Genomic DNA, 55,635 nt, shown 5'->3' with positions numbered 1-55,635 from the left:
CGGGAGAACCTCACCTACGCGCAGCCCGACGCCGGCGACGCGGAGATAGCCGAGGCCGTCTCGGCCGCCCACCTCACCGAGGTCATCGCCGCACTGCCGGCGGGCCTGGACACCCGGCTCGGCGAGGCCGGCACCGGTCTCTCCGGCGGCCAGCGCCAGCGCCTGGCCATCGCCCGTGCCCTGCTGACCCGGCCCGACGTGCTGCTCCTCGACGAGGCCACCTCGCACCTGGACTCCGATTCCGAGGAGGCCCTGCGCCGGGCCATCGCCGACATCGGCACCCGCTGCCAGGTGCTCACCATCGCGCACCGGCTCACCACCACCATCGACGCCGACCGGATCCTGGTCATCGAGGACGGCAGACTGCGCGCGCACGGCTCGCACGCCGACCTGATGGACCGGGACGCGACCTACCGCCGGCTGGCCGGACGCCAGCTGGCTCCGGCCGCGGGCGCCGCGTCATGAGCGCCGGGGCCGACGCGGCCGTCGTCGGGACCGGCCCCAACGGGCTCGCCGCGGCCGTCACCCTGGCCCGGGCGGGGCTCCGCGTGGTCCTGTACGAGCAGGCGGAGAGCATCGGCGGCGGCCTGCGCACCGAAGCGCTCTTCGACAGCGACGTCCGGCACGACATCTGCTCCGCCGTCCACCCGATGGCCGCCGCCTCCCCCTTCTTCCGGGCCTTCGACCTGCCGGGCCGCGGAGTGCCGCTGCTCCAGCCGGAGATGCCGTACGCGCACCCGCTGGGCGGCGGCCGGGCGGTGGCGGCCTGGCGCTCCCTCGCCCGGACCGCGGCGGGGCTCGGCGCCGACGGGCCGCGCTGGTCCCGCCTGATGGGGCCCCTGGTGCAGCGGTCCGAGGCCGTCGTCGAACTGCTCCTGTCCGACCTGCGCAGTCTCCCGTCCGATCCGGTCGCGGCCCTGCGGCTGGCGACGCGGGTGCTGGCGCACGCGCTGCCGCGCGGTCCGCTGCGCACTCCCGGGGCGCGGGCGCTGCTCACCGGGGTGGCGGCGCACGCGGTCGGGCCCCTGCCCTCGCTCCCCGCGGCAGCGGTGGCGATGCTCCTCGGGCACACCGCGCACAGCACGGGCTGGCCCCTGCCCGAGGGCGGCAGCGGCCGGATCGCGGCGGCGCTGGCCGAGGACATCACCGCGCACGGCGGCGAGTTCCGCACCGGCCACCGCGTACGGGACCTGGCCGAGCTGGGCGACGTACCCCTGGTCCTGCTGGACGTGGGGCCGCGGGGCTTCCTGGCCCTGGCCGGGGACCGGCTGCCGTCCGGCTACCGGCGAGCCTTGGCCCGCTACCGGTACGGGCCCGGCGCGGCGAAGGCCGACTTCCTGGTCGACGGGCCCATCCCGTGGGCCGACCCCCTCTCGGGGCGGGCCGGGACGGTGCACCTGGGCGGAGACGCGGCCGCCATCGCCCGCCAGGAGCGGGCGGTGGCCGGCGGGAACCCGGGCAGCGCCCCGTTCGTCCTCGTGGTGGACCCGGCGGTGACCGACCCTTCGCGGGAGGTCCGCGGCCGGCGCCCGGTCTGGGCGTACGCGCACGTGCCCAACGGCGACACCCGTGACCCGGTGGACCTCGTACGGCGGCGCATCGAGGAGTACGCGCCCGGCTTCGGCGACACGGTGATCGCCGCGCGGGGCCGGTCGGCGGCCGCCTTCGAGGCGTACAACCCGAACTACGTCGGCGGGGACATCGCGGCGGGCGCCCTCACGCTCCGCCAGTCGCTGGCCCGCCCCACCCCGCGCCTCGACCCGTACGCCACCCCGCTGGCCGGGGTGTACCTGTGCTCGGCGGCCACGCCCCCGGGGCCCTCGGTACACGGCATGTGCGGGCACCTGGCGGCGCTGGCCGCACTCCGCCGCCACCACGGCATGCGCAAGGCCCCCGCACTCTCCCTCTCCCCGGAGCCCGCATGATCGTCTGGAAGCGGCACGGCCTGGTCTTCGGCGCGGGCACCCTGTGCGTCCTGCTGAACAACGGCGGGGTGAACCGGTTGTGGACCCTCGGCGTGGTCCTGCTGGCCGTCGGCGGTGCGATGCGCTGGTCCCTGACCCGCCGGCAGCGCCCCCGCGGCGAGCGCCCGCCGGTGGCGCTGCGGGTCCCGGTCGAGGGCCGCTGGGTGGCCCTCAACGGACCGGCGACCAAGGTGCCCAGCCACACCCACAGCCACGCCCAGACCTACGCCATCGACCTCAAGTACGCGGGCGACGCCCCGGAGCCGCCGCCCTTCCGCAACCTCTGGCCGCCCGGCCGGCGCCCGGAGCGGCACCCGTCCTTCGGCCGTCCGGTCCTGGCCCCCGCGGACGGCGTGGTCGTCGCCACGGCGTCCCGCATGCGGGACCACCTCTCCCGCTGGTCGCTGCCCGCCTTCGCGTTCATGTACCCGGAGGGCTTCGTGCGGGGCCTGGGCTGGCCGTGCCACGTCTGGGGCAACTACGTCCTGCTGGACGTGGGCGACGGCGTGGTGGCGGGCTTCGCGCACCTGCGCCGGGGCTCCCTCCGGGTCGCCGTGGGCGACCGCGTACGGGCGGGGGACCACCTGGCCGACTGCGGCAACTCGGGGAACTCCTCCGAACCGCACCTGCACTTCCAGCTGATGGACGGCCCCGACCCGGCCACCGCCCGGGGCATCCCCTTCACCTGGACCTACCGCCACGACGACGGCACCCGCCACACGGGCGTCCCGCCCGACACCACCTTCTTCACCGCCGCCCCGACCCCCTCCGAACCGGCGCCCAGATGACCATGTAGACGCACTCCCACGCGGCCCGCTACAGAAGATCAGCATCACACCGAAGGCACCCGGCGAGCCCATCGCTGCCGGGCCGGACCCCGAACCGGCCCTCCGCGCACCGCACTTGCGGACCGGGAGGACCGTCGATCGGTGGCGCTGAGCAGGCCACCGCCTCCGGCGCCGGGACGCGAGATCACCGAGCGGACCCAGCCCGCACCGGGTCCGCCGCCCGCCCGCCCGCCCGCTGCCTGCCCGCCCGCTGCCCGCCCCGCGCGGCCCGCCGCGACGAGCGCGGACGCCCACCGCTGTACGCCGCCGCCCTGAGCCGCTCCGGCGTGTGCGGTGGGTGACGCTCCCGTCGCGCACGATGGTCGCGACGAAATCTCCATACGGTGAGAGTGGAGTGCATGCCTCCTCTTGCGTCCATGGGTGATTTGTCGGAAAAGGGCGAAGCGATTCATACCTCTATGGTCCCTATGCAACCAGACGGGCTCACCGCGCGCAGATGTGTTACTCGATCTTGTGAGGGGCCTGTGATGATCCACCGGACGAATGGAAAATCCTTCCGGCCCCGCTTCCGCTCCGCCCGTCCGCGCACGTCAACACGGTTCGCGCCGTCACCCGTTGGCGTGCTTACATCGGCGCACCGCAGCGGTTTCGGAAACGGCGTCACACGTCGACCGAGGCCCTCGCGCAGGTGGTCGGACCGCCTTGGCGCGGTCTGCCCATGCCCCAACACCACCACCTCAGACGAACGAAGGGTGCGCTCCCATGCGTAACGACATCGAGACCCGCGAGATCGCCGACGCCGAACTGGACGCCGTTTCCGGCGGTATCGCCCTCGGCGGCGGCCTCCTCGGCGGTGTGACCGGCGACGTGCAGAACGTGCTGGGCGCCGTGACCTCCCTGGAGACCGTCCACGGCGCGCTGGCCCTGCCCGGCCAGGTCGAGGGCATCGTCGGCGTCCGTGCGGGCGTCGCCGGTCTCTGAGCGGCCGGTCAGGCTTGGCCAGTGAACCCCGGAACGCGTCCGTTCCGGGGTTCACCCCGTCTGGCGAAGCGTCACGCAGGTAACCGCAGACGGGCGGTCATAGGCAGCCGCAGGCAGTCATAGGGCGTCCTACGGCGTCGAGGAGGGAGTCCGCGTCCCGTGCAGTTCCGTCACAAGGCGCTCTCGAAGATGCAATCGCCCGAGGAGCTCGATCTCCCCGTGCGTTTCGCCCGCCCCCAGGGCCGGCTCGTCCTGGCGGTCACCGTCGTCGTCATGGTGGCCGCCGCCACCTGGGCCTTCGCCGGATCCGTGTCCTCCAGGCTGAGCGCACCCGGCATCCTCTCGCCCGCCGAAGGCGGGTACCTCCTGCAGAGCCCCTACGCCGGACAGGTCACCGCCGTCCACGCCAAGGAGGGCCAGCTGCTGGCGCCCGGCGCGCCGCTGCTCCAGGTCAGTACCGAGCAAGGGGAGCGGACCGTACGCGCGGTGGCCGGCGGACGCGTCACCGCCCTGGTCGCCAGGGTCGGGGCGGTCGTCACGACCGGCGCCGACGTGGCGACCCTGGAACGCGTCAAGCACCCCGACGACCCGCTGGTGGCGGTGTTGTACGTACCGGCCGCGAGCGGCGCGGCCGTCCCCGTCGGCGCTCCGGTCGACCTCACCGTCCAGTCCGTGCCGCAGCAGCGCTACGGAGTGCTCCGCGGCCGCGTCAAGGACGTCGGCCGTACGCCCCAGACCGCGGCGCAGATCGGCGGATTCCTCGGCGACGGCCGGCTCGCCGCACGGTTCACCCGGCAGGGCGACCCCGTCCAGGTCCTCGTACAGCTCGATCGCACCCCACGGACCAGGTCCGGCTACCGCTGGTCCTCCGCCGAGGGCCCCCCGTACACCCTCGACTCCACGACACCGGTCACCGGCGCCGTCCTCCTCTCCGCGCAGCGCCCCGTCGATTGGCTGTTCCCGTGACCACTCCCACGGCCACTCCCGCCGGCCACCGCTCCTCCCGCCGCAAGCCCGCACGCGCCTGCGCACCCGCCCTCAAGGGCCGTACGCCCCGCCCCGTACGCACCCCCACCATCCTCCAGATGGAGGCCGTGGAGTGCGGCGCCGCCGCCCTCGCCATGGTGCTCGGCCACCACGGCCGCTTCGTCCCCCTGGAGGAACTGCGCATCGCCTGCGGGGTCTCCCGCGACGGCTCCCGCGCCGCCAACCTCCTGCGGGCCGCCCGGGGTTACGGGCTCCAGGCCAAGGGCATGCAGATGGACCTCGCCGCGCTCGCCCGGGTACGGCCGGCGGCGATCCTCTTCTGGGAGTTCAACCACTACGTCGTCTACGACGGCATGGGCCGCCGCCTCGGCCGCCGCGGCGTGTACGTCAACGACCCCGCCACGGGCCGCCGGTTCGTACCGATGGACGAGTTCGACACCAGCTTCACCGGCGTCGTGCTCACCTTCGAACCCGGTACCGGCTTCCATCGCTCCGGCCGCAAGCCCGGCGTCCTGCGCGCCCTGCCCGCCCGGCTGCGCGGCACGTCCGCGTCGATGCTCGCCGCGGTGCTCTGCAGCCTCCTGCTGGTGGCCGTCGGCGCGACGGTGCCCGCGCTGAGCCGCACGTACATCGACATGTTCCTGATCGGGGAGCAGACCTCCCTGCTCGGCGTCCTGTTCGCGTCGATGGCGGTGGCCCTGGTCCTCACGGCCGTCCTCACCTCGCTCCAGCAGGCCAACCTGCTGCGCGGACGCATCATCTCCTCCACCCTCGGCAGCGCCCGCTTCCTGCGCCACCTGCTGAGGCTGCCGGTCACCTTCTTCTCCCAACGCAACCCCGCCGACCTCGTCCAGCGCCTCCAGTCCAACGACGCCGTCGCCGAAACCCTCGCCCGGGACCTGACCGCCGCGGGGGTGGACGCGGTGGTGGTCGTCCTCTACGCCGTGCTGCTGTGGACCTACGATCCCGGTCTCACCCTCGTCGGCGTGGCGATGGCGCTGCTCAACGTGGTCGCCCTGCGCATCGTGATCCGGCTGCGGGCCACCGGCACCCAGAAGTTGCGCGCGGAGAACGCCCGCCTCACCAACACTTCGTACAGCGGCCTCCAGCTCATAGAGACGATGAAGGCCACCGGCGGCGAGAACGGCTACTTCCGACGCTGGGCGGCCCAGCACACCGTCACCCTCGACGTACAGCAGCGGCTCGGCGTACCCAGCGCCTGGCTGGCGATCGTCGCACCCACCCTCGCCGCGCTCAACAGCGCCCTGATCCTGATGATCGGCGGCCTGCGCGCGGTCGAGGGGCACCTTTCGGTCGGCCTGCTCGTCGCCTTCCAGGCCCTGGTGACCAGCTTCACCGCCCCCATCACCCGGCTGGGCGGCGTCGCCGGGCGGATCCAGGACTTCGCGGCCGACGTGGCCCGCCTCAAGGACGTGGAGAACTTCCCCGTCGACCCGCTGTACTCGCGCCGCGAACCCCCCGCCGCGACCCGCCGCCTCAAGGGCCATGTGGAGCTGGAGCACGTCACCTTCGGCTACAACCCGTTGGATGCCCCCCTGCTCAAGGGCTTCTCCCTCACGGTCGGCCCCGGCCGGCAGGTCGCGCTCGTCGGCGGCTCCGGCAGCGGCAAGTCCACCGTCTCGCGCCTGATGTCCGGCCTCCACACCCCCTGGGAGGGGGCCATCCGCATCGACGGGATGCGGCTGGCGGACATCCCGCGCGGGGCGCTCGCGGCCTCCGTCTCCTTCGTGGACCAGGACGTCTTCCTCTTCGAGGGAACCGTCCGCGACAACGTCGCCCTGTGGGACCCCTCCCTGCCCGACGAGGCCGTCATCGCCGCGCTCCGCGACGCCGCCGTGTACGACGTGGTCGCCCGCCGCGCCGGCGGCATCCACAGCCGCGTGGAGCAGGACGGCCGCAACTTCTCCGGGGGCCAGCGCCAGCGCCTGGAGATCGCCCGCGCCCTGGTGCGCCGCCCCAGCGTCCTGGTCCTGGACGAGGTGACCAGCGCCCTGGACGCGGCGACCGAGCGGCTCGTGATGGAAGGCCTGCGCCGTCGCGGCTGCGCCTGCGTGGTCATCGCCCACCGGCTGAGCACGGTGCGCGACAGCGACGAGATCGTCGTACTGGACCGGGGAACGGTCGTCGAACGCGGGCGGCACGAGGAGCTGCTCGCCCGGCAGGGCGCGTACGCCGCCCTGGTCAAGGAGCACTGAGTGACCACCACCTGGCAGCCGCGGGCGCAGTCCGTACCCGACCCCGTCGTGGCCGCCCTCGCCGCGGCCGGCACCCCGGTCGACTGCACCGGCCTGCGCAGCCTCTCCCTGGAGGGCCCGCTCGTGCTGTGGCTCGTCGAGGGCGGGGCGCTGGACCTGTTCGCCGTCGACGCCGCGCTGGAAGGGCACTGGCACTTCCTGGGCCGGCTGGAGGAGGGATCGCTGCTGCTGGGCCCGGCCGACGGCTGCGCGCACACGCTGGTCGGCAGGCCCGTGCAGGGCTGCCGGATCCGGCGCATCGAGCTGCGCGAACTCCTGCGCCCCGAGCACCCGGGCGCGGGGACCGAGGGGACCCCGCATGGCGGATGGGGCTGGTACGCCGACCAGAGCGAGTACGGATACGGGCAAGGGGCCGGATACGGGCACGGGGCCGGATACGGGTCCGGGCACGGCCTCCCCGGCCCCCGGCTGAGCCCCCTCGAAGAGGCGTTCGCCCTCGGCGTCGGCCGCGGGCTGCGCGTGCTCTACCAGGCACCCCTGGAGAGCCGGACCACCACCGGCCCCGGCCGCGACGACGACGTGCTGTGGATGCAGGTCAGCCCGGGCAGCGTGCAGTACGGGGCGGCGTACGAGGGCCACGGCATGGCCGGCGCACTCCTCCTCGACGGAGCGATGTGGCAGGGCATGGTCGACCAGCAGTACCGGCTGCTGTACGCCCTGGACCGGTGGATCGAGCAGCTGGAGCAAGCCCACGAAGACCGTACGGCCGCCGGCATCGAGGCCGGTGAGGCGGCCCGCACCCAGGCGGACCGCACCCTGCTCGCCTCCATCGGGCGCACCGGCCGGGGTGCCCGCCCCCACCGGCCCGCGAGCGATGACGCGACCCTCGCCGTATGCCGCCTGGTCGCCCGCGACGCCGGCCTCACCCTGTCGGAACCGGCCGCCACGGCTCCCGCCTCCGAGGGGACGGACCCCCTCGAACGCATCGCGCTCGCCTCCCGGATCCGCACCCGGCCGGTCAGGCTCGCCGACCGCTGGTGGCGGGATGACAGCGGGCCCCTGGTCGGCCGCCGCGCCAAGGACCGGGCCCCGGTCGCGCTGCTGTGGCGGCGCGGCGGATACACGGCCGTCGACCCCGCCACCGGGACCCGCGAACGCGTGGACCGGGCCCGGGCCGCCGCCTTCGAACCCGGCGCCGTGATGCTGTGCCGCCCGCTGCCCCACGGCGAGCCGAGCCTGCCCGCGCTCATTCGCTTCAGCCTCCGCGGTACCGGCCGGGACCTGCGCAGCCTCGTCCTGGGCGGCCTTGTCGCGGTGCTGCTGGGGGCTCTCGTCCCCCTGGCCACCGGCCGGATACTCGGCACGTACGTGCCCAGGGGCGAAGGCGGCCTCATCGTGCAGAGCGCCCTCGCGCTCATCGCGACGAGCACCGTGTCGGCCGCGTTCATGCTGCTCCAGAACATCAGCGTGCTGCGCATCGAGGGCCGTATCGAAGCCACCCTGCAGCCCGCCGTGTGGGACCGGCTGCTGAGGCTGCCCGTGACCTTCTTCGCGGGCCGCTCCACCGGCGAACTGGCCGGCGCCGCCCTCGGGATCAGCTCCATCCGCCGGGCCGTGTCCGGGATCGGCGCGGTGTCCGTGCAGGCGTCCGCGGTCGCCGCGATGAACCTCGTCCTGCTGCTCGTCTACAGCGTGCCGCTGGCCTTGGCGGCGCTGGCGATGCTGCTCGTTGTCGCGGCCGTCTTCCTGGGCCTGGGCCTGTGGCAACTGCGCTACCAGCGGAGGCTGGTCAAACTCGGCAACAAACTGGGCAACCAGGCGTTCCAGACCCTGCGCGGCCTGCCCAAGCTACGCGTGGCCGCCGCCGAGAGCTTCGCCTACGCCGCCTGGGCGCGGGAGTTCGCCAGGACCCGCGAACTGCAGCAGCGTATCGGCCGCATCAAGAACGCCGTCACCGTCCTCAACGCGGTCTGCCTGCCGCTGTGTTCGCTCGTGATGTTCGTGCTGCTGGCCGGCCCGGCCCGCGGCAGCATGTCCGCGAGCGACTTCCTCACCTTCAGCACCGCCGTGACGATGATGCTGTCGGCGGTGACGCAGCTGACCGGCGCGCTCCTGTCGGCCGCCGCCGTGCAGCCGATGTTCGAGGAGGTCAAGCCCATCCTGGAGGCGGCCCCCGAGGTGCGCGGCTCCGGCATTCGGCCGGGCACGCTCGGCGGCGCCGTCGAGGCGAAGAACCTGTCCTACCGGTACGCCGACGAGGGCCCGCTCGTCCTGGACGACGTCTCGCTCCAGGTGCGCCCGGGGGAGTTCGTCGCGATCGTCGGGGCCAGTGGCTGCGGCAAGTCGACCCTGTTGCGCCTGCTCATCGGCTTCGACGCGCCCGCCTCCGGCAGCGTGCTCTACGACGGCCAGGACCTCGCGGCGCTCGACCAGGCGGCCGTGCGCCGCCAGTGCGGTGTCGTCCTGCAGAACGCCCAGCCCCTGTCCGGCTCGATCCTCGACTGCATCGGCGGCGCCGAGACGTGCACGCCGGAGGAGGCGTGGGAGGCGGCCGCGCGGGCGGGCCTGGCCGAGGACATCAAGGCGATGCCGATGGGCCTGCACACGGTGCTCTCGGACGGCGGCGGCACCGTCTCCGGCGGCCAGCGCCAGCGGCTCATGATCGCCCAGGCTCTCCTGCGCAAACCTCGCGTCCTCTTCCTGGACGAGGCCACCAGCGCGCTGGACAACGCGGCCCAGCGGGTGGTCATCGAGTCCACCCGCGCGGAGCGCTGCACCCGTGTCGTGATCGCCCATCGGCTGTCCACGATCATGGACGCCGACCGGGTGATCGTGATGTCGGAAGGGCGGATCGCCCAGCAGGGCGCACCCGCTGAACTCCTCGCCGACACGGACGGCCCCTTCCACGACCTGGTACGCCGCCAGGTCGGCTGAACCGCCCGGGCCCGTCACCCTGGCCCTGCCCCGGGACCGTCACGTCCGTCCCCGCGCCACAAGTCCGGCATGTCCAGCAGCGAGCCCCGCGCCCGCCCGGCCCTGCGGTCGTCTGCCCGGGATCAGCGGGAACCGCGCGCCGTGGCCCTGAGCCGGGCGGCCGTACCCGCCGCAGCCGCCTCGACGGGGCGGCGGGCGGCGCGCACCGGATGCCGGTGGTCGAGCGCGTGCCGGGACCGGTAGGCGAGGGAGGGCTTGCCGTGGGTGTCGGCGGCGGCGATGAGCAGCCCTCCCAGCACGGAGAGGTCCGTGAGGAAATCGGCGCGCCGGCGGGCCCGCTCCTCCGGGTCCTCCACCGTCCAGAAGGCGTGCCCGGTGAGGGTGGTCGGCACCAGGGTGGCGGCCAGCGTGAGCGCGGCCAGGCGCGGGGCGCGCCCCGTCGCGAACAGCAGGCCCGCTCCGGCCTGGACCGCGCTGTTGACGCGTACCAGCTTCAGCGGGTCCGCGGCCAGCGCCGGAACGCGTTTCCCGAGCGCCCGCACGACGGGCTGGGCGAGTTCCGCCGCGGCCTCGGGGCGGCGCAGGGCCCGCAGTCCGCCGGTGACGAACGGGGCGGCCAGCATGGGGCGGGCGAGCTTTCGAAGAACAGCCATGCCGACGCTCATGCCCCGGCTCGGACCGTCCATCCGGCCGGAGCGCTTCCGCTGCGGCCCCCGTCCCGGTGGAGCGCCCCGCCGTCAGTTCAGGGGCTTGTCCAGAACGGCCTTGCGGTGGCTGAAGGTGTCCAGGGAGTAACGGCCGTGGTAGCTGCCCATGCCGCTTTCCCCCACCCCGCCGAAGGGCAGGTCGGACACCGTGAGGTGGGCCACGGGGAGGTTGAACGTCAGGCCGCCCGAGGAGGTCTCCCGGGTCAGGCGCTCGCGCGTGGTGTCCGACTCGGTGAAGGCGTACAGCGCCAGCGGCTTGTCCCGGTCGCGGATGAAGGCGATGGCCTCGTCCAGTCCGGCCACCTCGACCACGGGCAGGACCGGCCCGAAGATCTCCTCGCGCATGACGGGGGAGTCGGGGGCCACCCCGGCCAGGACGGTCGGGGCGATGTAGCGGTCGGCGCGGTCGTGGACGCCGCCGGTCACGGTGCGCCCGGAGCCGAGCAGGCCCGTCAGCCGGTCGAAGTGCCGCTCGTTGACGATCCGGCCGTAGTCCGGGGAGGTCGCGGGGTCCTCGCCGTACAGCCCGCGCACGGCCTCGGTGAGGGACCTCTCCAGTTCCCTGGCGGTTTCGGGGTCGGTCAGCACGTAGTCGGGGGCGACGCACGTCTGGCCGGCGTTCATGAACTTGGTGGCCGCCAGCCGGGCCGCCACGACGCCCAGGTCCGTGCCGCGGTCGACGAAGGCGGGCGATTTGCCGCCGAGTTCGAGCGTGACCGGCGTGAGGTTCTCGGCGGCGGCCCGCATGACGACCCGGCCGACCCGGCCGTTGCCCGTGTAGAAGATGTGGTCGAACCGCTGCGCGAGCAGGTCGGTGGTCTCGGCCACCGCGCCCTCGACGACGGCCACCGCGTCGCGGTCCAGGTAGCGCGGCAGGAGAGCGGCGACGGCGCGCGAGGTGGCCGGCGCCAGTTCACTGGGCTTGGCCACGACACAGTTGCCCGCCGCCAGCGCGCCCACGACCGGGGCGAGCAGCAACTGGAGGGGGTAGTTCCAGGGGGCGATGACGAGGACCACGCCGAGCGGGTCCTGCACGGTGTGCGCGACGGCGGGGCTCAGCCGCTCGGGCACCGGGGCCGGCTGCGGCCGCAGCCAGTCGGCCAGGTGCTCCAGGGTGTGGTCGATCTCCCGCACGGTGAAGTCGATCTCGGTGCGATAGGCCTCGGCCCGGCTCTTGCCCAGGTCGGCGTGGAGCGCGGCGGCCAGTTCGTCACCCCGCTCGGTCAGCAGCGTCCGCAGGGCTCCGAGCTGGCCGGTGCGCCAGGCCAGGGGCTTCGTACGGCCGGTGTCGAAGGCGGCGCGCAGCCGGGCGACGACGTCCGCGGGCTTTTCGGAGGGCTGGTCCGACGACATGCGTATCTCCTGGGGGTCGCGAGTATTGATGTATATAGCAACTAATCGCCGGGCGGTATTCCCGGCGGGCGCTCGGGGCGCTATGGGTGCTCGGGGTGCGCCGGCGGCTCGGGGTGCTCGTTGTAGCGCAGCAGGTAGCCGGCGAAGCGGTCGAGGTCGTCGGGATGCCAGTCCGCGAGCCGCTCGTCGAACATCGCCCGCCGCTCCCTGGTCGTCCTCGCCAGGGTCGCGGCGCCCGCGGGGGAAAGCTCCAGTACGTGCACCCGGTGGTCGCCCGGGTCGGCGCGCCGCACCACCAGCCCCGCCCGCTCCAGCGCCGCGACCTGGCGGCTGACCGTCGACCTGTCCAGCGCGTAGTGGGCGGCGAGGTCGCAGGCCCGGCAGCCGGGGCGCTCCTCGAGATGGCTGAGCAGGGTGAACGACACCAGGGAGAGCTCGGGGTGCATCCGCGCGGCCGCGGAGCGGGCCCGCCGGGCGAAGGCGGTCATCTCGCGCTGAATGGTCTCGACGGCCGCTGTCCGGCGCTCCTGTCCGGCCCGGGTGCCGTCCGACGTGTCCGTACTCATGGCGCGACTCCTCTCGATGTAGTTGTATAGTACAACTGAAAAAGCAGTTGTATATACCAACTATGTCCGCCGGGGACGCCGGGGCCCGCCCCGCAGCCCCACCGGGCGGACACCGGAGGTCCTGTCGCATGTCCGGTCGCACATCCGCACCCCACCACGCCGCGAGCTCCCCGCTCCGCCACGTACTCACCCACCTCCTGACCCCGCTGCTGATGTGCCTCGGCATGGGCCTCGCGTACATGGGCGCCTTCGTCCACCCCGAGCCCCACCACCTGCCGGTCGCCGTCGTCGGCGAGGGGCCCGCGGCCGCGGCCTTCGCCCAGAAGGTCGAGGACGGCGCCGGCCGCGCCCTCGACGTACGCACGCTCGCCCATCGCGCCGATGCCGTGAACGAGCTCAAGGGCCGCCGGATTGCGGGCGCCTACGTGCCGAGCGACACGGCGCCCGAGCTGATCGTCGCGACCGCCGCCTCCGATACGAGCGCCACCGTGACGGAAAAGATCTTCACTCCGGTCGCCGCCCGACAGGGCCTGCCGCTCAAGGTGACCGACGTCGTCGGCACCGTCCACGACGACCCGACCGGCCAGGGGCTGTTCTTCCTGCTCGTCGCTGTCAGCATCGGCTCCTACGCCTCGGTGGCGGTCCTCGGCGGTGCGGGCGCCGCGCTGCGCATGCGCGGCCGCGCCCTGCTCGTCGTGGGCGTCTCGGGCGTCGTCGCCGCGATCGGCGCCCTGCTGGCCGGCCCGGTGTTCCACCTCGTCCACCACGGCCTGGCCGGAGTCTGGGGCCTGAGCTGGCTCTACTCCGCGGGCATCCTCTTCGTCGGAGTCGGACTGCACACGTTCCTGAAGCGCTGGACGACCCTGGCCATGATGGTGCTCTTCGTGATGCTCAACTTCACCAGCTCGGGCGGGCTGTTCCGGCCCGAGCTGCAGAACGGATTCTTCGGCTCCCTGCACGCCTTCTGGAACGGCGCGGGGTACATCGACGGCCTGCGCGGCATCCTCTACTTCGGCAACGACGCCCTCGCCCGCCAGATGGTCACCCTGGCCGCCTGGCTGCTCCTCGGCCTGGCACTCACCGCAGCGGCCGGCCTCACCGAACGCCGCCGTGCCGCCGAGCAGCTCCCCGCTGCGGCGGAGGAGGAGATGGAGGAAGCGGTCGCCGTCTGAGAAGCGACGCCGGGCACGACCGCTGGGGGCCGCATATGTGAAGATCCCCATTATTTCGGCGGGACATGTGCAGATATCCCCATTGCCCCACACCGTCCGTCCTGCGGAAGGACGATGAGGGGATCGGCACGACCCGGTTCGGCGAGGAGGACAGATGAGGACACGTCACCTGCGCACCCTGCTGGTTCTCGGCGCGGCGGCACTGACCACGCTCGGCACCACGACGCCCGCCCAGGCGCTGCCCGCGTGCGCGAGCAACGCGATCTGCCTGTGGAGGTTCCAGGACGGGACCGGCGACATCTACGTCTGGCGGGGCGGCTACGTGGACCTGCCCGCCAAGTTCGTCGACCACGTCTACTCTTTCCGGGCCAACAGGACCGGCGCGTTCATCGACTGGGCCAAGGGCAAGGAGTGCCACGCGGTCCGCAAGGGCGACTACGGCAGCAACTACGGCTCCCGTTTCGGCTCCAAGATGGACGCGGTAGGCGACAACTGCTAGTGCCGCGACGGCGCCAACGTCGCCTGACGCGGCCCTAGCTCGCCCCCGAAGTCCCGGGCCCGCCCGGTGGGGCGACACCGTACGCCGATGCCGCCCGGCCGGTCACCGGCGCCGAGTGCGAGCGGGACGAGGCCGCAGCATGCGCCCGACCGGGCCCCTCCCGGCGGAGGAGGCGCGACCATGGACGCCGGCCCCCGAGCCGCCACTGGAGCCGCCGGGGTGACGGGCCCGGCCCCGGAGCCGGCCCCGTGAGCGGACACGGGACCCGGTGACGCGGCGGAGCAACGCGAAGGTGCCCGGAGCCGTCGGGGCTCCGGGCACCTCATGTCAGGTGTGGGTGATCTTCACACCGACCTTGAGGGCGCTCGGCGCGTTGCCGGTGATTCCGCTGACGGCGACCGACGAGGTGACCGCGGCGCCGGGGGCGTTCGCAACGGCCACCCGGGTCGTGCTCTCGAAGACCTTCCCCGGGGTGGTGCCGCCGTCGGAGCGGGCGCCCACGTTGACGCCGGCCCAGGCGTCGGTGACGTTCTTGACCTCGGCGCTGCCGGCGCCGTACAGCTCGGTCGCCGCGGCGATCGTGCCGGCGCGGCACCCGCGTAGTCCGTGCTGGAGTTGAACTTGGTGGTGAGCGCCGAGCCCGTCGGAGGTCGGCGAGTTGTAGTTCACGCCGTTGATCACCTTGCCGCCGGAGCCCTCGGAGGCCAGGTAGAACCAGTGGTTGGCCGGGCCCGAGGAGTAGTGGACGTCGAGGTTGCCGACGCCGGAGTACCACGCGTCCGCGGAGCCGCCGTCCTTGCTCGGCTTGTTCCTGGTACTCGGCGTCGTCTTGCGCATTCAGGTAAAACGTTCGGCATCAAGCGTCAAACAGCCTTGTTCTGTGCATGACTTGACAGGTCTGATCGCGGAAGCCGCTTCGTGCGGCGCCACCCCCCAAGGGAGTCCGCAATGTCTTCAGCCCGTCGTACCTGGCCGCGCGCCGCGGCCACCACGGCCGCAGCCGCCGGCCTCGCGCTCACCGCCGTGGCGGCCGCCGCCCCGGTGACCGCGTCCGGGACCGTCACCGGGACCGTCACCGGGACCGCCTCCGCCCGCACCTCCGCGGTGCCGCGCACCGCGGCCCGTCCCGCCGTCGCCGGACACCAGTTGGTTCGCGCCGTGGGAAGCCCGCTCTCCACCGAGGAGTGCCGGACCAAGTGGAAGATCGCGTGTTACACCCCGCTGCAGTACCGCCAGGCGTACGAGCTGAACCCGCTGTACAAGGCGGGCATCACCGGCAAGGGCCGCACGATCGTCATCGTGGACTCCTTCGGCTCGCCGACCGTCCAGCACGATCTGGACGTCTACAGCAAGCAGTTCGGCATACCCAGCAGCAAGGTGCAGGTCGTCAAGTGGGGCAACGTCCCGAAGTGGGACCCGAAGAACGCCGACATGCTGGGCTGGGCCGGCGAGACGACGCTTGACGTGGAAATGGCACACGCGGTGGCGCCGGACGCGAAGATCGTCCTGGTGGAGACCGCGGTCGCGGAGACGGAAGGCGTCACCGGCCTGCCGGAGATGATGGACGCCGAGAAGTACCTGATCGACCACGGCATCGGCGACGTGATCACGCAGAGCTTCGGCGCGACCGAGAACACCTTCCCCGGCTTCGACAAGGGTGACTTCTCCAGCATCCGCAAGCTGCGCTACGCCTTCGAGGACGCCGCCCGCAACCACGTCACGGTGCTCGCCTCGTCCGGCGACGGGGGCGCCACCGACAACACGGCCGACGGCAGCGGCTACTACCACGAGCGCGTCAACTCCTGGCCCTCCTCCGACCCGCTGGTGACCTCCATCGGCGGCACCCAGCTGCACCTGGACGACGCGGGCAGGCGGACCGCCCCCGAGAGCGTCTACAACGACAACGGCGCGGGCGGCGGCGGCCAGTCCCACGTGTTCGCCCGCCCGGCCTTCCAGAACGGCGTCAAGGACGTCGTCGGTGAGCGGCGCGGCACCCCGGACATCTCGATGGCCGCGGCGGTCGACGGCGGCGCGTGGCTGTACTCCAGCTACGACCCGGCTGCCACGGGCTGGGACGTCTCGGGCGGCACCAGCGAGTCCAGCCCGCTGTTCTCCGGCATCGTGGCCTTGGCCGACCAGGCCGCGGGCAAGCGCCTGGGCGACATCCACGAGGCGCTGTACCGCCTGTACGGGCGCTCCGCGTACGACCGCACGACCGGCATCGTCGACGTCAACGACGGTACGAACAACAGCTACGCGGGTGTCACCGGCTACACCGCGGTGAACGGCTACGACATGGCCACCGGCGTGGGCACCCTGGACGCGGCCCGCTTCGTGACCGCCCTCGCCCGCGAGGGCCGTCGCGGCTGACGGCCTGCCACCGCCGGGCCCGGCCCGGCGGTGGCAGCCCGCCCGCTTCCCGACGTGCTCGGCCCGGTCGAGCACCGGCGGCCGTCAGCCCGGCCCGGTTGCGCCGAGGAGGCGCGCGGCGATCACCGGGATCAGGGCCGGCCCCGGCGACCACAGCCACACCTCCGCCTCACCGGCCCTCTTCCGCCACGGCCGGCAGCCGCTCCGCCACCTCGTCCGCGAGCCCCTCGAACTCCACCCGCAGGAACGGCCCGGCGGGTCTGGCGAGCCCTGCGCTTCGCGGGATCCGAGGCGGTGGACGAGGCCGGTGGTCCGCCCGCGGAAACGCGAGGTGTGTGCCGGCGCCCCCTGCACCCGTTGTGCCGGCGCGCGGGGAGCGTCGGTCCGGTGCAGGCGGACCACGCGCTGACGGCCCTGGGCGGGATCGTCGCCCTGACCGCCGTCTGCCGTGCCCTGGTCGGCCGACACGGTGGGCCGCCGGATGTCCGTCTCCGAGCAAGTCGGTGTTCGCCAAGACCGCGACGGTCAACCGCGGAATGCTGCCGGCCCGCCCACTGGGAACGCGAACCGCAGACCACTACCCCGCCTGCTTGACACAGGTCTGGTCCCTCGCCGGCAGCTTGCCGGTGGCCAGGTACCGGTTGACATGGTCGTCCACGCACGCGTTGCCGTAGCGCCCGAAGAGGGCGTGCCGGTTGGCGCCCTCGAGGGTGACCAGCCTGGAGCTCGGCAGCTGCTCGTGCAGCTCGACGCTTCCCTTGTACGTCGTACGCGGGTCACCGGTGGCGGCGACGATCAGTGCGGGGACATCGCGCCGCACCCGGGTGGGCTCCTCGCGCGGCGAGTCCCAGAAGGCGCACGGGTTGATGTTGTTGGTCAGGGCGCCGAACAGCGGGTGCGCGATGCGGTTGCGCTCGATGTCCCGCCAGTAGAGCTCGGGATCGCGCGCGGCGGCCACGTCCCCGCAGAGGACGGCGGACTGCGCGCCGGTGGGCTCGCCCTCACCGCGCAGCACGTACCGGAGCTCCGGGACGAGCATCGGCGGCAGCGTCGTCGGCCGCCCCTCCGCGGCATTGGCCAGTACGGAAAGCAGCTCGCCGAACGACGCCCGCGCCGGGGCGGTGTCGTCCGCAATGCCCGAGAAGAGGAGGAGCGGCACCTGGCTGTCGTCGATCCGGAAGGCATCGGCGCCGACGCCGATGGTCAGCGGACCGCGCGCGGCCGCCGCGACGATGCGGTCGACGGCGGCGAGCACCTCGGCGCGGCTGCGGCCGAGGCCGTAGGTGTCGTGGTGCTCCGCGGCCCAGGCGGCCCAGTCGGAAAGCGCCTTCTCGTTCTCGCGCTCGGTGCCCTTCAGCAGCCGGGGGCGGTAGTCGCTCGGGTTGATCGCCCCGTCCAGCACCATCCGGTCGTGGCGGCCGGGGAACATCTGCGTGTAGACCGTGCCCAGGTAGGTGCCGTACGAGTAGCCCAGGAAGGAGATCTTCCGCTCGCCGAGCGTGCCGCGGATGACGTCCATGTCGCGGGCCGTGTTGCGGGTGGTGATGTGCGGGAGCACAGCGGCGTCCGTGGCCCGGCACTTGTCGGCCAGGCTCTTCTGCAGGGCGACCTGGCGGTCGAAGCCCGCCCGGCCGGTGCCGGCGGACAGCCAGGTCATGCCGACGGGCAGGCCGCAGTCCAGCGCTGTGCTGCGCCCGATGAAGCGCGGGTCGAAGCCGACGATGTCGTAGCGCGCGCCGACCTCCTTCATCGACGCCCGGGCCTGCGGCGGGGACTGGAGCGCGGGACCGCCGGGACCGCCGTTGTTGAGGAGGATCACGCCGATGCGGTGGCGGGTGTCGGTGGCCTTGAGCCGGGAGATCGCCACGGTGATCGTGCGCCCCCGGGGGTCGGCGTAATCCAGGGGCACGGTCACGTCGGCGCACTGCACGCCTGCCTGGTCCAGATCGCGGCCCGTGGTGTCGTCGGCGCCCTTGACGCAGCTGCCCCAGCCGAGGTGCTGGCGGTAGTACCGGTCCAGTCCGGCCCCGGAGCCGTCCCGGGCGGGGGTCTCGGCGGCCGCGGCCAGGACGGGGGAGGACGTGAGGCAGGCGGCGAGGGTGAGGCCCACGGCCAAGGAGCGGCGTGCGGCGGGGCCGACAGTGGTCACGGGGTCGCTTTGAGCATCGTCCGCTTCGTGTGATCGCATGCCCCGAGGCTAGGAACCCGCCCCCGTACGGCACATCACCCAAGGGCACGAGGACCCCGGTGCCGTCCACCTCCCGGCCCGGGACCTGCGTCCCGGACCGATCTCCCCCTCCGGGAGGAGATCCCGATGCTCCAAGAGCGGCGTCTTGCGGATCTGCCAGGACCTGGACGGTCAGCTCACCGCATTCCGCAGCCGCCCTTTCACCACGGCTCCACCTGGGCGTCTTCCCACCCTGCGCCCCGTCACCCCCACCGGCAACGCCGGCAGGGCCCGCCGAGCCGTCGGCCGCGTTCCGACGCGGCAGCAAGCCCCGGCGGGGCGTTGCCTGCCAAGAAGGGTGACGGGCCAGGGTGAGGGTAGACGGACAGGAGAAACGCCAGACTCCGCGGAGGCGGATGTCACCACGTGATAGATCCACCTCCGCGCCGCCGCCCAGCAAGGCGCCGCCCCGCCGTGGAGTACGGCCGCCGGCCGCCGGTAGGGAAGATCATGAAAGCGGCAGTGTACGAAGGACCCCGGACGGTGACGGTCAAGGACGTCCCGGACGCGAAGATCGAGCATCCTTGCGACGTCCTGGTGAAGATCACGACCACCAACATCTGCGGCTCGGACCTGCACATGTACGAGGGGCGGACCTCCTTCGAGACGGGCCGGACCCTCGGCCACGAGAACCTCGGCCAGGTCGTCGAGGTGGGCGGGGCCGTCAGCAAGGTCAGGGTGGGCGACTGGGTCGTGCTGCCGTTCAACATCGCCTGCGGCTTCTGCAAGCAGTGCGAGCAGGGACTCACCAACTACTGCCTGACCATGCAGCCCAAGCCGGACATGGCCGGGGCCGCGTACGGCTTCGCCGAGATGGGCCCGTACCAGGGCGGTCAGGCAGAGCTGCTGCGGGTCCCTTACGGCGACTTCAACGCGCTGCGCCTGGGCGAGGACGCCGCGGAGCGGCAGCTGGACTACGTGATGCTGGCCGACATCTTCCCCACCGGCTATCACGCCACCGAAATGGCGGGGGTCAAGCCCGGCGACCAGACCATCGTCTACGGGGCCGGCCCGGTCGGCCTGATGGCCGCCTACTCGGCGATCCTGAAGGGCGCCGGCCGCGTATGGGTCGCCGACCACCAGCCCGATCGGCTCCGTCTGGCCGAGGAGATCGGCGCCATCGCCATCAACACGGCGGACCAGGACCCGGCTGAGGTCGTCAAGGAAGCCACCCTCGGCCTGGGCGCGGACAACGGCTGCGAATGCGTCGGCTACCAGGCACACGACCCCCAGGGCCAGGAGGACGCCGCCCTGACCATGAACGGACTCATCGACACGGTTCGGTTCACCGGTGGCATCGGCGTCGTCGGGGTCTTCCTGCCCGAGGACCCGGGCGGCGCCGAGGCCCAGGGCGAGCTCGAAGCCCAGGGGAAGGTGCCGCTGGATTTCGGGATGCTGTGGTTCAAGGGCCAGCGGATCGGTACCGGCCAGGCACCCGTGAAGCGCTACAACCGGGCCCTGCGCGACCTGATCGCCGGCGGGAAGGCCGCACCCGGCTTCGTCGTCTCCCACGAACTCGGCCTCGACGGAGCCGCTTCCGCCTACGAGCACTTCGACAACCGTGACGACGGCTGGACCAAGGTCGTCCTCCACCCCGACGCCGGCAATGGGAAGACGGATGGCTCCGCGCACCACACCACGGCGGACCTGCGCCGCGAAGCCCGGGCGAAGAGGGTTGAGGGCCGCTCCCACATGAACAAGCAGCAACTGGAAGAAGCCCTCGGGCACTGAGCAGGGGCAAGTACCCCGTCCCACCCGCTGATCTTCCTCAGTCCCACCGGGGAACATCTCTTGCATGCACAGGACAGGCGATGGGCGAGACAGCCCAAGAACCCCAAGGGGGTTCGACGGCTCCACCGAGCGACCCCGAGCGCGTTGGCGAAGCCAATCCGCCGGGAAGCCGTTGCCGTTCCCTCGAGCGATCCCGCGACGTTGCCGCGGCTGGCCCTGAGTCCGGCCGAGCGGGAAGAGCCTCGTGACCGGTACGAACTGGCCTTCCCGGGCAAAGAGGCCGGGGCAGACCTCGTAGAGGTCTCCCGTATCACTGCCTGTTTGCAATCCGGAGCTGCCCGAGCCCGGATGGCCTGACTCCCTTGGATGCCTTGCCTGTGGGGGGCGGTTCATCTGAGAGCGATTAGACCTGGCTGAACTGCTTGTCGGAGCGATCTGGCACTCTGCTCGCCATGATTGATGACGACTTCATCGGCACTCAGGCGCCGGTCCGCAGGATTCTTGATTCTGCCGAGGCGATCGCCACGTTGGAGGGCGCTGTTCCCGGGCTCGTAGATCACCGCAGGCCGGAGCCTGCGAGGCTTGACTGGAGCGTCATTGAGGACGGCCTTGGCGTCATCTTGCCTGCCGACTTCAAGTGCCTTGCCGAGCTGTATCCCGCTTTCGCGCTCGACGACTTCCTCCTCGTCTCCCTTCCCGACCCGGGCAGGGAGATCTACCGCTTTCGGGCCATGCGGGATGATCGGGACTGGTGGGACTCTGATGATGCCGCCGACCTGCGCCTTCCCTATCCGGCGCCCGGCGGCTTGCTGCCTTGGGGTGAGTCAGCCGAGGGCGACCGGTTCTTGTGGAGCTCCATCGAGCACAGCCCGCAGAAGTGGCGGGTCACCGTCGCGTCTCGGAACGGGGGCTGGTGGCACTACGAAGGCGGAGTCCTGCAGTTCCTGGCCGAGCTCTGTGACGGCACGCTGGAACCGTGGGCGCTGCCCCCGGTCAGGCCTGAGGTCACCGATTCCTGACTGCCTGGTCAGAGCTGGGGTGAGAACCGCTCGGGGGGCTTGCGTGTCTTGGTGATGCGGCGGGTCATGAGGGTGATGGCTGCCCAGGTGAACCGAACGGCCCAGCGAGGAGTACCGCGAGCTCACCACCACCGAGTGGAACGAGTTCCTGGCCCATTTTGAGCTCCGCAAGGTCGCCTTGGGGACCTGTGGCCGCGACTACGCGACCCCGTGCCAGCATGAAAATGCTGTGTCAGATGTCCCCTCCTCCTCGTGGAACCGGCCCAGATGCCACGTCTCCAGGAGATCCACGCCAACCTCGTCGACCGGCTCCAGGAAGCCCGGGAACACGGCTGGCTCGGCGAGGTCGCCGCCATCGAGACCACCATGGCCGCCGCCACACAGGAGCTGGAGGCCATGCGCGAGCGTGCGGCGCAACCGTCCACCGTCCATCTCGGCATGCCCGACATCCGCCGGGACGCCGGCCGGTTCACCGCGCGGCCTGACCTTGGCTGACGGCCGACCCCATCAGGCGTCTCGCACCTGCCCGGCCTAGTCGCCACCTCGGTGAGGCAGCCGGGCCTCGATGATCACGGCGATGCCGACAACGGCTTGGTCCCGTTGATAACGAGCGAAGCCAGACACGAACGACGACGAAGATCAAAAGGGAACCGATAGTCCGGCCTTGCGCAGCTGCAACAGTGCTGTGGACATGCACTGCTGCACAGTCCTACCGTCAGCACGCATGCCATGCTCCAAGGGACCCCCACTGGCGGCGAACGTCCACGCTGGCGCGCTTTCAGCCACTCTCTCGGCGTCCACTCTGATCATGGCGTTCACGCCCTGCTCACCCAGCCATTCCAGGATGAGGAGTGTCACGTCCTCAATGCCACCATCCTGGTCGATCTTTGGCCGGCGGCCCTGCTTCCCCGTCATTGTCGGGACTCTACCGAGGGGGTCGAAGCGGCCGTCATCCAGCCGTCGCGCGCATCGACCCCAAGCAGCGGAACGAGGATGCGGAGGAGCGGTCCTAAGCACTACAACGAGGGGATGACCGTCTTCCTGTGTTCCAAGTGTGGCTCCGCGATCACGCCGGAGCTCGCCGAGCTTGCCAGCGTCCCTCACGTCTCCGACGACGAGCGCGACCGGGACAAGCAGACACGCCGGGCGCCTACCACCGTTCCGCATGGCCGCTACGCGATCGATCCCGAGCCCTGGGGACCTCCCTACGTCATGCAGGACGATCAGGAGGACCCGAAGCCAGCTCAGTCGCGCGGACCTGTGGTCTGCCGTGAAGAAGGCTTCGTCATCTCGGCCGGCAGCCGACACACAGTGCTGGTGCATCCTGATGACGCCGGCGGCCTTCAGCCACTGCCCAACCGGGAGAACAGCAGTGGGTGCTGCGGGCCGAGAGGCGACGAGGGACTCAACCGAGCCTGCCCCTGCGGCGCTCCGGTCGCGACTCTCGCGGCCGACTGTTTCGGTCCCTTCGAACTGCACCTCGATCCCGTCCGGACCTACGCGTTTTCCCAGTAGGACCGCGAAGCACGTGCGGACGACGTCCACGACACGCCCGCTGGAACCCGTCCACCCAACTTCTTCACGACTACTTTCCGTGGTGAACGGCGGCTCGCACGGGCCTGCCGCCGAGCTGGGCTAGTTCGGATAAGCCTGCATCCGGTGCTCGATGCTGCGGCCCGAGCCAGAACAGCGGTCACGACTCGTTGAAATCCGGGACAACCTCACTGCGCGGATCACCGAGGCCGAGCGGGAGGGCTGGCTGGGCGAGGTCGACGGCCTACACGTCAGCCTCGCCGGCGCCCAGGACAAGCTGGTTCAGCTCGACAATGAAGCGACGCGGCGGTCCACCGCCGTCAGCCTCGGCATGCCGACGTTCGGCCAGACCTCCGCCCGCACTGAAAACCCGACCCCGCTGCCCGACCCAAAAGGCTGACCTTAAGCTGTGGCCATGCTGCTGATCTACGACGGGGGGACCACTGCCGACGCGCCCGTACCACGCACCGGCGGAGTCCCGCTCGTCACGGTCGGATTCGTCTGGCCAACGTGCCGCGAGTGCGGTGGGGCCATGCAGTTTCTCGCCAATCTGCCCCTCGACATCGGCGTAGTCTCGGTGTTCTTCTGTCAGAACGATCCCGGGATGTGCGACGACTGGGACGCCACGGCCGGCGCCAACCGCGTCTACCTGTTCTCCGGTGAGCTCACCCCAGCCACTGTCCCGGCCGACGGCGAGACGCTCCTGGGCGCGGTGACCGCTCTGCGCCTCCATCCGGCTGACAAGCCCACGGAGGAGCCGGTTCTCGGACGACTGGGCGGCGAGCCTGACTGGATTCAGGGTGACGAGACTCCCGACTGTCCCTTGTGCACCACCCGCATGACGTTCACGGCCGAACTGGAGGAGGGGCACGACTTCACCACCTCCGCGAACTTCGGCGGCGGGGGCCGCGGTTACCTCTTCAACTGCCAGCCCTGCAGCGAGGCCGCGTTCCTCTGGCAGCGCTGAAGGCCCAAGAGTCATGCGGCGTGCGTAGTTCAGAGAAGGTGGCCCTGACCTTGGCGATGTTCTGGTGGACGATCACCTGTTCGTCCTCGGACAACTGGCGGTCCCGCAGGCCCGGAACGGCCCGGCCGGCCGCGGCGACGAAGGAGTGGCAGGCGGTGACGAGGCCGAGGAACTCGACCGTGCGGTTGATCTGCTTGACCGCCGGTGCGACGGGGCTTGTCCGTTCGAAGTTCTCGCGGGCCTGGCGGCCGCGTTCGACCTGGGCGTGGTTGACCTGGTGGCGGGCGGTGTCGTCACTCAGGGCCTTGAAGGCGACGTCCGGGCGTCGTAGCAGGCCTGTGGTCACGGTCGCGGCGACGCTCTCGTCGCGGGTGAACTCCTCGACCACCCTGACCCGGTCCTCGACGGCGACGTGCGCCGAGATCGAGGGCCGGCGGAGCAGGTCGGTGGTGACCACCGCGGCGACCTCTTCGTCCTGGGCCAGGGCGTGGATCGCGCTGATCTTCTCCTGCTTGGAGACCGGGTTCTCGACCTGCCAGCCGAGCACGCGGCTGGCGTCATCGGCGGTCCAGCGGGCCTTGCCCTTGGGCGGGCTTTTCACGGCCGCGAATCGCTCGTCCTCGTCATCGACGCTGGCCAGGATCCGGTAGACGGTGAAGGGGACACCGGCCTGGCGGTGTTCCTTCGGCCAGCGGGAGGCGACCCAGCGGGCGTTGTTGACGGTGCTGTATTTGAGGCCGATGTCCTCGGCGAGCCGGGTCAACGACTCCCTGACGGTCCATCCGCCCTCGGGGTGGGTCCCTCGCGAGGGCGGGAGGGCTCGATCTCCAGGGCGCGGTCACCGATCGTGAACTGGCCTCGGGAGTGCTGGTCGACGACTTCGCGGAGCTCGCTCACGATCTGTTCGTATCGTGACGGGCTGACGCTTCCGATCTTCTCGTTGTCCTCGGGCATGGTGTCTCACCACCCAGCGCGGGCTATGGCGCGGCCATCTCTCTGCCGTGACGGTACAAAGCCCGCTCATCACCGAGAGTCAGACTGTAAATAGGAAGATCGCAACGAACGACCGCAAATTGCCGAGAACTGACCAAAATTGGGCAACTGATGCGTTCGCGCTGCGGTTACTGTGACCGGTCTGCGAACGGATCGTTCCGCCGGCGCCAAGCTCTCACCTTGCACTTCGGCGAGCAGTACACAGCCGCGAATCGCCGCTCCACCCCCGCGATCCAGCGGGCCCCGCACTCGCGGCACTCGCCTTCGTCACCCCCGCCCTGAACCGCGGCAAGACGCCGACGCGACCGCCGTTCTACCCGCCACTGCCTGGAACGACAGGTCGCCGAGCAGAACACCGCGTCCGGCCTGGCACTCAGCCGCAGCCGGTCACCACAAGCCCGACAGGCCCTCTCCGCGACCTTCTTGGCGCCCTTCGACACCAGCCAAGCCTAGGCCCCCAGGCTAGCCGGTACAGGGGATCCGAAACAGGCAGTGAAAGAGCGTTTTGTCCCGGCCAGGGTGTTTGGTAGCCGTTTGGGTAGCGGGGTGGGCTGGGAGCGCTGAGGCCAGGGTCATATCCGTGATGTGAGAGACGGTTGACGCCATTGCGGGGCACCTTTCCGCCCGTTCGCTCCTGTCTGATCCCGAGGCGCCCCCACTCACCCCTGTTTGCGCCCTGTGGCTGTGTGCCTGCCGACGGAACCATCGAAACATGTCTCGACAGCGGCCGTATCCGAGTGACCTGTCCGATGCCCGATGGGAACTGCTCGAGCTCATTCTGTCGACCTGGCGGGCCGAGCGACGAGGCAAGGGCCTAGACATCGGACGGCCGCCGGAGCACGACCTGCGCCGGATCTTGGACGCGGTGTTGTACGTGGACCGGACGGGGATCCCCTGGCGCTACCTTCCCCATGACTTTGCGCCGTGGGAAACCGTCTACGGATACTTCGCTGCCTGGCAGAAGGACGGCGTATTTGACCAGCTCAACGGCCTGCTTCGCCGATTGGTCCGGGAGGCCGCAGGCCGGGAGGCCGAACCGAGCGCGTGCGTGCTGGACGCACAGAGCGTCAAGACCTCAGCCAACGTCCCGGCCGCTGGCCAGGGCATCGACGCGGGCAAGAAGATCGCGGGACGCAAGCGCCACATCGGCGTCGACACCCTCGGCCTTCTCCTGGCGGTCTGGGTCACCGCAGCCAGCGTCTCCGACAACGCCGGCGGCATCCACCTGCTCTCTCACATTGCCAAGGCCCACCCCAGGATCACCAAGGCATGGGCTGGCACCGGCTATCGAACCAAGGCCATCGACCCCGGCGCCGCCCTCGGCATCGACGTCGAGGTGACCCGCCGCGACCCGGGCCAAAAGGGATTCAAGGTCATCCCGCGGCGCTGGGTGGTCGAGCGGATCTTCGGCTGGCTCATGAACCACCGCCGCCTCGCCCGCGACTACGAAACCCACCCACACCGCTCCGAAGCGATGATCCGCCTCGCGATGATCGACCTGATGAGCCGCAGGCTCACACAAGAATCGACTCCGAACTGGAAGGACTCATAGCCGCCGGGCCACGCTGACCCGCGCCTCCTCGCCCCTCATTGCCTGCGGCCAGCGGGCATCGATGACATCCGCCGCTTCCCGGCAGGCGCCACAGGCGTTCCCCCGCTCCGGCAGCCACCAGTGATCGGACGCCGACATGCCGGCTTCCTGGATTCCGCACAGCGTCCTGTCGAAGATGCCGAAGGCGTGGGAGACGTCGGCGGGAAGGCCGTCCGTGACGGCCTTCTCCCAGCGCATCTCCGCGGGCAAGTACGGCGGCCGCGAGACCTCGAACCACTCGCCACCCACATGGGTGACGGCGTGGCACCAGGAACAGGACCAGATCTCCTCTTCCCGCACAGTGGGCGGCGCCGGCCATCGCCACATCGCCCGTCCACACACATCGCACTCCACGAGCGGATCTTCACACGCCTTCGTGCGTGACCCCAACCCGCGAATTACCAAACACCCCCGACGGGACAAAACGCTCTTTGAGCCCCAGGACGTCCATGGCTGCTCGGACGACATCAAGGGATGCCCGTAGGCGCAGAGCGCCCGCATGGAGAAGTCGCTTTCGATATCGATGGGAGGCGAAGGACCGGAGAGCGATGAGACCGGCGACCGGCCGAGGCCGCTTCCCGCCCGGCGGGCGCCTGCGAAGAAGGCTCGGCTGCCGCTCCCGCCTGGCCGGACGTCCGGCCAATAGGAACCCGCCGCGCGAGCACCCGAGGCCGGGAGCTGGCGCGTCAGATTGAGCCCGCTCACGAGGCGTTGTCTCGGGCCTTCCGCGATGGCGCGGCACCTGGGTACCTGCACGCTCGGGCGTCCGCCGGGCGACCGGGCCCGGCGCGTACTGCCGCGGTGTCAGCCGCCCCCGCGCGATCCGCAGGCCAGGCCGTCAGGCCGCGACGAGTTCGTCCGCGAGGAACTCCTCCACGAACTTCCGTGCCCGGCGGTCGAAATCGGCGTACTGGGCCTCCCGCTCGGCACCGGCGGCCGCTTCGCCGACCAGCAGATTGCCTTCGGCGTCGATGCGCTGCGGTCGCTCCTCCGCATCCAGGAGCAGGCCTACGGTGGAGCGGGAGAAGCCGCAGTAGTACGCGATGCCGTCGCTCAGGCCGGCCTCGAGGACGGACTGCATCGATTCCGCGATGGGGTCGTCGGAGGTGGCGCCGCCCAGCGCCAGCCACAGCATGCGCTTGCCCGCCAGGCGGGGCTTGCTGCGGCCGTAGGCGAACCCGTAGTTCCACACGCGGTCGATCCATCCCTTGAGGATGGCGGGCAGGCCCTGCCAGTACACCGGGAAGACGGCGATGACGACCTCGGCGTCGAGGATCCGCCGCATGTGGAGGTGGGTCTCGTCCGAGTACGGCTTCTCCCGGTTTCCCCAGTCCGGCTGGTCCTCCACGTTCATCCGCGGGTCGAACCCCTCGGCGTGCAGGTCGAGCAGGTCGACGCGGTAGCCGGCGGCCTCGAGCTGTGCGGTCGCGCGGCGGGCGGTATGGGCGGTGAGGGAATCGCTGCGATGGTGCGCGACGACCACGAGGGCGGTCCTGACGTCCTTGCTGTGCTGCTGCGGCACGGTGTCTCCAGAGGGCTCGATCGGTGCAGTAAGTCCACTACAGCCGCGGCGACGTAGATGATCCATAGGTGAAACCCTCCAGGACATAGGAGATCGTCTACGCTTGAGCCGTGGATCCTCTGAGTGCACTGTTGAGCGGCATCCGGGCCGAGGGCTCGGTCGTCAGCCACGCCGTCCTGACGGCGCCCTGGAGCATCACCTTCACCGACGACGCTCCGCTCACCATGGTCAGCGTGCTGCACGGGGGCGGCACGCTCCTGCTGCCCGACGGCACCGAGCGCGCGATCGGCGCCGGCGACACGGCCGTCGTCCGGGGCCCCGCACGGTTCCGCCTGGCGGACGAACCCGCCACGGTCCACCGCCCCCACACCGCGTACGAGATCAACTGCTTCACCCCGGACGCCGCGTGCACCGGCGAGGAACTCGACGGCATCCACTGGGGTACCGGCGCGGCGGCGGCGACCGCGTTGATCGTGGGCGCCTACCGCGCCTCGGGGCACCGCCACGAACGGCTCCTGCGCGCCCTGCCGCCCGTCCTGGTCATCGCCGAGGACGCCGAGGTCTGCGCCTGGCTGGAGGACGCCGCCGCCGATGCCGCCCGGCTTTCAGCCGGTTCGCAGGCGCTGATGGACCGGCTCCTCGACTGGGCTCTGGTCTGCACGCTGCGCACCTGGTTCGACCGGGCGGGCGCGGATGCGCCCGGCTGGTACCGCGGCCTCGCCGACCCGGTCCTCGCCCCCGCCCTGCACGCCTTCCACGGGCGGCCCGCCGACAGCTGGACGGTCGCGTCACTGGCCGCTCAAGCCGGCGTCTCCCGGGCGCTGTTCGCCCGGCGCTTCTCGGAGCTGATGGGCCGTCCGCCCCTCACCTACCTCACCGAATGCCGCATGGACGACGCCGAGGCCCTCCTGGCCGACACCGACCTCAGCATCGCCCAGATCGCCAAGACCGTCGGCTACGCCGACGCCTTCGGCTTCAGCACCGCCTTCAAACGCCACAAGGGCCTCAGCCCCAGCGCGTTCCGCACCACGGCGGCGTGAGCCAGGGCACCGCGAGAACACGGGCCCCGCGCTCCGGACCCCAGCACGCCACCGAGACGTCCTGCCGGAGGGTCGGCCCGGGTGCCCCGGCGGGCGGAAGTCTGCCGGGGCATTCGCACGTCCGCGCGGCGGTGGGTTTCACCCCGGACCGCGCCCCGCCCGCCCGGCCGTAAGCGGCCGTGACGTGTGCTTGCATCGCGTAGCCGCCGACCTGCCGCCGTACGTCCCGCCGACTCGCCGGGGAGAGACCGGAGAGCCGGGCCACCCCGTCGTCCGGGGTTGGGAGCTCCTGGGATCTCGTTGACGGCCGGCTCCGCCCGGGAGCGGACCTACCCGGGATGAAACGACGGACGCAAATGACCTCTCAGAGAACGGCGCCGGCTTTGACCACGTGCCGGAGGTGGCGCTGGGGCTGTGTGAGGACGGTCAGGTCCGCCAGGGGGTCGCCGTCCACGACGAGGAGGTCGGCATGTGCGCCCGGTGCGAGGATGCCGATCTCCCCCTCCATCCGCAGCAGGCGGGCCGCTGTGCTGGTGGCGGAGCGGATCACGTCCGCGGCGGGCTGGACCTGGGCGCGCAGCGTGAACTCCTCCAGCTGGGCCGAGTGCAGCGGTCCGAGGAGGTCGGAGCCGTAGACCAGGCTGACCCCCGCCCGGTGGGCTTTCTCCAGAGCGGCCAGTCCGTGGTCGCGGACCTCGGTGAGCTTGCGATGGGACGACTCGGGCAGGCCGGACTGCCGGCCGAGCTGCGCCGTCCGCTCGTACGCGATCAGGGTGGGCACCAGGAAGGCGTCCCGCTCCAGCAGCAGGCCGACGGTCGCGTCGTCGATCAGGTTGCCGTGTTCGACGCAGCGCACACCTGCCCGCAGGGCCCGGTCTATGGCGCGCGGGTGGTAGGCGTGCACGGTGACGTACCGGTTGTGGTTCTCCGCCTCTTCCACGGCGGCGCGGATCTCCTCCTCGCTGTACTGAACGGCTGCTATCTCGTCGTGGGGCGAGGCCACACCGCCGGAGAGCAGCACCTTCAGATGGGCGGCCCCCTTTCGGAACTCGTCCCGGGCCGCCGCGCGGACGGCGTCCACACCGTCCGCGATCCGGGCGAAGTTCGGCCGGTTCTCGCAGCAGGGCGCCGAGTCGTCCCCCAGAGGGCGCAGGTCGCCGTGGCCGCCGGTCTGTGAGAGTGCCTTGCCGCCGTGGACGAGCCGGGGGCCGAGCGCCAGCCCTTCGGCCAGGGCCCGGGCCATGCCGTGGTCCGCGCCGCCGACATCGCGGACGGTGGTGAAGCCGCGGCGCAGCATCCGTTCGGCCTCCGCGAGGGCCCGCACGGTCAGATATCCCGGCGTCCAGGAGGCGACGGAGGGCAGGTCGAGCGAGGTGACCAGCAGGTGGACGTGGGCGTCGATCAAGCCGGGTAGCACGGTGGCGCCGGCGGCCCTGAGCACCCGCACGCCCTCTCCGACGACCGGCGGGCGCCCGGTGCCGGTGGCGGCGATCCTGCCGTCAGCGACCTCGACCCAGGCCAGGTCGGTACGGGTGCCGGTCTCGGGGATTCTTTCCCGACCGAATCCGCCGCGCCCCGCCCTCCGCGGCGCCGCGTCCACACCAGAGCCCGCATCCTGTCGGCGGCGGGCGGGCTGTTCCTGTCCGCGGGGTACGCGCGTACGAGCATCGAGGACATCTGCGCCGCCGCCGGCTACACCCGCGGAGCGTTCTACTCGAACTTCGCGACCAAGGAGGACCTGCTGCTGGCGCTCTTCGACGAGCAGGCTGCCGAGCGGATGGCCGAGCTGGAGCGACTGGCCGCCGTGGCCGGGCAGTTGGGACCCGGGGAACGGGCGCAGCGCCTGGTCGAGGCGCTGCTGCGGGTCGAGGAAGCCGAAACCGGCTGGATTCTGCTCTTCCTGGAGTTCCGCCTGATGGCCGCCCGGACGCCAGGGCTCGCCGAGCGGGTCGCCGCACACGACCGGACGGTGACAGCGGCGGTGGCGGTTCTGCTGGTGCGGGTCCTGCCGGAGCTGGTACCGGACGGCGCCGCGGCCGAGCAGGCCGCCGAGGTGGTCCTGGCCGCACGAGAGGGCCTGCTCGCCCGTACGGCCGCGGGCGGCCCGGCCGCTGAGCAACTGCTGACGTCGACGGCGGCAGTGCTGGCGGGGCTCCTGGGCTGATGCAACGAAGAGCCGGCGCCCCGACGCCTATCGGCCGGTGACGTGGGCAGCCGGCCGCCGGCCTTCTCGACGTGGAGCCGGACGAGGTGGAAGGCGCGCTGCCACTCCACCGGCCAGGCCGGGCACCACGACGGGTCGATGCCCTCCAGCTGCTCGCGCCGTTGGGCCGCCAGCGCTCCGGCCGACGACTTGACCGGCAGGGCCTCGGCACGGCGCTACTCGTTCTCGGCAGCCTTGCGGGCGGCGGCGGCCCGCGCGTTCTCCGGCCAGACGGGCCCGGTCCTCGACCTGCAGTCGGGATACGACCCGGGGCCCGGGGCTTTGCGGGAGTGGAGGCGGAAATCGCGGACAGCAACGAGGCGAAACAGGTGACACCGGCGACCCTGCCGTCCTACGGGGACGAGTCATCGGCCGTCACCATGATCGCCTCCATGCCCAGCATCGGTTTGCAGTCGGCGCAGGGACTCGCGGTCGCCCGCTGCGGGAGCATCGTGGTGCGCGTCATCATCTCTGACGACATCGGCAGCACCGTCGACCTCGACGCGCTCAACGCCTTCACCCGGACGGTGACCTCCCGGGCGCAACAAGCGCTGGCCAACACCACTCCCACCGCCGCCGTCGAACTGTAAAGGCGTCCTCGGCGCGGATATCGCCCGGACGACGGCAGAGGGCACCGACCGGTGGGCCGCCTCCTCAAGGCGACGATGCCCGAACGCCTGGTGCGCGAGGCGATCCTGACCTACCCCGGCCTGGCCGGACATCGCGGCCGCGGCGGGCCACCTCGGCGCCCGCCGCCGCCACTCGACCACCCGCAAACGGCGCTGTTCTCCGCCTGCTCCCAACCAGTCGCGCGTCATTCCGCGGGGGTGTGGGCCGGGTTCCGGGGAAGGTGTGCAGTGACGCACGGACACCGAGTGGAGGCATGCCATGTCGTACGACGTAAGCGCGTCGCCCGCGGCCTTGCTGCCCTTGCTGCGCACGTCCGTGGAGCGGTTGCACGGCGCGGTGGCGACTCTGACGGACGACGACGTGCGGGCCCCCTCGCTGTTGCCTGGCTGGACCCGCGCGCACGTGCTCACGCACATCGCCCGCAGCGCCGACTCGCGTACTCGGCTGCTGACGGCAGCCCGCACGGCGCGGACCGCGCTGCGGCGCAGGCCTCCTACGAGCGCCTGCGGGCCGCCCTGAGCGCGCACCCGCTGGACATCGGGGGACGGCGGTCACCCCCAACCACCTCGACGTGGCGACGTCGGACGACCGCGGTGGCCGCCCGGTCGAAGCACGTCATGGGCGCCGCCTTCGTCGCCTACTACTTCACCGTGACCTGCGGGGGGCACCCCGTGGACCGACGGCCGGTACTGGCTGGAGCAGAGCGGTGAGGCGACGCGCGACCATCCGCTCGTCGGGGCCCGCGAGCTGGCCTTCGCCTCGGTTTGTGCGAACTGGCCGCGGACCGGGGCGCCGCGCGTCAAGGTCACCGGCGCCAGGCTGGCGCCCGTGCTGATGCTCAACTCGACGAACGACCCGGCGACGTACTACGAGGGGCCCTGCGCGCCCACCGCGCCCACCGCGCCCTGGCCCGGTTCCCGGCTGGTGACGGCGGGCGGGGCGACCACGGCCAGTACCAGAACAACAACTCGTGCGTCGACGCGCACGTCGAGGCGTACCTCCTGAACGACACCCAGCCCGCCGAAGGCACCCGCTGCCCGGGCGGACCGCTGCCTGCTCCGGCGCCTGAATAAAGAATGTGTAAAACCGGGCGCATGATCGGGCCGGGGTGGGGCAGGCGGGGCCCCGGAGGTTGATGACGACCACTGGTGAGGCCGGTGCCGCTGGTACCGGTGGCAGCACGACGCCCCACACGTCCACGCGCACCATGGCTGTGGCCCGCCCCACCGTCCCTCAGGGGAACGGGGCGACGGGCCACGGCCATGCGGTCGTGCGGCGGCGAGTTCGGGCCAGAACTGCCTTCGCCGGTCGCGCCGTTGACTGTGAGCCGTTACTACTTCCACGTCACCCCCGTGATCGTGTAGGTTCCGGAACCGTTTGATCCGTATCGCTGCACACGCCCTACCAGGAGGACTCGTGCCCGCTCCCGTCACCGCCTCGTCCACGAGCGCCAGTACCGGGCGACCGCCGGGCCGGATACCGGCGGGAGGAGCGCTGGTCTCTTGAGATTCCGCATCGGGCGCCCGACGAACCCGCCCACGCACCCAGAGCCGGAGGACCAGGGCCACCACGCGGCCCCCGACCTCGCCGCCGTCGAGCCGGCCCCCGTCGAGCCGCCCCTGTCGCCCCACGAGATAGCGCTCATACGGGCTTCCGTCTCCGTCGTCGAACCGCTCGCCGCCGACATGACGGTCTATTTCTACGCGATCCTCTTCGCCCGGTACCCCGAGGTCCGCCCGATGTTCCCCCCGGGCATGGACACCCAGCGCGGCCGCCTGCTCCGCGCGCTGCTGCACATCGTGGACTTGGTCGACGATCCGGAGAACCTGGTCCGGTTCTGCGGCCACCTCGGCCGCGACCACCGCAAGTTCGGCACCCTCAGCGCACACTTCCCCGCCGTCGGCGAGTGCCTCCTCGCCGCCCTCGCCCGCTACGCCGGGCCCGCCTGGACCGCCGACACCGCCGCCGCATGGACCAAGGCCTACGGGGTCGTCGCCGACGTCATGATCAGCGCCGCCGAGCAGGACGAAGCGCAGCGTCCCGCCGTCTGGCCCGCCACGGTCGTGCACAAGGTCCCGCGCGGACACGGCATCGCCGAGATCACCGTGCGGCCCCACATGCCCTACGCGTACGCGGCCGGGCAGTACGTCAGCCTCGAGACGCAGTGGTGGCCCAAGCAGTGGCGGTACTACTCCCCCGCCAACGCTCCCCGCCAGGACGGCACCCTCACCTTCCACGTGCGCGCGGTGGCCGGCGGCTCGGTCAGCGACGCGCTCGTCCACCACTGCGCCGTGGGCGACGTACTCCAGCTCGGACCGCCGATGGGCGACATGGTGCTCGACGCCGCCGTCCACAAGGACCTGCTCTGCGTGGCGGGCGGCACGGGACTCGCGCCGATCCGCGCGATCGTCGAGGACGTGGCCCGGCGCGGCGGACGGCACAAGGTCGACCTGTTCCTCGGCGCCCGGACCGGCGCCGAACTGTACGGGGTCAACGACATGCTCCGGATGGCACAACAGCACCACTGGCTGTCCATCAGGGGCGCCGTCTCCCACGAGTACATCCCCGGCATCCGGGGCTCCCTGCCGCAGGTCCTGGCCGAATACGGCCCCTGGTACCAGCACGACGTCTACCTCAGCGGGCCGGCCCCGATGGTGGTCTCCGCCAGCCAGACGCTCACGCACCACGGTACCCAGCGGGAGCGCATCCACCACGACCCGTTCGAGACCCCGGTCCTGTCCACCCCATGAGCCACGCGCGCCGCCGTGCCGATCCCTGCCAGGAGAACGCCCCCGTGACCTTCCCCCCACCGCCCTTCGGATCAGCGGGTGAACACCGGCTGCAGCAGCACCTGGGCAGCGCCGACCGCGCCGCCCGGTTCTACGACCAGCAGGTCCGGCCGTGCCTCACGGACGAGATGCGGGAGTTCATCAGCCACCAGAACATGGTCTTCCTGGCCACCTCCGACGCCCACGGCGCATGCGACTCCAGCTTCCGGGCGGGGCCCCCCGGATTCGTGCACGTACTGGACGAGCGCACCCTCGCCTACCCCGAGTTCCGGGGCAACGGCGTGCTCGCCAGCGCCGGCAACATCACGGAGAACCCCCATCTCGGCATGCTCTTCGTCGACTTCACGCACCACCACATCGGCCTGCACGTGAACGGCACCGCCCACCTCTACGCCGATGCCGACCTCCGCTCCGCGCGGCCCGGTCTGCCCGACGACGTCGCGCCGGGCCGCCGCCCCGAGCTGTGGGTCCACCTCACCGTCGAAGAGGCCTACATCCACTGCTCCAAGTACATACCGCACCTGGTACCGGGCCCCCGCCCCGGCCACCGGCCCGACCGGCCGAAGGACGCCGACTACTTCACCGGCTCCCGCACGGCACCGGTCGACCCGGTGATGCACCGCGGCTGACGCGGGGCGCCCCCGGAGGGGCTGTAAATCGTTCGGTGTAACTCCCGATCAAGGAAGGTGCACCGATGACCAGTGAGAACGTGACCGGGGCCGAGACCGTCGAGCCGTCTGAGCCGCAGCCGTCGAAGGTGGTGGATGACCGGCTAATTGACGAGCTTGTATCCCGGGCCCAGGCCGAGGGCCTGCAGCTGACCGGCGAGGGCGGACTGCTCCAGCAGCTGACGAAGCGGCTGCTGGAGTCCGCCCTGGAGGGCGAGATCACCGACCACCTCGGCTATGACAAGCACGACCCGGCCGGGAAGAACGGCGGGAACTCCCGCAACGGGACCCGCGCGAAGACCGTGCTGACGGACGTCGGACCGGTGGAGATATCCGTGACCCGCGACCGGGACGGATCCTTCGAGCCGAAGATCGTCAAGAAGCGGCAGAAGCGCCTGACCGGCGTGGACGAGACGGACATCTCCCTCTCTGCGAAGGGCCTGACCACAGGCGAGGTCCAGGCCCACCTGGCCGAGGTTTATGGCGCCGAGGTCTCCCGCCAGACGATCTCCACCATCACCGACAAGGTGCTCGATGGCATGGCCGAGTGGCAGAACCGACCGTTGGAAGGGCATAGCGTCACTCCGTGCGCGGGATCAGGCTTCGCTGCGGTCGGCTACGGCTGCGTACTCCAGCCACTTGTCCACCACGTCGCGGACTTCGTCCAGGGCGGGATCGCGGCGTCCACCAGGCGCGTATGCCGGCGACCTGTCCGCGTGCAGCGGCACGTGGGCGCAGTACCAGGCCCGTTTGGCGCCCGCCTGTTCGGCGTCCGTGCCCGTCAGTAGGTAGTTGAGCCGTGTCGCCATGACCCGGCGGCGTCCGAATATGTAGACCGTCGGCTCGACGAACCAGCGGCAGAAGCTCGGGTCGGGGTCGTAGACGGCCGCGGCCATCAGCGGAGCGAAGAACTCTTCGGGCAGACTCGCGCGTTCGAGTAGTGGCTTGCGCGCTGCATGCGCCAGGTGCCGCGCGCGTCGGTCTTCCGGCACGCTGGCCGCGGCGTCGAGGTCCAGCAGCCGAGTCACCTCGGCTGAGGACGACAGGAATGTGGGTGCTTCTGCCTCGTTGCGCTCTCCATCGGCCATGGGCAGCATTCTGGGCCGATCCCGGACGGAGAGGTAGAGATGCTGGTTGCCGTGGGGTCAGTGGAACCACACGACGAGCCGCACGTTCTCCGCCCCGTGGACTTCGCTGAGCGTGCCCATGACTCTCCATACTCGGCCCCAGTCGCTTCCGTCACCTGCGGCAGTGGCCCGGCTTCGGGTGCCGGAGCTGTCTGTTGCTTGCCAATCGACGGCGGTGACCTCAGCCCAGGTGACCCATGTCGTTCCGAATGCGTCACCGGGTCCCTCATAGGCTGCGTACTCGCTCCTCAGCCCCACCGACGCATCGTCCGGGAAACCACGGCCTTCCGCCACGGGACGGAAGCCGAAGGAGTTGCGGACTCCAAAGAGACAGGCGAGGCCGTCGTAGGCGTTGCCCCGGTTGAGCAGGAAGAGATCGATGGCGGCTTCCCACACGGAGTCCTCGTCGTCGGGGCCCCAGAGGCGGGCCCCCGGCCGGCACTCGATCATTCCGCTGATGTCGGTAGACATGCCCGGATCCTGCCCGACCGGCCCGGGGCTCGGCACCCACATTTAGGTTCTGTCGGCTCCTCCAGCGGCGCCCAGCCGCACCCGGTGAAGCTGGAGGTCGACCTCGGCGACCCACACCGTGATCAGCTGTCCTTCGTCGACAAGCTGATCCGGCGTCCCGACCGGCCGGTCAGTCAGCTCTGAGAGGTGAAGGAACCCCACAACGTCGGGAGCAAGCTGCACGAACACGCCAAAGGGAACGATCTTGGTGATCGGTCTGGTGAGGACCCGGCCGACCTGATCCGCAAACCGAATGAGCGGATCTTCCTGCAGAGCCTTCAGTGAGAGCGTGACCTGTCCGGAGCGCGTCTCGGCAATGATCACCTCAGCGGTGATCCGCTGGCCCGCTTCGACTGCCTCGGAGGGGTTGTTGATCCAGCCCCACGTCAGGTCCGGCACCCGGATGAAGCCGGTGCAGAGGCCGTCCGGTTCGCCATCGACGTGAACGAAGACCCCGAAGTTGTGAACCGCGGAGACCGTCCCAGCCACGACCTGCCCTCGTTCAAACGCAAGGAGAAAGGACCGCAAGGCCGGAATCTCGCAGGCCCTGGCGGAGAGGTGAAGCTGACCTTCGCGCCACCGCCCGATACCTCGACCTGGAACGGCAGGAAGTCCGTGAGCTGCGCCAGGTCGTCGGCGTAGACCGGCTTGCCGGGGGTGTCCTTGACGCGGACTCCGTGGGTCAGGACCTCCCACGGCCGGCGCCGGACCGCGCGGGGAGGGAAGCAGTTGACGGACGTGAAGACGGTGTCGATGACCTCGTAGTCCGCCGGGAGCCGACGACCGGCCCGCAGGTCCTCCGGGTGCTGCTCCATGCGGATCAGGTGGACGCGCAAGTCCCCCAGCTCGAACCGGCCCTGCCCGACATGCTTCCAGCCCCCCTCGGACAACATCGCGTGGTTCTGCTCCCACGCCTCCTCGATCTCGGACCGCGGGGCCGCCACCGAGTGATACAGGCAGAGCTGCGTCATGGCGAGGGCGGGTGCGGCCGTGGTGTCGACGAGTCCGTACTGGTGCTGGTAGTGGACGATGCGGCGGCGTGCAGCGCCCTCACCGGTCCAGCCGGAGTTCTCGGCGGTCTCCTCCTGCTGGGTGCGCCGCCAGATGCCCTCCTCCTCGAAGCGGGGCCGGTCGGCGCCCACCCCATAGAAGTCGTTCCAGCTGCGGATCTGAGCCTCGTCGAGCTGGTCGATGACTGACGGGAAACTGCATGAGGTGTCCTCGATCTCTGAGTTGCAACGGTCCGTCCCCGTGAGCTGGGTGCGGGTGGGCTAGCTGAGGGCGGCGACCGCGCCGGCGAGCGCGGCGGTCAAGAAGTCGAGGTCGTCGTCGCTGGAGTTCAGCGGGGGCGCGACGACCAGGCCCTCGCTGCGCGGGTGGCCGGCTCCGGTGAACGGGTAGAAGAAGACGCCGCGCCGCTCGCACTCCTCCAACAGCGGCCACAGCAGGCCCGCGGTGTCCTCCACCCCGTACAGGTGGCCGATGCCCCGGACTTCGCGCACCGCCGCGTGATCGGTCAGGGACCGCAGAGACGCTCGCAGACGTTCTCCGCGCGCGGTGAAGGCGCCGAAGTCCCTCGACTCCAGTTCGTCCAGTACCCCGAGACAGGCCGCAGCCATGAGCGGATGGGTCGCCATGGTGCCCATCGCGGGCAGCGGGTCCACGTCCTTGTGCCGCAGCAGCGGCGCGAGTTCCGGCGACACCAGCACCGCGCCCACACCGGTGTACCCGGCGCCCAGGCCCTTGGACAGGATGACCAGGTCGGGCTCGCACCCGTCCCAATGCTGGCTCGCCAGCGGTGAACCTGTGCGCCACAGCCCGGTCAGGACCTCGTCGTGGATGACCAGGACGCCCCGCTCTCGGCAGATTTCCGAGACCCGCCTCAGGTAGCCGCCCGGGGGTACGAAGGCGCCGCCCGTGGTCCCGTTGACGGGCTCGATCAGGACCGCCGCGACGTTCTGCGCACCCCTGCCGTCGATCGCTTGCGCCACCTCGTCCGCACACGAGGCATCGCACCCGTGCCCTTCGTGGGCGTGGCCGTGGGTCGGCGGGTAGGGCGCGGGGAAGGCGGGGCCCAGGCCGTAGCGGTCTTCGGGACGGGGGTTGCGGATCTGGTTGCCCGCGATGCCGAGGGTGAACACGCTGTTGCCGTGGTGGCTCAGGCTGGACGTCAGGATGTCCCGCGCCGCTTCCCGTCGCGGACGCGCACGATGTTGCGGGCCAGGCCCACCGCGACCTCCACGCCGAGCGTCCCGCACGTGGTCAACGCGACGGAGTCCTCCGGCCGGCCCACCGCGTGGCACAGGCGGTCCATCAGTTCCATCTGGATGTGGGGCTGTACGACGGCGGCCCCGCCGAAGGAGTATCGGGAGAACTGCTTCTCGATGCGGGCGAAGACTGCCGCACTGCCCTGCCCGACGTTCGCACAGAGCAGGCCGCTCGATCCGTCGAAGATTCGGCGGCCGTCGGCGAGGTGCAGCCAGGGCCCGTTCGAGCCCACGGCTTCGAAGTCTGGAAGAGGCCTGGACGACGTCAGCAGACGTTCGCGATGCTGCAAGTACCGATCCACGGAGAAGTCCCTTCTTGGGAGTGCTCACAGGGGTGGGGGAGTGCGCGGTACTGGTGGACCGCGGCAAGTCCAAGACCACCGCACTCGGACGCGGTACAACAGTCCGTAGCCATAGGGCTGCAAGGAGTTTGCATCTCGTGCGAGTTCGGACGGCCGCGTGTGAGCCCCTGCCGTGAGGGGTCACGCTGCCTCGGCTACACCGGGACGGGGTTATGGACGCAGTTCGAAAGCCACAGGTGACACCCGCGCCGACACCCGGCGAGGTGGTCCGAGCCGTGCGCAGAGTCCAGGGGATGACCCTGGAGAAGCTCGGGTCGCTGACGGGCTACTCGGGCGCCCAGGTGTCCCGACTGGAGCGCGGGAAGTCCGCCATGACGGACGTCTCCGTGCTCCAGAGGTTCGCCCGCGCGCTCGACATCCCACCTCAGGACCTCGGCCTCGCATCGGCCTCGGACGCAGATCCGGATCCACTCAGTCAGCGAACCAGTCCGTATCCCGGCCTGCCCGCCCCTACTCTGGGAAGCCCAGGGCGCGAGGACGGAGAGGACCCGGTGCGCACGCGAAGGCAACTGCTCGCGAACCTGGCGGTCACCGCGGCGGCCGCCATGGGCGCCCCTGTTGCCGGAGCCGCCCCGGCCAAGACAGAAGAAGCAGAGCTCGGCGAGACGCTCACCGCCGGGCTGCGTGACGCGATGCTGGGGCTGGACCGCACAGCCCCCGACAGGCCGCTGGATCTCCTCACGGTAGAACTGCACCGGGCCACGGCCGACTTCAACAATTGCGCGTACTCCAGCCTCGCGCTACGGCTCCCACGCTTGATCTCGGCCGGACACCGGTCGTCCGGGAGTGGCGACACGTTCGCCGTGCTGGCGCAGGCCTACCTCCTGGCGACGCGCATCCTCGTCAAGCTCGACGAGCCACAACTCGGCTGGATGGCGGCCGACCGCGCCCGCCAGTTCGCCACCGCCGGCGGCACGCCCGTGGCGGTGGCGGAGGCGGCCCGCCAGCAGGCCGTCCTCGCCCGCAAGGCGGGATGGCACGACCAGTCCCTGAGTCTTGCCCTAAACGCCGCCGATGACCCGGCCCTGCGCGAACTCGGCAACGCCGGGGCCGCCCAGCGCGGGCTGCTGATCCAGTGCGCCGCCTACACCGTCGCCCACCAACGCGACCAAGCCGGGATGCGCGAGCTGACCAGCGAGGCCGCCGCCATCGCCAACAGCCTGGGCTCCGTCACCCACCTGCGGGACACCAACGGCGGATTCAGCTGGGCCACCGTCCAGCTCCACCTGATCTCGGCGGAGAACACCGCCGGAGACCCCTCGGCCGCCATCGCCGCAGCCGATGCTCTCGCACTCCAGGCGCTCCCGACCACAGAGCGGCGCGCGCTCTACTTCACCGACCGCGCGAAAGCCTTCGCGCAATGGGGCCGACGCGATGAATGCATCCGCGCCCTCCTCCAGGCCGAGTACTGGGCCCCGCAGGAAACCCACGCCCGCCCCGCCGTGAAATCGCTCGTCTCCGGCCTGCTGCTCTCCGGGCGCACCACACCCGAGCTGCGCGGCATCGCCGCCCGAACCGGAGTTCACAGCTAGTGGTGCACCCGCCCCTGCGAACCTTGGTGCCCAGAAGCGGAGCACCGGGGGTGCCCTCTCGATGCCGGGGTACGGCCCCCGTCGCGGCCCCTGAATGGCCAGGGCCGCGCCCCGTACTACGAACGTACCCGCCACCCCGGATGCCTCAGACCTCGAATCGAACCGGGGTTCAGCCGGTCATGCCGAGCGCGTTCTCGGGGCTGCAGAACGGACAGGGTTCCACGCCCTGCAGTGATCAGCCGTCGGGCCTCGTCACGGCTGATCGCCTTCCCGTGGTCGTCGAAGGTGCAGCTGGTGGCTTTATTCACGGGTTGTGGTTCTGGCTCAACTTCTGTGGTGTCGGCCAGAGGCCAGGGCGTCGGCGAGCCGCGCCCCCGGATCGCCGGTAACGCGGTGTGCGGAATGTCCGGTCGGCCAGGTCGAGATTCCGTCGTCCACCCACCGCGGAACGACGTGGAAGTGCAGGTGGGGCACCGACTGCTCCGATCCCGGGCCGCTGGCACTGAGGATGTTCACGCCCGAGGCGTTCAAGGCGGTCCGCGCAGCCTCGGCCACGCGCTGAACCAGCGCCGTCGTCACGGCGAGTACCTCGGGCGGTGTCTCGAACACATCCGCGTAATGCAGCGTCGGAACCACCAGCGTGTGGCCCGGCGCCAGCGGGTTGAGTGGAGTGAAGGCACAGGCCACCGGACCGCGATCCACCCAACTCGCGGTGCCTTCACGGATGAGCCCGCAGAAAATGCAATCCATGCGACCGACCCTGCCAGACGGGGGATGGCACTCGCCACCAGTTCGGGGTCTGGTGGGGACGGCAGGAACGGCTTACGGCTTCAAGGAAGTTGTGCCAGAACCACAACCCGTGAATAACGCCAGCCTTCCCGTAGTCGTCGAATGTGCAGCTGCCGATGTGGACGTTCAGCGGCTTCGGGCCGTGGGCGGTCCGTATCGACGTCACCGTCCACTCCGGCCGGGCCACCACCACCGCCGGCGGCGGGGGCTGACGGGACGCGGGCTGCCGAGGTCCGGCCCGGTGGGAGGCGGCGGCGGCCAGCTGTGCCTCCAGGTCGCGGATGGCCTGATCGGCCTGCCGCTGCTGCCAGCCGAGCCAGGCCCGCACAGCACGCCACTGCTGCAGCCGGACCTCCAGCTCGCTCACGACGACCGCGCACCCAGGACCGGCTCCCGCACCGCGTCCAGGCCGGCCTCCGCCGCCTGCTGCAGCTCCACCCGCCCCACGGTGCTCCAAGCACGCTGCTCCCAGTACGGGTGGGCGCTGATCAGACAGGAGAGACGGATCAGCTCGCGCCGAAGGACGGCGGTGTCGAGGGCGGGCAGGAGAGCCAGTCGGCGGTAGATCCGGATCTGATCTTGCTTGAGAGAGACGAGGTCGTCAGGGAAGTGGAAGTGCGCCATCCACTCATTGAAGCAGTTGTTCGAATATTTGTGCGAGTGAGGGTTGTGATCCTTTAGGGGTGTACCGAAGTTCCCCCGGCCGGGTTCGGGAAACGGGACACTGGCCGTCATGGGGATGGGGTTCGACAAGAAGGAAGCCAAGGCCACGCCGGAAGGTGCCCTCCCGTGGCTCGCGCCCACGGGCGAGCTCACCGTGGAGGCGCTGCGCAAACTCGACCGGCCGCTGCTCGCATGGGCGCCGGAGGGGGAGGCGTACCGGTTCGACTCGGCCGCCTACTACTCCGAGTACGCCGACGAGCCGGGCGGGCTGTCCCCGCTGGAGAAAAAGGTCGCGGCCCTGCCCCCGCGGCCGGAGTGGACGATGGAGCGGATCTGGACTCCCGACGAGGACTCCAGCGAGAAGCACCACGCCGCGTACCACAAGGCCAGCGTCACGATCGGCGGCCGTCTCCTGCACCCGCGAGACCTGGACTCCTATGCCGCCTTCGCGTACGAGTACGCCGGCCTCGACGACGAAGACGCGGACGACGACCTGGACGACGAGAACGACCAGGGCCAGCCGCGCGTCACCGGTGACTTGGAGGCGGCTCTCGCCTGGGCGGCCGCCGGGGTCTGCGTCCTGAAGCAGTCCCTGCCCCACCCCTTCCGCGACGTCCTGCGCTACGGCGACACCGACAACCGCCCCGCCCACCGGGTCCTCTTCGCCTACGCCCAGCTCCTGCGGATCAAGGACCCGGCCAAGGCCGCACCCTGGTTCACCGCACTGGTCTACCTCAACCCGAACGACAACCTCGGCGCGCGCTTCTACGCCCCCGGCGGCCCCTCCGACCGATTCCCCGAACCTGTCTGAGAACGCCGTCCACTGGCGGGCTACCGGTATGTGCCGTGGCAGAGCTGGGTGATCGCCGGACTCGTGACCCCGTGCGAGGAACGGCAGAGCTCGGCCATGGAGACACGACCCGCCCCCGCCCCCGGCGCCGCCCCCGGGCGCGAGCGTTGGGGAACCACCGGCTTCGACGAACCCACGCTGCGCAGCTTGGCCTTCGGCTTCGGGCCGTGGCCCTTCGGGCCGGAACTCTTCGCCTTCACCGGCAGCCGCTCCGGCTTCCGTACAGTACGCACCCCCGAGCCCGATCCGTCGGCCTTCGCCGCGCGGGGCTGCTCCCGGCGGCTGCGCGGCGCCGACGGGCTGTCCTCGGGCACGACCACCACGGCAGGAGCGGGCGGCCGGCTGGCGGGCAACGACGTCAGCGGCAGCGCCTCTCCCGGCTGTCGCGCGGGTCCCAGGACCGAGCGGTTCGTGCGGTCCAGCGGGGGCTTGTTGTCGACGGGGGTGACGGAGACGCACCCGGCCGTGGCCAAAAGGGCGGCGAGGAGCAGGGGGAGGGTCCGGCGGTTCACAAGATCACTGTCGCGCACACCGGACCTGGCACTGCCGAAGGCACGCCCGGCCCTGCCGCCCACGACGGACACCAACAGCTTCACACCGTCAACGAGTCCGTGATCCGGCTGCCCGCTCAGGCGGTGGCCCGGGTGGGCAGGGCGATGACGGCGGCGGCGGACGCCCGGTCGAGGGCGGGGGAGAACGTCTTCGCGACGATGGCGGCCTCCTTGCTCATGGCCTCGATCTCCGCGACGGCCAGCGCGTCGGCCGCGGTACGGGCCAGGAGGTCGAGCGCGTCATCGTTGCCTTCGACCAGGCGCTGGATCTGCTGAAGCTCCCGATACCGAAGATCGGCCAGACCTGCGCGGCGTACTCCTCCAGGGCCACGATGCGCTGCTCAACGCCGTCCTGGCTGACGCGCAGCGCCTGGCGGCGCACCGCCTGTAGGGCGACGACCTCCGCACTGGAGCTGTCCGCCGCCGTGCTACCGGACAGCCGGCTGTACTCGCGCAGGGCGCTCGCGATCTCCCACACCTGCACAGGGAGGACGACCTCGTTGCGCTGGCGGTCGATCAGGTCGAGGCGGTGGACCTGGGAGGCGATGATCGTGCTCTGGGCCCGCTGCGCGCGGATAAGGAGCGCCCGCGTGTCTTTGGTGAGGTCCCGGTCCTGTAGATAGTGCTCGTTTGCCGCGTCCAAGGCGCGGAGCTTGCGGCTGTACATGATCGACGGAAGGCCCGTACGCCGGCGAACCGTAGGACGGCAGCCCCGGCGTACAGGCCCAAGCCGCCGATCCAGTGCATGGTCGCGGCAGCCTTCGCCGTCCCGGCGAAGACGGTACCCGGAAGCGGCTCCACATCAGGCGGCGGGCTGACAACCCACATGAACCCCATCCCGGCGACCACGAGACCGCCCTTGAAGACGATGACGATGGGGACAGCCGCCACCACAGGGTGAACTGCCGGACCGGCGGCGAGGATCGCGCTGCGGTTCTCCAGCAGGGCCCGGACGAGGACGGGGGCGTCCGGGTTGACGACGGGGGCGTCGGGCACGGGATTCCTCTTCTGCGCTGACGGACACGGCCCACCGTGGAGCGAGGCCCGCCCGCACCGCAGCGCGCCTGGTGCCGGCTGCGGGGCGTCGTCGCCCGCGTGAGTGACCGCCGCGTACACACCACAGAGGGTCGGCTTCCCGTAGTGGGAAGCCGACCCCGGGTGGAGCGATTGACGTGGTCGGCGTGCCCGGACAGCCGCGCGTGGAGTTAACCCAGCGAATGTCATCGGCCATCCGGGGATACTGGCCGCCATGGATGAGGTCAAAGTCGTCGTCGCCCATTCCGAGCGCGCGACCCTGCGCGTCGGTGATGTGTTCCTGAAGGTGGACGCCGATCAGGCCCGCGTCGACGTCGAGGTCGAGGCGATGGCCCTGGCACCGGTCCCCACCCCGAAGGTCCTGTGGCGCAAGCCGCCCGTGCTCGCGATCGCCGCACTGCCAGGGACGACGCTTGGGCGCCTCGGAGGGCCGTCGACCGGGTCGCCGACGGCGTGGGCCTCTGCGGGAGCCGCCATCCGGAAGCTGCACGACGCGCCGCTGCCGTCCCGGCCGGGCCGGGCCGGCCGGAGCATCATCGCGCTGGCGGCGGAACTCGACGACGAATGCGAGTTGCTCATTACGAACGGCGTGCTGCCCGCCGACCTGGTCACCCGCAACCGCCAGGTCGCCGAGGCCGCACTCAGGCCGTGGACTCCGGCGTTCACGCACGGCGACCTGCAGATCGCGCACGTCTTCGTCGACGGTGACGAGGTCACGGGCATCATCGACTGGTCCGAGGCGGGCCGGGGTGATGCCCTGTGCGACCTCGCCACCTTCACGCTCGGACACGAGGAGCACCTCGACGACGTCATCGCCGGCTATGGCACCGACATCGACCTCGACGTGATCCACGCATGGTGGTCGTTGCGAAGCCTGCTGGCGGTTCGCTGGCTGATCGAGCACGGCTTCGACCCCTTCTCACCGGGCTGTGAGGTCGACGTGCTGAGATCCCGGATGTGAGGCTGCCCGGCCCTGCGTGCCCGTACTGCCGTACACCGGCGCCGCCAAGACCAAGCAGCGCACCAGGGACGGGGAGCGGGAATTCACCAACGTCCGCTCCGCCGCCTACTGGAGGATGCGGGAACTCCTCGACCCCGCAATCGGAGCGGAGCTGATGCTGCCCCCGGACGACCTGCTGCTCTCTGGCTGCGTAGGTCGCCGAGAGGAACGGTTGTCGATGCGTTCTGAGAACGGTGCCGGGTCAGGTGCCTTAGGAATGTTCTTGAGAAGTAGGAACGATCGGGTGGTTCGCGTGGAATCTGCTGGCCAGGAGAGCCCGACCGGGGCGGTCCTCAGCGGGTGACCGTTCAGTTCGGAGCAACCCTCTTCGTCCCACCACATCCCACCTTGCGTGGTGAGGTAGGGGTGCAGTCCGCGGACGTCTCCGCCTTCATGCAGTGCCTGCGCGACCGCGTGGAGGAGGCTCGCCAGATCAGGCCAGGAATCGGTGAAGTCGCCGCCACCGCTGTGGCCTGCCCAGCCGAGACGCCCGACGTCTGGGCCAGGACGCAGGTCGATCACCTGCGTCGCGCCATCGGCACTCTCAGCCCAGGGAACCCAGAGTCGGTGCCACCAAGGCTCGTCGTCCCAGGGGTGAGCGGTCGGGCCGTCGTTCTCCGCCGCGACGGTCATGCAGGTCTGCCAATGGTCCACGATGCCGCTCACCGCGAGCGGGGACTGCTCCGGCAGGATGGTTGCCCAGGTGCTCACACCGTTGTGGCATTGCAGAGACTCAGCGAGATCACCGGGCATCGGGGCGCCGAGGATCTGTTCCGCATGTCGGATCTCGTCCGCCGTCGCCGGCGGATTGAGCAGAGCGAAATCGGCGGCCACGTGCGTCTCCAGCCAGGCGTCGATCAGGCGCCAGGACTCCGACGGGGGCAAGATCTGCTGTGCCATGGCGCCATCCTGCCCCACACGTCTGACAAGCGGATCGAGGCTGATGGGGATTAAAACGGCTCTGACCGCAGTTCCGTGATTCCCCAGGTCAGGGCCCGTGTGCGGGAACGTTTCGGCAGGGCATGTCTGGCTGGTGGGGGTCTGCTCGCTTGATGATGTGCTGTTCCCGGACATCGATGTTCGCTTGGAAGCCGTGGAGTTCACGGCAAAGGTCCTGGTCGTGGCGGCCACTACGTGTGGCCCGCCGCCCAGATGCCCGGGGTGCCGTGCCCGGGCCCGGAGGGTCCACTCCTGCTACGAGCGGTGCCTGGCCGAGCGGCCCTTGTCCGGGAAGAAGCTGCTGGTCAGGCTGAGGGTCCGGCGGTTCTTCTGTGACCGGGCCACGTGCCACGGCGGACGTTCGTCGAGCAGGTCAGCGGGCTGAGCGAGCGATACCGCCGCTCGAGCCTCGGGCTGAAGGGCTGGCTGCGTCAGGTCGCGGTCGAGCTCGGGGGGCGGGCCGGCGAACGGCTGTGCCGCCGGATGCACCTCGTCGCGGGCCGCACCCAGCTGCTGGAACTCCTGGATCCTCCGACTGTGCCGGAACGGTCACCGCGGGTCCTCGGCGTCGACGAGTTCGCCTTCCGTAAGGGCCGCACTTACGGAACCCTCTTGGTCGACGTCGAGGCCGGCCGGGTCGTGGATGTCCTGCCCGACCGCACCTCCGAGACCTTCGCCGCCTGGCTGCGTGATCACCCCGGGGCCGAGATCATCTGCCGCGACCGGGCCACCGCCTACACCCGCGCGATCAAGGAAGCCGCCCCCGACACGGTGGAAGTCGCCGACCGCTGGCACCTGCTGCAGAACCTCGCCGCCGCGGTGGAGAAGACGTGCCACCAACATCGCGCCTGCCTGCGCAAACGCGCTGACGAAGAGACCGCCGGGATACCCGCGGCGCCCCCGCTGATGCAGCTCCCGCTGCACGAGCTGCCACGCACGCCGATCCTCGAACGGACCCGCCACCGCCACGCCGACGTGCACAAACTCGTGGCGGCAGGCTGGATGATCAGTGCGATCGCCCGCCGTCTGAACCTCGACCGCAAGACCGTCCGACGGTTCCGCGACACCGACCTCGACCAGCTTCTGGCCTCCGCCCACGAACGCCGCCCGGTAGGAGTGCTGGAGCCGTTCAAGCCGTACTTGAACACCCGCTTCACCGAGAGCCTCGGCCAGGTCAGCGGCAGCCAGCTGTTCCTGGAGATCCGCGAACGCGGCTACCACGGCAGCCGCCAGGTCGTCCGCAAGCACCTCGCTGCCCTCCGCGTCGGCAATGTCGAACCCGTCCGAGCCGACATCCCCAGCCCTCGCCAGATCACCGGCTGGATCATGCGGCCGCAGGACACCCTCCCGCCCGACCTTGCCCGCCGTTTGCTGGACGTGCGGATCGCCTGCCCAGACATCGCCCGGGCCTGTGACCTTGCCCGGGCCTGTGACCTTGCCCGGGCCTTCGCTGAACTCCTCCGGAACCGGCGCGGTTTCCTGCTGACCGAGTGGATCCGGCAGGCCGAGCAGGACGCCCCCAGGCCCGTCAGCGGATTCGCCGGCTTCCTCCGCGGCGACCTCAACGCCGTCACCGCGGGCTTGACCCTGCACTGGAGCTCAGGAGTTGTCGAAGGCCACGTCAACAGGGTCAAAACATCAAGCGAGCCATGTATGGCCGGGCCTCGTTCCGGCTCCTGAGGATTCGGATCCTCACCCAGCCTTGAGCCGGCTTACCTTCGACAAGCCGTCAGAGCTGGGCACTGATCTGCTGAGATAGCTCCTCGAAGAACTCCTGAAGACCGGCCGCAGCGAGGTCGAACTGATCGAACCACGAGGCGGTGGTCGACCTCCAAACCCGCCCAGACCCCGCCAGCGCGAACAGATGGCCGCCCCCGTCACTGGCGAATACCAGGGCAGGCTCTTCCCCGTCGATCTGGACGGCTCCGTACTCGCGGAAGTGGTCCGCGACCAGCGAGGCCGGGTGAACGAAGTAGCCGTTCTCCACATCGGGCAAGGAGACCTCGGCGATCACCCAATACATCGTGGTGAGGTCCGAAGGAACCGGTGTCAACTCCACGAGCGCGTCGGTAGCCGGACGGCTCGCCTCTGAAGCGAGCACGACCTCGTTGCTGCCCGGCTCGAAGCCATGCCGTGCCTGGAACGAATCCATCAGCTTCGCGAGCGTCGCGTCCGCCTGCTCACACCAGACGCGAAGCCACTCGGCATCGAGCCGTTCGTCAGCCACGGTCACTCCCTCCTACCTCCGCCGGGCACCCGCCCACGCGAGTCCGGAAGAACCTACAGGAGCGGTCACGGAACTGCGGTCAGAGCCTTGAAAACGGCCGCTGTCGCTCTTCGCCTCACTTCGTTGCAGCGTGAACGGTGTGGGGAAGCTGGGGAGCCCGAGAGCATGCGTGGGCCCCGCCGACCGTCAGGTCGGCGGGGCCCAGCGATCGTGAACCTCAGCTGGTAGTCAATTGATCAGCCCTCACCTTGAACTCAACGTTCCCTTCGAGCGATTCGAGTCCCCAAGGAGTGACGGAGATCTTGACCGTGTCCGAGGTGTCCGAGGTGTCCGTGGTGTCGCCGGTCGTCAGGATGTCGCAGAGGATGCTGACCTCGGCGGGGTAGCGGGAGTCAGCGGACAAGTCGTCGCCTCCGGCGAAGACGGGCCACTTGTCGATGAAGGCCCACTGCTGGTGGTGGGCGTCTGTGAAGCGGACCTCGATCAGGCCGGGCTGGGGTTCGTCATCGACCCATCGGACCGCTTCGCAACGTAGGAAGACCATGGGCGGACTCTGCCATCAGGACCTGTGGTCGGCAGCTGGATTTCCAGGCTGCCGACCAGTTGATGGTGCTGTCACGGAGCCCTGCGGAGTGGGACGACATCGGGAAGCCCGGTCGGCATGGAGGGCCGGGCGACTTCCGGCGTTGCGAGGAGAGCGACGATGGTGACGGGCTGCTGGCAGTGGGGGCAGTTGCGGGTTGCCGTGGGCTCCAACGGGTCCCGTTTCGGGGCCGGGCGGTAGGCGGCTCGTGTCGCGGGCTTGGGTGTCGCCGGCAGGCCGGGCATCACGGGAGGCGAGGCCGCGGCGGGGTGAGGCTTTTCGCCGAGGCGGCGGGCTCGGTCCTGCTCTCGGGCCTGGTCGCGGTAGCGTTCGGCGTCCCTGCGGCAGGTCGGGGAACAGTAGACCTTCCGGATGGTCTTGGGCGAGTCGAAGGTGTTGTCGCAGACCGGGCAGGTCCGGCTCTCCATCGCGTTCTCACTGCCGCGGGCGTGGTTCGGCACTCCGTGGAACAGAAGATCCGGCGGGGGCTGATGCCGGTGGTGAACTCGTTCCCGCACTGCGGGCAGGTCCGCTGGACCGGGATGCGGCGGCGGCTCTGTTCGCGGCAGGTGGGAGAGCAGAACACCCGGCGGCTGGTGCAGTCGGCGACGCTGAAGACGGTCTCGCAGTGCGGGCAGAGACGGGCCATCTCGGATGGAACCTCGGTGGTGCCGCCCAGCAGGTGGAGGAAGCCATCCGGGCTACCGCCCCGGCTGCATCACGAGGGCAAGCCGAAGGGGAGCCTGGGCAAGCCACCCCACACCCCGGCTTGCCCGCCCCGGCTGGGGCCTGTCGGCAGGGGACGTCGGTCACGGTCGGCCAGGAGCCTCCCGGTGAGGTGGCGGCTGACCGGTGACCGATGGGCGGTCAACGGCTCGATCAGGAGTTGCACGGGCCGGTCACGGCCCTGACGTACTGGTTGACCGATCGCGGGAAGAGGATCGGTCAAGCCCAACCTGCCGATCGATCACGGGGTGCTGCCGGGCAAGCCACTGGGCACGGATAGCGCCATTGCCGGGTCTATCCGACATCCGCGTGGACGAGGGCCTGTGGCAGCTCAGGTAGGCGCGGAGGCACCGCCGTCGGTTGGGCTGCCCGCAGAGCGTCGTTCGTGCTGGTGACGGGTTCGAGACGGTATGGCCGGCCGCCACCGTGAATGACTGCGGCCTCGGTAGGAGGATTGGACCGGGTTGTGGCGGTAGAGCGGGCCCCTGCCGGGGCTGTGCGCGTGGGGTGGCCCCCTTGATTGCCCCCGGCCACCGACCCCCGGCAATCAGGGTCGGGGGCCTTCAGCGTCGCGGTCTTCCGGGTCCGCTCCAGGTGACGCAGGCCGGGGCCTTCGAGCCCCCGGTACCGGTACCGGTACCGGGGGCCCGCTCCCGTGCCTGCGACCGGCGCCGGTGGTTGGGACGCGGTCGGCGGGGTCAGCCTGCGTAGTCGCGAATGACGTGGCGGGCCAGGGCGGCGCGGGCCGGGGCCAGTTCCTGCGCCACCGCCGCGGCACGGTCCTCGTCGTAGGTGACCTGCGCCGTGTACGGGCCGGCCGCCGCGGCATGCCGTCGGCGCAGGTGGGTCGGCGGGTGCGTGCTGTCCACGCTGTGCCCGCGCCGGGCCGCGACCCGGCGCAGCCGCTCGTACTCGTGCTCCGGCACGGCGGCCATGCGCGCGGCCAGCCGCTCCCACAGCCCGCGTTCGGCCGCGTCGCGGGCCTGGCGGCCGGCCGAGCCGCCCTGCATCTGCGCGGCCACCGATTCCCGGCGCAGCTCTGGACCAACCGCCTGACTGGCCAGCAGGCGGTCCAGCAAACCGACGGCTGCCTCCGTGGACCCGGCCCTGGCCGCGCTGACATCGGCCAGGTACTCGGCGCGCTGCGAGGCCCGCAGCGTCAGGTGGTCAAGGAGTACGAGCAGCCCGTAGACCGTCCACCGGGGCAGGAACGTTACGGCGTTCACGAACCGGTCGAGGAGGCCGCCCCGCGGGGTCGGTGCCAGCATGTAGAACCAGGTGGCCAGCGTGTGCAGCGCTCCGCCCGTGACGATGCCGCGCCGGGTGTCCCCGTGGGCGAAGTGCCCCAGCTCGTGGCCCAGCAGCGCCACCCGCTCCTGGGGCTGGATGATCTCCCACAGTCCGAGGCCCAGGATCATCATGCGCCGCGCCCGCAGGCCGTATGTGGTCACCGCCGCGTTGGCCTCGGGGGCCACTACCACGGCATGCACCCCGGCCGTCCCGACGGCGGTCCCCACCTCGTCGATCAGCTCGAACAGCCGCGGCGCGTCGGCGCGGTACAGCACCGGCGCGTCCTTCGGCAGCCGCGCCGGCCGGGGCCGCAGAACCGCCGCGAGGCCGAGCAGCAGCGCGCCCACCACGGGCTGCACGCCGGTGTCCCAGCCCAGCACGACCAGCAGGATCCCAATCACCGCCAGCACCACGGTCACCCCGTGTACCACCAGGGAGAGCGCGAACGCCGACAGGGTCGCGGCATCGCGCCCCACGGACCCGCTCCGGCCCCCGCCCTGCTCCATCTCGGCCGCGAGCTGCTCCCCGTACGCGTGTGCCAGTCTGCGCCGCGCGGCCGGGATCCGACCCGGCTCGGGGTCCGGTCTGCCCGGATCCACGTTCCAGTCGCACGCGGCGCACCAGTCGACGTACCTCTCGTCCACCGGAACCGGGGCCCGGCACTCCGGGCACTCCCGAACGGACGTCGCCTCTGTGGTGCTTCTGTTTTCCATGGTTCCCTCCCCTCCGCGGACCGGAAGGCCCGCGGTCCGGGCAGGATAGGACGCCCGCGCCCAGCCCGCGAAACTCAGGCGGACCTGCACCGTTTACGCGCGAGCGTGGTGATCTTGTGCCCAGCCCTCCGGCGAGGTGGAGAAGCGCAATCACGCCCATTCCACCCCGAGTTTAAGGAGCGTGGTGCGCTGTGGCTCGGTGAGTCTGTCGCGGCGGGTCTTGGTGTTGGCGGTCCATACGCCCAGCTTTACGAGCGCCGGGGTGTCCTCGCCTTCGACCACGACCTGTTCGGCGTGGCCGCGGGGGACGCGGTGGTGGCCTTCGCGGGCGATGTACTGGGCGGGGGCTGCTACGCCCCTCTGGAAGGCTGCTGGCGCCTTCCCGGCACCCCTGGCCGCCGCGGTGGGCCGCTCGGCGGGCGTCACGCCCAGCTCCGACAGCCGCTGCTAGGGCGGCAGCCAGTTGGACACGCTGACGGTTAGACGTGCCCCGGCCTCGGTCCCGGATCTGGCTCCTTCGATTCCGGTCCGTACACCCGCCGGTCCCACCACGCAGCATCCACCCGCCCACCCTCCCACTCCCGGCCCGCACACGGGCGCAGATGCCCGACCTGCCTCGGACGGGTGAAGCCCGGCCGGCTGGCTCCGGCCGGGTCCTAATCGCCTGTCAGCAGGCGCCCTTCACGGATCCGGTCGGCGGTGTCCCGGCCGAGAGGGGTGAGTCGTAGGTCGTTCATGCCGAGGCTGCCGTCTTCGGTGAGGCCCCACGTGGGCGGCCGCTCGACGATTTCGGCGAGCTGGCCGCGCACCAGGTTGGAGAACGCCCATTCCATGCCGCGCGGGTAGCGAAACGAGTCCCTCGTCTGGTCGTCCGCAGCGGCTTCGAGGACCTGGCGTTCCATCGGCCCGAACCTGGCATTGATGACGGAGAGGTTGGCCTTGAATCGCAGGATGGATGGCTTTGGGATCTCCTTCTTCTGGTCGAACCTGGTGTGACAGTTAGGGCAGAGAGCGATCAAGTTCTCGAAGGTGTGCTGTTTGACCTTGGCCCACGGTTCGATATGCGCGATCTCCGTCGTGGTGTGGCGGCAAGTCGGGATGGCACACATGTAGCCCGCTTCTTCAAGGACGGCTCGCTTGAGTGCCGCAGGTATGGCTGGCCTTCGCTCGTTCGACATCCAGCCACGCTATGGGGCCCCAGCCCGTCCAGCCAGGCGTTCCAAAATTTTGGAACGACCAGGCGCGAGGGCCGCCGATTGTGCGGGCCGCTGCGAGGCCACTTCAACAACCGGGGGCTGGGCAGCGGTCACGAGTTGGCCCACTCCTGTCCGAGTTCGGCGAGGGCTTCGAGCTGCTCGGCGTTGAGCCGGTCGCGGCGCTGCCGTTGGTTGGCCAGCCACACCCCTGTCCGGTGCTCGCTGCCGTCCGGGAGTCGTTCGATGTATCCCCGTCCCGGTGTGCCGCTGCCTTGCCGCTCCAGGTACTGAGTGGGGGCCTGGAGGCCCCTTTCGAAGGCTTCCCGGCCCTCTTCGTGGGCGCTGTGTGGGCGGGTACGAACCTCGCCGGGGTGACGCCGAGCTTGTCGAGGCGGCCCTGTTGCTCGGCGTTCAGCAGGGCCCAGTCCCGCAGTTGGGTGGCCAGCCACCGGCCGACGTCCTCGCCGTGCCGGGTCACCCCGGGGCTGATGGACTTCAGGCGGGCGCCTTCCTCGAGGAGCTGGGCGAGGTAGGCGTAGTGCCGCTGCCAGTCCACCGTCCATCCCCGCTTGCCGGGTTCCAGTCCCTATCGATCGCGGCGAGTGCGGCGGCCCGCTGCTCGGCGCGTACCGGTCTTTGCCGAGTCCGCCGGGCTGGCGGATGTTGGTCAGCCATTGCCCGACCGGCTTGTCCAGCGCGGTCGCGTGCCGCGGCGCGGCCAGCGTCCCGTTCAGCTCGTAGTATGCGCGCGCGGCGGCGAGGTTCTCGGCGAAGGTGGCGTCGGCGGTGTCCCACACGATCCCGAACTGTTCCAGGTCGCGGGCCCGCTGGCCGGTCATGGTCCCGGCCCGGTACGCGCGGCGTTGGTCGGAGAGCCATCGCCCGAGCGGGTAGGCGCCTTCGGCGTGGTCGTACGGGACCTCCAGGTCGCCCTCGCGTTCCTGGTACCGCCAAGCGGCCTCGTAACCGCGCTGCCAGTACTGCCGCTCGGTGTCGAACACCTGGTAGCTGATCCACTTCGCGATCAGCGCCGGGTCCCGCGGGGCGGCGAACCGCAGCAGCAGCCGGCTCTCCTCCTCCCGTCGGCGGCCGACGGCCCGATGACGGGCGACGGCTGTACGATGCGTTTCTGGTTTTTCTGCGGAACGGCAAGCAATTCTATAGCGCGTTCACCATGCGGTCGTAGCCCATTTAAAACCCGAATAAGAGGCCCGTACGACTTCGAAGAAATAATGTCCTCGGGCTTTTCATCTTCCCGCAGGAACACGGGCACGATCAGCGTCGCCATTTTCCCCTCGCCGGGCTTTTGCCGCAGTGCCCGGCCGATCGCCTGCACGATGTCGACGGCGGACCCCTTGGGGTCGATCAGCGTCACGCTGTCGACGGCCCGGATGTCGACGCCTTCGCCCGGGACCCGGCAGTTCGCCAGCACGGCGCGCCCCGCACGCCGGCCGAAGTCGGCGAGGACGGCGGCCCGGTGCCCGGGATCGTGCTCCCCCCCCCGCAGCCACCCCGTCCACACCTTCGCCGGTTGCCGCACCGGGTCGACCGCGTGCAGCCGGGCCGCCACCCGCTCCAGGCCCTCGGCGAACGCCTGCGCCTCGACGGTGCGGTGGTGGAAGGTGATGGTGGTCTTCAGGTCGTGCTCGGCCATCGTCTCCAGCAGCGTGGTCTGCACCGTCCGCCAAGCGCTCGCCGCGTACCCGCTCCTCATACCGGTCCGGGCGGGTCTGCCGCGTGAACCTGGACACCCGTTGGCTGACCGGCGCGTTCGACGACGGAAACGGTGACCGGACCTTTGCTCTCCGGGGATTCAACTACCGGC

At 70.9% G+C, this 55,635-nt stretch carries 52 protein-coding genes and 6 pseudogenes (1 of these 58 only partly in view); 31 read left to right on the top strand and 27 right to left on the bottom strand.

Annotated elements, in window-relative coordinates; translation table 11 throughout:
- The 7 genes from ACFYYT_RS29680 to ACFYYT_RS29650 all read left to right on the top strand — a co-directional run.
- Positions 1 to 465 carry the final stretch of an ABC transporter ATP-binding protein gene (locus tag ACFYYT_RS29680; RefSeq protein ID WP_351819710.1) on the top strand. The gene continues 1,377 nt to the left of window position 1, outside the view, so only the last 465 of its 1,842 coding nucleotides appear in the window; the start codon falls outside the window, past its left edge; it ends in the stop codon at positions 463 to 465.
- Entirely contained in the window at positions 462 to 1,925 is a 1,464-nt protein-coding gene (locus ACFYYT_RS29675) for an NAD(P)/FAD-dependent oxidoreductase (RefSeq protein WP_351819713.1), read from the top strand. The genes ACFYYT_RS29680 and ACFYYT_RS29675 overlap by 4 nt, the downstream gene beginning before the upstream one ends.
- Positions 1,922 to 2,752 (top strand): M23 family metallopeptidase, encoded by an 831-nt coding sequence (locus ACFYYT_RS29670; RefSeq protein ID WP_351819716.1) that lies wholly within the window; start codon positions 1,922 to 1,924, stop codon positions 2,750 to 2,752. Before ACFYYT_RS29675 ends, ACFYYT_RS29670 begins: the two co-directional genes overlap by 4 nt.
- Positions 2,753 to 3,514: 762 nt before the next feature.
- Positions 3,515 to 3,733 carry a hypothetical protein gene (locus ACFYYT_RS29665; protein WP_351819719.1) on the top strand — a complete coding sequence of 73 codons (219 nt, stop codon included), beginning with the start codon at positions 3,515 to 3,517 and terminating at the stop codon, positions 3,731 to 3,733.
- 159 nt (positions 3,734 to 3,892) lie between these two features.
- Positions 3,893 to 4,699 (top strand): HlyD family efflux transporter periplasmic adaptor subunit, encoded by an 807-nt coding sequence (locus ACFYYT_RS29660; RefSeq protein ID WP_351819722.1) that lies wholly within the window; start codon positions 3,893 to 3,895, stop codon positions 4,697 to 4,699.
- Entirely contained in the window at positions 4,696 to 6,936 is a 2,241-nt protein-coding gene (locus tag ACFYYT_RS29655; RefSeq protein WP_388609861.1) for an NHLP family bacteriocin export ABC transporter peptidase/permease/ATPase subunit, read from the top strand. The genes ACFYYT_RS29660 and ACFYYT_RS29655 overlap by 4 nt, the downstream gene beginning before the upstream one ends.
- Positions 6,937 to 9,870: an NHLP bacteriocin export ABC transporter permease/ATPase subunit gene (locus tag ACFYYT_RS29650; protein WP_351819725.1), complete on the top strand. Its 2,934-nt coding sequence runs from the start codon at positions 6,937 to 6,939 to the stop codon at positions 9,868 to 9,870.
- A 122-nt stretch (positions 9,871 to 9,992) separates the two neighbouring features.
- Here ACFYYT_RS29650 and ACFYYT_RS29645 read toward each other — a convergent pair whose 3' ends face one another.
- From ACFYYT_RS29645 to ACFYYT_RS29635, 3 genes are all read right to left on the bottom strand, one after another.
- Entirely contained in the window at positions 9,993 to 10,523 is a 531-nt protein-coding gene (locus ACFYYT_RS29645) for a DoxX family protein (protein ID WP_351819728.1), read from the bottom strand.
- 84 nt (positions 10,524 to 10,607) lie between these two features.
- Positions 10,608 to 11,930 carry an aldehyde dehydrogenase family protein gene (locus ACFYYT_RS29640; RefSeq protein WP_351819731.1) on the bottom strand — a complete coding sequence of 441 codons (1,323 nt, stop codon included), beginning with the start codon at positions 11,928 to 11,930 and terminating at the stop codon, positions 10,608 to 10,610.
- Positions 11,931 to 12,010: 80 nt separating this feature from the next.
- Complete coding sequence (locus ACFYYT_RS29635) at positions 12,011 to 12,496, bottom strand: MarR family winged helix-turn-helix transcriptional regulator (RefSeq protein ID WP_351819734.1); 486 nt, start codon at positions 12,494 to 12,496, stop codon at positions 12,011 to 12,013.
- Positions 12,497 to 12,624: 128 nt separating this feature from the next.
- Between ACFYYT_RS29635 and ACFYYT_RS29630 the strand changes: the two genes are divergently transcribed.
- Both ACFYYT_RS29630 and ACFYYT_RS29625 read left to right on the top strand, forming a co-directional pair.
- Positions 12,625 to 13,668, top strand: a complete 1,044-nt coding sequence (locus ACFYYT_RS29630) for a hypothetical protein (protein ID WP_351819737.1) — start codon at positions 12,625 to 12,627, stop codon at positions 13,666 to 13,668.
- Positions 13,669 to 13,822: 154 nt separating this feature from the next.
- Positions 13,823 to 14,167, top strand: coding sequence for a peptidase inhibitor family I36 protein (locus ACFYYT_RS29625; protein WP_351819740.1), 345 nt, complete (start codon positions 13,823 to 13,825; stop codon positions 14,165 to 14,167).
- 327 nt (positions 14,168 to 14,494) lie between these two features.
- On the opposite strand, the gene ACFYYT_RS29620 is transcribed toward ACFYYT_RS29625, so the two are convergent.
- Positions 14,495 to 15,004, bottom strand: coding sequence for a M4 family metallopeptidase (locus ACFYYT_RS29620; RefSeq protein WP_351819742.1), 510 nt, complete (start codon positions 15,002 to 15,004; stop codon positions 14,495 to 14,497).
- Positions 15,005 to 15,115: 111 nt separating this feature from the next.
- Between ACFYYT_RS29620 and ACFYYT_RS29615 the strand changes: the two genes are divergently transcribed.
- Entirely contained in the window at positions 15,116 to 16,537 is a 1,422-nt protein-coding gene (locus tag ACFYYT_RS29615) for a S53 family peptidase (protein WP_351819744.1), read from the top strand.
- Positions 16,538 to 17,114: 577 nt separating this feature from the next.
- Here ACFYYT_RS29615 and ACFYYT_RS29610 read toward each other — a convergent pair.
- Complete coding sequence (locus ACFYYT_RS29610; protein WP_351819746.1) at positions 17,115 to 18,686, bottom strand: alpha/beta hydrolase; 1,572 nt, start codon at positions 18,684 to 18,686, stop codon at positions 17,115 to 17,117.
- Positions 18,687 to 19,214: 528 nt separating this feature from the next.
- Here ACFYYT_RS29610 and ACFYYT_RS29605 point away from each other — a divergent pair.
- From ACFYYT_RS29605 to ACFYYT_RS29595, 3 genes are all read left to right on the top strand, one after another.
- Positions 19,215 to 20,495, top strand: a complete 1,281-nt coding sequence (locus ACFYYT_RS29605) for a glutathione-independent formaldehyde dehydrogenase (protein WP_351819749.1) — start codon at positions 19,215 to 19,217, stop codon at positions 20,493 to 20,495.
- Positions 20,496 to 20,947: 452 nt separating this feature from the next.
- Positions 20,948 to 21,514, top strand: coding sequence for an SMI1/KNR4 family protein (locus ACFYYT_RS29600; RefSeq protein ID WP_351819751.1), 567 nt, complete (start codon positions 20,948 to 20,950; stop codon positions 21,512 to 21,514).
- A 267-nt stretch (positions 21,515 to 21,781) separates the two neighbouring features.
- Positions 21,782 to 22,009 (top strand): hypothetical protein, encoded by a 228-nt coding sequence (locus ACFYYT_RS29595; RefSeq protein ID WP_351819754.1) that lies wholly within the window; start codon positions 21,782 to 21,784, stop codon positions 22,007 to 22,009.
- A gap of 144 nt (positions 22,010 to 22,153) precedes the next feature.
- On the opposite strand, the gene ACFYYT_RS29590 is transcribed toward ACFYYT_RS29595, so the two are convergent.
- On the bottom strand, positions 22,154 to 22,429 hold the full coding sequence (locus ACFYYT_RS29590; protein ID WP_329612477.1) for a hypothetical protein: 276 nt from the start codon (positions 22,427 to 22,429) through the stop codon (positions 22,154 to 22,156).
- A gap of 114 nt (positions 22,430 to 22,543) precedes the next feature.
- On the opposite strand from ACFYYT_RS29590, the gene ACFYYT_RS29585 reads away from it, so the two are divergent.
- The 3 genes from ACFYYT_RS29585 to ACFYYT_RS29575 all read left to right on the top strand — a co-directional run bounded on the left by ACFYYT_RS29585 (position 22,544) and on the right by ACFYYT_RS29575 (position 24,014).
- Positions 22,544 to 23,029, top strand: a complete 486-nt coding sequence (locus tag ACFYYT_RS29585) for a hypothetical protein (RefSeq protein ID WP_351819757.1) — start codon at positions 22,544 to 22,546, stop codon at positions 23,027 to 23,029.
- A 151-nt stretch (positions 23,030 to 23,180) separates the two neighbouring features.
- Positions 23,181 to 23,447, top strand: coding sequence for a hypothetical protein (locus ACFYYT_RS29580; protein ID WP_351819760.1), 267 nt, complete (start codon positions 23,181 to 23,183; stop codon positions 23,445 to 23,447).
- A 15-nt stretch (positions 23,448 to 23,462) separates the two neighbouring features.
- Positions 23,463 to 24,014: a hypothetical protein gene (locus ACFYYT_RS29575; protein WP_351819763.1), complete on the top strand. Its 552-nt coding sequence runs from the start codon at positions 23,463 to 23,465 to the stop codon at positions 24,012 to 24,014.
- Here ACFYYT_RS29575 and ACFYYT_RS29570 read toward each other — a convergent pair.
- Positions 23,968 to 24,968: pseudogene (locus ACFYYT_RS29570) on the bottom strand (DUF6192 family protein). The gene ACFYYT_RS29575 and the pseudogene ACFYYT_RS29570 overlap by 47 nt on opposite strands.
- 751 nt (positions 24,969 to 25,719) lie before the next feature.
- Between ACFYYT_RS29570 and ACFYYT_RS29565 the strand changes: the two are divergent.
- Positions 25,720 to 26,559 (top strand): IS5 family transposase, encoded by an 840-nt coding sequence (locus tag ACFYYT_RS29565; RefSeq protein ID WP_351819769.1) that lies wholly within the window; start codon positions 25,720 to 25,722, stop codon positions 26,557 to 26,559.
- On the opposite strand, the gene ACFYYT_RS29560 is transcribed toward ACFYYT_RS29565, so the two are convergent.
- Together ACFYYT_RS29560 and ACFYYT_RS29555 are read right to left on the bottom strand one after the other, a co-directional pair.
- Entirely contained in the window at positions 26,554 to 26,952 is a 399-nt protein-coding gene (locus ACFYYT_RS29560; RefSeq protein WP_351819772.1) for a hypothetical protein, read from the bottom strand. The two genes, ACFYYT_RS29565 and ACFYYT_RS29560, sit on opposite strands and share 6 nt — an antisense overlap.
- Before the next feature lie 484 nt (positions 26,953 to 27,436).
- On the bottom strand, positions 27,437 to 28,120 hold the full coding sequence (locus tag ACFYYT_RS29555; RefSeq protein WP_351819775.1) for an NAD(P)H oxidoreductase: 684 nt from the start codon (positions 28,118 to 28,120) through the stop codon (positions 27,437 to 27,439).
- A gap of 110 nt (positions 28,121 to 28,230) precedes the next feature.
- Here ACFYYT_RS29555 and ACFYYT_RS29550 point away from each other — a divergent pair, with 110 nt between their 5' ends.
- Positions 28,231 to 29,160 carry an AraC family transcriptional regulator gene (locus tag ACFYYT_RS29550; protein WP_351819778.1) on the top strand — a complete coding sequence of 310 codons (930 nt, stop codon included), beginning with the start codon at positions 28,231 to 28,233 and terminating at the stop codon, positions 29,158 to 29,160.
- Between the two features lie 364 nt (positions 29,161 to 29,524).
- Here the strand turns inward: ACFYYT_RS29550 and ACFYYT_RS29545 are convergent, their stop codons facing one another.
- Positions 29,525 to 30,760, bottom strand: a complete 1,236-nt coding sequence (locus ACFYYT_RS29545; RefSeq protein WP_351819781.1) for an amidohydrolase family protein — start codon at positions 30,758 to 30,760, stop codon at positions 29,525 to 29,527.
- Between the two features lie 12 nt (positions 30,761 to 30,772).
- On the opposite strand from ACFYYT_RS29545, the pseudogene ACFYYT_RS29540 reads away from it, so the two are divergent.
- From ACFYYT_RS29540 to ACFYYT_RS29505, 8 genes and pseudogenes are all read left to right on the top strand, one after another.
- Positions 30,773 to 30,901 (top strand): annotated as a pseudogene (locus tag ACFYYT_RS29540) (TetR family transcriptional regulator); the annotation flags it as partial.
- A gap of 36 nt (positions 30,902 to 30,937) precedes the next feature.
- Positions 30,938 to 31,324: a TetR family transcriptional regulator C-terminal domain-containing protein gene (locus ACFYYT_RS29535; RefSeq protein ID WP_351819784.1), complete on the top strand. Its 387-nt coding sequence runs from the start codon at positions 30,938 to 30,940 to the stop codon at positions 31,322 to 31,324.
- 368 nt (positions 31,325 to 31,692) lie between these two features.
- Entirely contained in the window at positions 31,693 to 31,953 is a 261-nt protein-coding gene (locus ACFYYT_RS29530) for a hypothetical protein (protein ID WP_351819787.1), read from the top strand.
- 298 nt (positions 31,954 to 32,251) lie between these two features.
- Positions 32,252 to 32,512, top strand: a complete 261-nt coding sequence (locus ACFYYT_RS29525) for a maleylpyruvate isomerase N-terminal domain-containing protein (protein ID WP_351819790.1) — start codon at positions 32,252 to 32,254, stop codon at positions 32,510 to 32,512.
- Between the two features lie 174 nt (positions 32,513 to 32,686).
- Positions 32,687 to 33,066: pseudogene (locus ACFYYT_RS29520) on the top strand (alpha/beta hydrolase).
- A gap of 429 nt (positions 33,067 to 33,495) precedes the next feature.
- Positions 33,496 to 34,743, top strand: a complete 1,248-nt coding sequence (locus tag ACFYYT_RS29515) for a globin domain-containing protein (protein ID WP_351819793.1) — start codon at positions 33,496 to 33,498, stop codon at positions 34,741 to 34,743.
- Positions 34,744 to 34,787: 44 nt separating this feature from the next.
- Positions 34,788 to 35,411, top strand: coding sequence for a pyridoxamine 5'-phosphate oxidase family protein (locus ACFYYT_RS29510; protein WP_351819796.1), 624 nt, complete (start codon positions 34,788 to 34,790; stop codon positions 35,409 to 35,411).
- Positions 35,412 to 35,476: 65 nt separating this feature from the next.
- A pseudogene (locus ACFYYT_RS29505) lies at positions 35,477 to 36,019 on the top strand (transposase); the annotation flags it as partial.
- 576 nt (positions 36,020 to 36,595) lie between these two features.
- Here the strand turns inward: ACFYYT_RS29505 and ACFYYT_RS29500 are convergent.
- From ACFYYT_RS29500 to ACFYYT_RS29485, 4 genes and pseudogenes are all read right to left on the bottom strand, one after another.
- Complete coding sequence (locus ACFYYT_RS29500; protein ID WP_351819799.1) at positions 36,596 to 37,048, bottom strand: hypothetical protein; 453 nt, start codon at positions 37,046 to 37,048, stop codon at positions 36,596 to 36,598.
- Positions 37,049 to 37,090: 42 nt separating this feature from the next.
- Entirely contained in the window at positions 37,091 to 37,576 is a 486-nt protein-coding gene (locus tag ACFYYT_RS29495; protein ID WP_351819802.1) for a S1 RNA-binding domain-containing protein, read from the bottom strand.
- Entirely contained in the window at positions 37,474 to 38,229 is a 756-nt protein-coding gene (locus tag ACFYYT_RS29490; protein WP_351819805.1) for a hypothetical protein, read from the bottom strand. The genes ACFYYT_RS29495 and ACFYYT_RS29490 overlap by 103 nt, the downstream gene beginning before the upstream one ends.
- Positions 38,230 to 38,358: 129 nt before the next feature.
- Positions 38,359 to 39,587: pseudogene (locus tag ACFYYT_RS29485) on the bottom strand (aminotransferase class III-fold pyridoxal phosphate-dependent enzyme).
- Between the two features lie 281 nt (positions 39,588 to 39,868).
- On the opposite strand from ACFYYT_RS29485, the gene ACFYYT_RS29480 reads away from it, so the two are divergent.
- Positions 39,869 to 41,248, top strand: a complete 1,380-nt coding sequence (locus tag ACFYYT_RS29480; protein ID WP_351819808.1) for a helix-turn-helix transcriptional regulator — start codon at positions 39,869 to 39,871, stop codon at positions 41,246 to 41,248.
- Positions 41,249 to 41,572: 324 nt separating this feature from the next.
- Here ACFYYT_RS29480 and ACFYYT_RS29475 read toward each other — a convergent pair whose 3' ends face one another.
- Both ACFYYT_RS29475 and ACFYYT_RS29470 read right to left on the bottom strand, forming a co-directional pair.
- Entirely contained in the window at positions 41,573 to 41,998 is a 426-nt protein-coding gene (locus ACFYYT_RS29475; RefSeq protein WP_351819811.1) for an HIT domain-containing protein, read from the bottom strand.
- Between the two features lie 402 nt (positions 41,999 to 42,400).
- Entirely contained in the window at positions 42,401 to 42,661 is a 261-nt protein-coding gene (locus tag ACFYYT_RS29470; protein WP_351819816.1) for a hypothetical protein, read from the bottom strand.
- A gap of 109 nt (positions 42,662 to 42,770) precedes the next feature.
- On the opposite strand from ACFYYT_RS29470, the gene ACFYYT_RS29465 reads away from it, so the two are divergent.
- Positions 42,771 to 43,511, top strand: a complete 741-nt coding sequence (locus ACFYYT_RS29465; protein ID WP_351819819.1) for a hypothetical protein — start codon at positions 42,771 to 42,773, stop codon at positions 43,509 to 43,511.
- Between the two features lie 20 nt (positions 43,512 to 43,531).
- On the opposite strand, the gene ACFYYT_RS29460 is transcribed toward ACFYYT_RS29465, so the two are convergent.
- Together ACFYYT_RS29460 and ACFYYT_RS29455 are read right to left on the bottom strand one after the other, a co-directional pair.
- Complete coding sequence (locus ACFYYT_RS29460; RefSeq protein WP_351819821.1) at positions 43,532 to 44,062, bottom strand: hypothetical protein; 531 nt, start codon at positions 44,060 to 44,062, stop codon at positions 43,532 to 43,534.
- A gap of 214 nt (positions 44,063 to 44,276) precedes the next feature.
- Complete coding sequence (locus ACFYYT_RS29455) at positions 44,277 to 44,768, bottom strand: hypothetical protein (RefSeq protein ID WP_351819824.1); 492 nt, start codon at positions 44,766 to 44,768, stop codon at positions 44,277 to 44,279.
- Positions 44,769 to 45,350: 582 nt separating this feature from the next.
- On the opposite strand from ACFYYT_RS29455, the gene ACFYYT_RS29450 reads away from it, so the two are divergent.
- Complete coding sequence (locus tag ACFYYT_RS29450; protein WP_351819827.1) at positions 45,351 to 46,097, top strand: phosphotransferase; 747 nt, start codon at positions 45,351 to 45,353, stop codon at positions 46,095 to 46,097.
- 105 nt (positions 46,098 to 46,202) lie between these two features.
- On the opposite strand, the gene ACFYYT_RS29445 is transcribed toward ACFYYT_RS29450, so the two are convergent.
- On the bottom strand, positions 46,203 to 47,036 hold the full coding sequence (locus tag ACFYYT_RS29445) for an SMI1/KNR4 family protein (RefSeq protein WP_351819830.1): 834 nt from the start codon (positions 47,034 to 47,036) through the stop codon (positions 46,203 to 46,205).
- A gap of 97 nt (positions 47,037 to 47,133) precedes the next feature.
- Here ACFYYT_RS29445 and ACFYYT_RS29440 point away from each other — a divergent pair, with 97 nt between their 5' ends.
- Positions 47,134 to 47,460: a transposase family protein gene (locus ACFYYT_RS29440; protein WP_388609839.1), complete on the top strand. Its 327-nt coding sequence runs from the start codon at positions 47,134 to 47,136 to the stop codon at positions 47,458 to 47,460.
- On the top strand, positions 47,421 to 48,755 hold the full coding sequence (locus tag ACFYYT_RS29435) for an ISL3 family transposase (RefSeq protein ID WP_351819832.1): 1,335 nt from the start codon (positions 47,421 to 47,423) through the stop codon (positions 48,753 to 48,755). The genes ACFYYT_RS29440 and ACFYYT_RS29435 overlap by 40 nt, the downstream gene beginning before the upstream one ends.
- A gap of 49 nt (positions 48,756 to 48,804) precedes the next feature.
- Here ACFYYT_RS29435 and ACFYYT_RS29430 read toward each other — a convergent pair whose 3' ends face one another.
- From ACFYYT_RS29430 to ACFYYT_RS29395, 8 genes and pseudogenes are all read right to left on the bottom strand, one after another.
- Positions 48,805 to 49,302: a hypothetical protein gene (locus ACFYYT_RS29430; RefSeq protein WP_351819835.1), complete on the bottom strand. Its 498-nt coding sequence runs from the start codon at positions 49,300 to 49,302 to the stop codon at positions 48,805 to 48,807.
- Between the two features lie 217 nt (positions 49,303 to 49,519).
- Complete coding sequence (locus ACFYYT_RS29425) at positions 49,520 to 49,846, bottom strand: hypothetical protein (RefSeq protein ID WP_351819838.1); 327 nt, start codon at positions 49,844 to 49,846, stop codon at positions 49,520 to 49,522.
- A 1,463-nt stretch (positions 49,847 to 51,309) separates the two neighbouring features.
- Positions 51,310 to 52,614, bottom strand: a complete 1,305-nt coding sequence (locus ACFYYT_RS29420) for a M48 family metallopeptidase (protein WP_351819841.1) — start codon at positions 52,612 to 52,614, stop codon at positions 51,310 to 51,312.
- Between the two features lie 150 nt (positions 52,615 to 52,764).
- Positions 52,765 to 53,040 (bottom strand): helicase associated domain-containing protein, encoded by a 276-nt coding sequence (locus ACFYYT_RS29415; protein ID WP_351819844.1) that lies wholly within the window; start codon positions 53,038 to 53,040, stop codon positions 52,765 to 52,767.
- Between the two features lie 230 nt (positions 53,041 to 53,270).
- Positions 53,271 to 53,792 carry an HNH endonuclease signature motif containing protein gene (locus tag ACFYYT_RS29410; RefSeq protein WP_351819847.1) on the bottom strand — a complete coding sequence of 174 codons (522 nt, stop codon included), beginning with the start codon at positions 53,790 to 53,792 and terminating at the stop codon, positions 53,271 to 53,273.
- A 103-nt stretch (positions 53,793 to 53,895) separates the two neighbouring features.
- Positions 53,896 to 54,366 carry a helicase associated domain-containing protein gene (locus ACFYYT_RS29405; protein ID WP_351819864.1) on the bottom strand — a complete coding sequence of 157 codons (471 nt, stop codon included), beginning with the start codon at positions 54,364 to 54,366 and terminating at the stop codon, positions 53,896 to 53,898.
- Positions 54,367 to 54,469: 103 nt separating this feature from the next.
- Positions 54,470 to 54,811: pseudogene (locus ACFYYT_RS29400) on the bottom strand (helicase associated domain-containing protein); the annotation flags it as partial.
- A 23-nt stretch (positions 54,812 to 54,834) separates the two neighbouring features.
- Positions 54,835 to 55,488 carry a helicase-related protein gene (locus ACFYYT_RS29395; RefSeq protein ID WP_351819850.1) on the bottom strand — a complete coding sequence of 218 codons (654 nt, stop codon included), beginning with the start codon at positions 55,486 to 55,488 and terminating at the stop codon, positions 54,835 to 54,837.
- Between the last annotated feature and the right edge of the window lie 147 nt (positions 55,489 to 55,635).

The sequence above is a fragment of the Streptomyces sp. NPDC002032 genome (genome assembly GCF_042890765.1).
Classification (GTDB): Bacteria; Actinomycetota; Actinomycetes; order Streptomycetales; family Streptomycetaceae; genus Streptomyces.
Note: the sequence above shows the minus strand (reverse complement) of the source record. Positions and strands in the feature narration are given on the sequence as shown.

What these genes read in the sequence shown, in the direction of transcription:
- ACFYYT_RS29675 (WP_351819713.1), top strand. Translation starts at nt 462, where the DNA reads ATGAGCGCCGGGGCCGACGCGGCCGTCGTCGGGACCGGCCCCAACGGG.
- ACFYYT_RS29670 (WP_351819716.1), top strand. Translation starts at nt 1,922, where the DNA reads ATGATCGTCTGGAAGCGGCACGGCCTGGTCTTCGGCGCGGGCACCCTG.
- ACFYYT_RS29665 (WP_351819719.1), top strand. Translation starts at nt 3,515, where the DNA reads ATGCGTAACGACATCGAGACCCGCGAGATCGCCGACGCCGAACTGGAC.
- ACFYYT_RS29645 (WP_351819728.1), bottom strand. Translation starts at nt 10,523, where the DNA reads ATGGCTGTTCTTCGAAAGCTCGCCCGCCCCATGCTGGCCGCCCCGTTC.
- ACFYYT_RS29640 (WP_351819731.1), bottom strand. Translation starts at nt 11,930, where the DNA reads ATGTCGTCGGACCAGCCCTCCGAAAAGCCCGCGGACGTCGTCGCCCGG.
- ACFYYT_RS29635 (WP_351819734.1), bottom strand. Translation starts at nt 12,496, where the DNA reads ATGAGTACGGACACGTCGGACGGCACCCGGGCCGGACAGGAGCGCCGG.
- ACFYYT_RS29630 (WP_351819737.1), top strand. Translation starts at nt 12,625, where the DNA reads ATGTCCGGTCGCACATCCGCACCCCACCACGCCGCGAGCTCCCCGCTC.
- ACFYYT_RS29625 (WP_351819740.1), top strand. Translation starts at nt 13,823, where the DNA reads ATGAGGACACGTCACCTGCGCACCCTGCTGGTTCTCGGCGCGGCGGCA.
- ACFYYT_RS29620 (WP_351819742.1), bottom strand. Translation starts at nt 15,004, where the DNA reads ATGCGCAAGACGACGCCGAGTACCAGGAACAAGCCGAGCAAGGACGGC.
- ACFYYT_RS29615 (WP_351819744.1), top strand. Translation starts at nt 15,116, where the DNA reads ATGTCTTCAGCCCGTCGTACCTGGCCGCGCGCCGCGGCCACCACGGCC.
- ACFYYT_RS29605 (WP_351819749.1), top strand. Translation starts at nt 19,215, where the DNA reads ATGAAAGCGGCAGTGTACGAAGGACCCCGGACGGTGACGGTCAAGGAC.
- ACFYYT_RS29600 (WP_351819751.1), top strand. Translation starts at nt 20,948, where the DNA reads ATGATTGATGACGACTTCATCGGCACTCAGGCGCCGGTCCGCAGGATT.
- ACFYYT_RS29595 (WP_351819754.1), top strand. Translation starts at nt 21,782, where the DNA reads ATGCCACGTCTCCAGGAGATCCACGCCAACCTCGTCGACCGGCTCCAG.
- ACFYYT_RS29590 (WP_329612477.1), bottom strand. Translation starts at nt 22,429, where the DNA reads ATGACGGGGAAGCAGGGCCGCCGGCCAAAGATCGACCAGGATGGTGGC.
- ACFYYT_RS29585 (WP_351819757.1), top strand. Translation starts at nt 22,544, where the DNA reads ATGACCGTCTTCCTGTGTTCCAAGTGTGGCTCCGCGATCACGCCGGAG.
- ACFYYT_RS29580 (WP_351819760.1), top strand. Translation starts at nt 23,181, where the DNA reads ATGCTGCGGCCCGAGCCAGAACAGCGGTCACGACTCGTTGAAATCCGG.
- ACFYYT_RS29575 (WP_351819763.1), top strand. Translation starts at nt 23,463, where the DNA reads ATGCTGCTGATCTACGACGGGGGGACCACTGCCGACGCGCCCGTACCA.
- ACFYYT_RS29565 (WP_351819769.1), top strand. Translation starts at nt 25,720, where the DNA reads ATGTCTCGACAGCGGCCGTATCCGAGTGACCTGTCCGATGCCCGATGG.
- ACFYYT_RS29535 (WP_351819784.1), top strand. Translation starts at nt 30,938, where the DNA reads ATGGCCGAGCTGGAGCGACTGGCCGCCGTGGCCGGGCAGTTGGGACCC.
- ACFYYT_RS29525 (WP_351819790.1), top strand. Translation starts at nt 32,252, where the DNA reads ATGTCGTACGACGTAAGCGCGTCGCCCGCGGCCTTGCTGCCCTTGCTG.
- ACFYYT_RS29500 (WP_351819799.1), bottom strand. Translation starts at nt 37,048, where the DNA reads ATGTCTACCGACATCAGCGGAATGATCGAGTGCCGGCCGGGGGCCCGC.
- ACFYYT_RS29480 (WP_351819808.1), top strand. Translation starts at nt 39,869, where the DNA reads ATGGACGCAGTTCGAAAGCCACAGGTGACACCCGCGCCGACACCCGGC.
- ACFYYT_RS29475 (WP_351819811.1), bottom strand. Translation starts at nt 41,998, where the DNA reads ATGGATTGCATTTTCTGCGGGCTCATCCGTGAAGGCACCGCGAGTTGG.
- ACFYYT_RS29470 (WP_351819816.1), bottom strand. Translation starts at nt 42,661, where the DNA reads ATGGCGCACTTCCACTTCCCTGACGACCTCGTCTCTCTCAAGCAAGAT.
- ACFYYT_RS29465 (WP_351819819.1), top strand. Translation starts at nt 42,771, where the DNA reads ATGGGGATGGGGTTCGACAAGAAGGAAGCCAAGGCCACGCCGGAAGGT.
- ACFYYT_RS29455 (WP_351819824.1), bottom strand. Translation starts at nt 44,768, where the DNA reads ATGTACAGCCGCAAGCTCCGCGCCTTGGACGCGGCAAACGAGCACTAT.
- ACFYYT_RS29450 (WP_351819827.1), top strand. Translation starts at nt 45,351, where the DNA reads ATGGATGAGGTCAAAGTCGTCGTCGCCCATTCCGAGCGCGCGACCCTG.
- ACFYYT_RS29445 (WP_351819830.1), bottom strand. Translation starts at nt 47,036, where the DNA reads ATGGCACAGCAGATCTTGCCCCCGTCGGAGTCCTGGCGCCTGATCGAC.
- ACFYYT_RS29425 (WP_351819838.1), bottom strand. Translation starts at nt 49,846, where the DNA reads ATGGTCTTCCTACGTTGCGAAGCGGTCCGATGGGTCGATGACGAACCC.
- ACFYYT_RS29420 (WP_351819841.1), bottom strand. Translation starts at nt 52,614, where the DNA reads ATGGAAAACAGAAGCACCACAGAGGCGACGTCCGTTCGGGAGTGCCCG.
- ACFYYT_RS29410 (WP_351819847.1), bottom strand. Translation starts at nt 53,792, where the DNA reads ATGTCGAACGAGCGAAGGCCAGCCATACCTGCGGCACTCAAGCGAGCC.